Source organism: Rhodovulum sp. 12E13 (genome assembly GCF_003340565.1).
GTDB lineage: Bacteria > Pseudomonadota > Alphaproteobacteria > Rhodobacterales > Rhodobacteraceae > HLUCCA09.
The window spans coordinates 224,514-280,826 of sequence record NZ_QPLK01000001.1 but is presented as its reverse complement, the minus strand read 5'-3'; the positions used below and the strand labels follow the sequence as shown (position 1 = coordinate 280,826).

The following is a 56,313-nucleotide window of genomic DNA, read 5'->3' as shown; positions in this document are numbered from 1 at the left end:
CGCCGCGTCGATCGCCGTGCCGTCGTGGAACGTCAGCCCCTCGCGGATGCGGAAATCGTAGGTGCGCCCGTCGTCCGAGATCGTCCAGCCTTCGGCGATGGCGGGCTGCGGCAGGGGATCGGTGAAGTTCATGTGGGTCAGGCCACGGGCGGCGGTGTCCATCACGTGCACCGTATCGCCGAAGCCGACCCATGTATGCGGCTCGAAATTGCCGACGAGGCCCGGCAGCGCGAAGACGAGCGTCTCGACGCCGTCCTGCGCCTCGACGCGCCACGGCAGGGCGAGGGCGGCGCCGGACAGGCCCAGAAGCTGGCCGAAGCGGCGGCGGGTGATCGCGGTGGGGGGATTGAAGTCTCGCTTGGTCATGGTCGTCATCCCTGTTGCTGCAGTGGCGTTCTCCGGTCCCGCGGCCCTTTGCCGGGCCGTTCTCGTTGCGAGCCTGTTCCGGCCCTGTTGCTTGCCGCCTACACCGTCTCGCCCAGCAGGCTGACGTGCGCCGAGACGATGCGCCAGCCCTCAGGCGTGCGCAGCAGCGTCTTGGTCTCGCGCCCCGGGCGATCGTGCCCCTCGCGCCGATACTCGGTGTTGGCGGTCGCGAAATCGCGCCCGTAGGTGGTGATCGTGGTGTTCGTCAGGCTGCGCCGGAAGGGGCCGGTGGTGCGGGCGCGGCGGAAAGCCGAGATCGCCTCCCAGCCGTAGAGGTTCTCGCCCACGCCGTAGCGGGTGGTGTGCGGGCTGTTCCAGAACAGTTCCTCCAGCACCGGAACGTCGTTTTCGGTCAGGGCCGTCTCGTAGCGGTCGAACACGGCGCGCACCTCGGCGACCACGTCGGGCAGGTTGATCTCGTGGCGCTTAGGCATGGGCTGTCTCCTGCGCGGCGGGCGGCATCACGAAGCCTTCCCGCTCCAGCCGGGTCATGGCGGCGAGCACCGCCTCCTCCTCGAACGGCCGCCCGATCACCTGCACGCCCACGGGCAGGCCGGAGCGCGCGCCCCGCCGAACGGCGACGCCGATGGGCACGCCGGTCAGCGTGAGCGGCTGGGTGAACATCCCGATGCCGAGGCGGATGGGCAGCGTCTCGCCCGCGACCTCGTGCTCGGCCGCTCCGAGCGGGAAGGCGGGGCACGGCGTGGCCGGGGCGATGAGGATGTCCGCATCGCGGTGCAGGGCTGCCAGTTCGTCCGTCACGCGGCGGCGCAGCTTTTGTGCCCGACCCGTCCACGCGGCGGGGACGAGCGCGCCCGCGCGCAGCCGGTCGCGCACGAGCGGGCCGAAACGCTCGGGGTGCCGGGCGAGCCCCGCGAGATGGCGCTGCCCGCCCTCGGCGGTGGTGATGACGAAGGCGGCGGCGCGGGCCGCCTCGGCCAGCGTCAGTTCCGCGCTTCGGCTGGCGCCGAGCGCCGCGCCCGCGGCCTCGACCGCCTCGGCCACGTCGGGGTGGAGCGGCGCGGCGAACCAGCCGCCGAGACGCGCGGCGCGCAGGTCCTGCTTTGCCGGGCGGGGCGCGGGGCCACGCGCCTGCACCGGGTCGTCCGGGTCGGGTGCGTCGAGCGCGGCGAAGGCGGCGCCGATATCCTCCGCCGTCGCCGCGAACAGCCCGACATGATCGAGGCTGTGAACGAACGAATGGACGCCGGCGCGCGACAGCCGTCCATAGGTCGGCTTGAGCCCCACCACGCCGGACAGCGCCGCCGGCACGCGGACCGATCCGTTGGTGTCGGTGCCCAGCGCCAGCGGCACCGCGCCCGCCGCCACCAGCGCCGCCGATCCCGACGAGGAGCCCCCGGCCGAGAGCCGGGCGTCGTGCGGGTTGCGCGTGTCGCCGTCATGGGCGTTCTCGCCGGAAAAGCCGTAGGCGAGTTCGTCCATGTTGGTGCTGGCCACTAGCACCGCGCCCGCCGCCTCCAGCACGCGGATGGCGAAGGCGTCCTGCGCCGCCGGTGCGTCGGCCTCGGTCGCGCGGCTGCCGGCGCGGGTGACCTGGCCCGCCACGTCGAACAGGTTCTTCACGGCGAAGGGCACCCCGGCCAGCGGCCCCGGCTCGTCGCCTTTCGCGATGCGGGCGTCGAGCGTCGCGGCGCGGGCGCGGGCGCGCTCGGCATGAACGTGCGTCGCCGCGTTCAGGCCGCCCGCCGCCTCGAGGGCCGCGAGCGCGCGCGCGACCGTGTCGGCCGCGGTGTCGCGGCCGCTGCGGACGGCCGCTGCGGTGGCCACGACGCTCATCGCTCGCCCTCCCCGGCGCGGAAGACGGGGGCGGGCTCGGCCGTGTCGATCTCCGGCACATCTGCAAGGAGCGCGGCGAACCCGGCGGTGCGCGCGAGATTGGCGGCGACCTCGGCCACGGCCTCCTCCGGCAGGGGCAGGCCGATGGCGGGCGCGGCGGCGCGGGCGTAGCCTTCGGCATCGAATCCGGGCGGCGGGGTCAGGTTCCTGGGCATGCTCACCTCCCCGCCGCGTAGGCGATCCGGCGCGGGTCGGCCGCCGCGACGAGGACCGGAGCGCCGCCCGCGTGCATCACCCGCGTTCCCGCGATGGAAACGGCGCCGGCGTCGAACTCCCAGTCGGGCCAGTCGTGGATGACATGGCCCCGCTCGGCGAGCGCCTCCCGCACGTCCGGAGCGATCCGGCCCTCGACGGCCACCCGCTTGGGGAAGGCCGGGTGGGGGTGGAACGAGCCGGGATGCGAGAACGTCGCCACGCGGGGCGCCTCCACCGCCTGCTGCGGGGTCATGCCGAAGCACACCATGTCGACGAAGCTCTGCAGCATCGACTGCACGATCACGTCGCCGCCGGGGCAGCCCAGCGCCAGCGCCTCGCCGGTGGCGGCATTGGTGGCGATGGCGGGGGCCGGCGTCAGGCGCGGACGCTTGCCGGGGCCGAGGCAGGCCGGGTGGTCGGGGTCGAGCCGGCTCTGCACGCCGCGCGGGCTGACGAAGAAGCCGAGGCCGGGCACGATGGGCGCCCCGTCGATCGTGTCCGACGGCATCGAGGAAAAGACGTTGCCCGCCGCGTCGGCCGCCGCGACGTAGGTGGTGTCGAACCGCCCCTGCCCCGGTGCCGGCGCCTCGGCCGCACCCGGCAAGGCGGCCTCGGGGAGGATCGCGTCGCGCAGCGCCGCGAGGTGGCCGGGGGCGAGCAGGGCCTCGAGGGTCGTCGCGGCGAAGGCCGGGTCGGCATAGGCGCGCTCGCGCTCGGCAAAGCCCTGCTTGAGCGCCTCGGCCACGAGGTGGAGGTGGTCGGCCGAGCCGCGGGCGTGGCGCTCGAGCGGCAGCCCCTCGAGGATGCCCAGCGCCTGCAGCAGGACCGGCCCCTGCCCGACGGTGCCGGGGGTCGCCACCTCCCACCCGCGGAAGGCGACGCGGGGCGCCCGCTGCACCGGGCTTTCGTAGGCGGCGAGGTCGTCGCGCGTCAGCCAGCCGCCGGTGGCGCGGTGGAAGGCGATCAGCTCTTCCGCGATCTCGCCCTCGTAGAACAGCGTGCGGGCGCGGGCGATCCCCGCCTCGCGGTCGCCCGTGTCGCAGGCGGCGAGGCGCGCGAGGGTGCGGGCGAGGTCGCTCTGGCGCAGCACCTCGCCGGGGCGCGGCGGGCGGCCGGCCGGCCAGTAGACGGCGCGCGAACTCTCGTAGGCGGAAAAGCCGTTGCCGAGCAATTCCAGCGCCGTCGCCGTGCCCCGGTCGAGCGGGAAGCCGTTGCGCGCATAGTCGATGGCCGGCGCCAGCACGTCGGCCAGCCGCCAGGTGCCGAAACGGGCGAGCGCGGTGCACCAGGCGTCGAAGGCCGCCGGCACCACGCCCGCGGGCGAGCCGAGCGGCATGGTGCCCTCGTGCCGCGCGAGGAAGGCGTCGAGCGTCACCTCGCGCCCCCACGGACCGACACCGTCGATCACCCAGGTCTCGGTGTCGCCCGCGGGGCGGATCAGCGTGGGCGCGACCCCGCCCAGATTGCACATGTCGACCTGCACGACGTTCGACAGAAGGCCGCCCGCCACGCCGGCATCCACCGCCGTGCCGCCGCGCGCCATCACCTCGGCCATGACCTGCGCCACGATCGGGTGGCCCGCCGACACCACGAAGTCGCGCCCGACCAGCGTGGGGCGGAGCGACTCGGGCGGCGGGAACATGGCCGGCGTGGGCGAGCCGGCGTTGCGCATGCCCCCGGTCCGGTCGGCGCCGGGGCGGAGCGCGGTTTCGGCATCCATGCGTGTCGGCTCCCGGTTCATGACAGCAGATACCCCGCATCGACGGGCACCGTGGCCCCGGTGACGCCCGAGAAGGCGTCGCCGCAGAGCGCGACGCAGACGCGCGCGACCTCTCCGGGCGCGAGGATGCGGTCGGCGGCGCCGGTGCGGGCCAGCCCCGCCCATACCTCGGCCTCGGAGCGCCCCTCGGCGCGGGCGATCCCTCGGGCGACCTCGCGCAGCATCGGCGTGTCGACGTTGCCCGGCGCCACGGCGTTGACGCGGATCCGGTGGGGCACGAGCTCGGCCGCCACGCTCTCCACCAGCCCGATCAGCCCGGCCTTGGAGGCGCAGTAGGCCGAGGCGTTGGCCTCGCCCCGCACACCCGCGGCCGACGACAGGAACACCATCGCCCCGCCGCGTCCACCGGCGATCATCGTGCGGGCGAAGGCGGCGGCGGCATGGGCGGCGCCGTCGAGGTTGACGGCGAGCACCCGCCGCCAGACGGCGGGATCGGTCTCTGCGACGGGCATGGTGGCGACCGTTCCCGCGGCGTAGACCAGCGCATCGGCGTCCACCTGCCTGGCGAAGCCGTCCACGGCCTCGGGGTCGGTGACGTCGAGCGGGTGCAGCCCGTCGCCCGCGTGCAGGTCGGCGCCCGTCGCCTCCCACCCCGCGTCCGCGAAGGTGGCGAGGCAGGCGCGGCCGATGCCGCCCCCCGCGCCGATGACCGCCGCCCGGCCCGCCACGCTCACACCCCCTTCGCCATCTGGCGGAGCCTGTCCGCGATCAGCTCCGGCCCCGGCACCACGGCCTTCTCCAGCGACAGCGCCGCCGGGATCGGCACGTCGGGCAGCGCGAGCCGTTCCACCTGCCGCAGCCCCGACAGGCCAAGCCGGTCGATCACGCGCAGCGACAGCTCGGCCGAGAGGCCAAAGCTCAGGTAATCCTCGTCGACGACCAGCAGGCGCCCGGTGCGGCCTGCGCTCGCGGCCACCGTGTCGGCGTCGAGCGGCACGACAGAACGCAGGTCGATCACCTCGACCGACACGCCCTCGCCGGCGAGTTCCTCGGCCGCGGCGAGCGCGTGCTCCACCGACGCCGACAGCGTGGCGAGCGTCACGTCCGAGCCCTCGCGCACCACCGCCGCCTCGCCGAGGGGCAGGGTGTAGGCGCCGTCGGGCACGTCGGGGTGGTGGCGGAAGTCGCGGCCCTTCCGCAGCAGCAGCGCCTTGTGCTCGATGAACACCACCGGGTCGTCGCTGCGCAGGGCGGCCGCCATCAGGCCCTTGTGGTCGTGCGGGTTGCAGGGGGCGACCACCTTCATCCCAGGCAGGTGGGCGAAGAGCCCCCAGAGGCATTGCGAATGCTGCGCGGCCGAGCCGATGCAGCCGCCCGCCGTCTTGAAGACCATCGGCATCCGCTGCCGCCCGCCCGACATGTAGGGGATCTTGGCCGCGGCGTTGTAGACCTGTTCGAGGCACACGCCGATGAAGTCGACGAACATGATCTCGACCAGCGGGCGCATCCCCGCCTGGGCGAGGCCGACACCCATGCCGGCGAAGCCCATCTCGGCGATCGGCGTGTCGACCACGCGGGCGCTGCCGAACCGCTCCTGCAGGCCCGTCGTGGTGCCGAACACGCCGCCCGCGCGGCCGATATCCTCGCCCAGGCACAGGATCGTGTCGTCGCGCTCCATCTCCAGCGCGATGGCCTCTGCGATGGTCGCGGGCAGCGGCATCGCCAGCCGGTCGTTCGCGCGTTCCGCCACCGCGCTCATGCCCGCGCCTCCTCGACGAAGCGATAGAGCATGGCGCCGGCCGGGTCGGGCAGCGGCATCTCCAGCACCTCGGCCAGCAACGCCTTCATGGCGGACTTCTCCTCGGCGAGGATGGCGTCGGCCTCTGCCTCGCCCACGCCCGCCGCGGCGAGCCTGTGACGGTAGAGCCTGAGGGGGTCGAAATTGTCGCGCACGCGCTGCCGCTCCTCCTTGCTGCGATAGCCCTCGGGATCGCCCTCGAAATGGCCGCGGAAGCGGTGGCACGTGGCCTCGACGATGACCGGGCCGCCGCCGCTGCGGGCGTGATCCATCGCTCGGGCGAAGGTCTCGGCCACCGCGTCGACATCCGTTCCGTCGACATGCAGGCCGAGGGCGGAATAGGCGGCGGCGCGCTCCGAGACGGTCTCGGTGGGCGAGACGTCGTCGAACTGCACCGAGATGGCGAGGGCGTTGTTCTCCACCAGTACGACCATCGGCAGATTCGCCGCGCCCGCCATCACCAGCGCCTCGTGGAAGCCGCCCGTGTGCGAGCCGCCGTCGCCGGTGACGCCGACCGCCACCGCCGCCTCGCCGCGCAGGCGGAAGGCATGGGCGTAGCCGAGCGCCACCGGAATCGAGGCGCCGACGATGCCGGTCGCGGAAAAGTTCGTCGCCGGGTCGAAGGGGTGCATGTGGCCGCCCCGCCCGCGGCAGAGCCCGGCCTCGCGCTCGCAGATCTCGGCCAGCAGCGCGCGCCGGTCGACCCCCTTGGCCAGCCCGTGGAAGTGGTTGCGGTGGGTCGAGACGACCGCATCCTCCGGGCGCAGCGACTCGGCCATGCCGGCGCCGATCGCCTCCTGGCCGAGCCCGACATGAAGCTCGCCGTGGATCGCCTTGCGACGCAGGGCCTCGAGGCAGGCCTCGTCGAAGGCGCGCATCGCGGCCATTCGGCGGAAGCGGGCGCGGGCCGTGGCGGCATCCGTCATTCGTAGAGCTCCTCCAGTTCGAAGACCGAGCCGCCCGGTTCGCGGCAATAGGCCGAGCGGCCCTCGGAAAAGGCCACGACCTCGCCCAGCACCTCGGCCCCGGCCGCGCGGGCGGCGTCCAGCGCGGCGTCGAGATCGGGCACGCAGAAGGCGACATGCGCCAGCGGGATTGCCTCGGCGGCCGCCCCAAGCCGGCCGGGGCAGGCGACGAATTCCAGCGTCTCCGGCCGGTCGGCATGGGTGAGCTGCGCCAGCCTGGCCGAGACGCCGGACACCCCGACCATCCGCGCGAAGGCGTCGCCGAGATCGGTCGGCGGCAGGGACGGCGTGAAGCCGAAGGCGTCGCCGTAGAAGGCCACCGTCCGGTCAAGATCGTCGACCATCGCGGAGAAGTGCAGGATCGGCGCGGCTTTCAGCATTCGCCCTCTCGCGGTCCCGGTTTCCAGTCTTCGTCTGGCATGGCGGCGTCACGCGCCGGCTCTGCGGCCAGATTGGATACAATGATCCTTGAATGCAAGCAGCCAATTGTCAAGCGGGGTCGCGGATGCCATGGTCGCGGCGTGGCAAGACGCGGAATGCCGCCTCCGCGGGCCGGGCTGCCCTGAATCCGGGCGCACCGGCAACGCGAAGTCGGCCCGCGGCGGTGTCGCGCGGAACGGCTCCGGAGGAGAGGATGGACCTGACGAGCGAGCGTCAGCGGCCCGAGCAAGGGCAGAGCGCCCAGGCGCTCGCCTATCGCTATCTCGTGGACGAGATCCGCTCGGGGCGGCTGGCCGGCGGCACGCATGTCGTGGCCGACAAGGTAGCGCAGGCGCTGGGCGTCAGCCGCATGCCCGTGCGCGAAGCGATCCGGCAGCTCGCCACCGAAGGCTTCATGACGATCCGGTCGAATCGCGGCGCGGTGGTCACGTCGCTCGGGCGCGACGAGATCGCCGAGCTCTACGAGATGCGCGCTGTTCTCGAGGCCTTCGCCATGCGGCTCGTGGCGGAACGGATCGACCGGCAGGGGCTGGAAGAGGCCGAGATCGCCCTGCAGCGGCTCGACCGGGCGCGCTCGGATGTCGACTGGTTCATCACCGCCCACGACCAGTTCCACGATGTGCTGCTCGACTACTGCCCGCGCCCGCGGCTGGTGGAAGAGATCCGCCGCATCCGACACGCGACCGAGCCCTACCTCCGGATGACGCTGCGCGTCAGTTCCACAGCCATCCGCAACACCACGCGCGAGCATGCCGAGGTGATCGCGCAGATACGCACGCGCGATCCGGAGGTGGCCGAGGCCGGTATGCGCGAGCACATCCTGCGGATCGACGTCGACGAACTGAGCGTTCGAGAACAGACCCCACGGGGCACCTGACGCTCGATGCCGTCGCATGGCGGCCACATCGGAAAACCGATCGCGCCCCCCAATCTCCCGGCCTCCGGCCGGCAGCATGCCGACCGACATCCTTCATGCGGTCCGGAGATCCGGGGGCCCGCTCGACGACGGCCGGGGCGCTTCAAGCGGCAGGCCGTCCGCCACGACCGGGTGAGCGAGAGATGCGTCCGGGGCCGGGGCTCATGACGCGGAAGAGATCGGGCCTCGCGGTGCGGCCCGGACTGCGCACACCACGTCGATTCCCCGACGCCGAACGCCACGATGCGGCCTCGGGGCGAAGACCACGAAGCCTGCCCCGGCGGTCGGCCCCGCATCCCCGCCCCGGGGAGCGACGCCCTCGACCCCAGAGATCAGAGAACGGCGCGGGGCACTGCTCCCTCCGTTCGACGACGAAAGCGGGATCTCGCGGAGCCTTCCGGGTCGTCCCGCCTGGTGCCGCCGTGCCCCATGACGTTCGATATCGAGAGCTGAAGGGGGGCCGAGCAGTCCACGCTCTCCTTGCCCCAAGGAACAGGCCGGACTCGCTGGGGCGCTGCCCCCGTCGCCCGTTCCCGGCGCCTGCCCCGGAGTGCTGTGGCCAGGATGATGTGGCGGGCCGGCACGAGACGGCTCCGCTCAGAGCGGCAGCGCGCGCTCGACGAGGCGGGCCAGGAGCGAGGCGCCGACCGGCGCGACGGCGTCGTTGAAGTCGAAGCCGGGCTGATGCAGCCCCGGCCCGTCGCCCTGCCCGAGGAAGAGGAAGGCGCCGGGCCGGGCGGCGAGCATGTAGGCGAAATCCTCGGCCCCCATCTCGCGCGGGGCGTCGGCCGTGATGCCGGACGCGATTTCTGCCGCGACCTCGGCGGCGAAGGCGGCGCGGGCGGGATCGTTCACTGCCACCGGGTATTCGCGGATGTAGTCGAGCCGCGCCCCGACGCCATGCGCGGCCGCGGTGCCCGCCACGATCTCGCCCATCCGCCGCTCGACCATGTCGCGCAGGCGCTCGTCGAAGCTGCGCACGGTGCCGTTCAGCATGGCATGCGCGGGCACCACGTTGTCGGTCGTGCCGGCGTGGACCTGGGTGAGCGACAGCACCATCTCGTCGGCCGCGTGGCGGTTGCGCGAGACGATCGTGGGCAGCGCCTGGCCGATGGCGAGAGCGGCCGGGATCGGGTCGCGCGTCTCGTGCGGGGTGGCGGCGTGCCCGCCCGTGCCCTCGACATGCACGAAGAAGGTGTCGACGGCGGCAAGGAAGGGGCCGGGCCGGGTGGCCACATGCCCCTCGGGAAGGCCGGGTGCTGTGTGGAGCGCGTAGACCTCGGCGATGCCGAAGCGCTCCATGATCCCCTCCTCGACCATGACGCCGCCGCCGCCGCCCGCCTCTTCCGCCGGCTGGAAGATCAGCGCGACGCGACCCGAGAAGGCACGCGTCTCGGCAAGGTAGCGCGCGGCGCCAAGCAGCATGGCGGTATGCCCGTCGTGGCCGCAGGCATGCATCCGCCCCACCACGGTCGAGGCGTGGGGCGCGCCGGTCGCCTCGCTGATGGGCAGCGCGTCCATGTCGGCGCGCAGGCCCACGGTGGGGCCGCGGCGCGCGCCCTCGATCACCGCCACCACGCCCGAGGTGGCGATGCCCTCGTGGATCGCGTCGACCCCGAACTCGCGCAGCCGTTCGGCCACGAAGCCGGCCGTGCCGTGGCAGTCGAACCCGAGCTCGGGATGGGCGTGCAGGTGGCGGCGCCAGGCAGCCATGTCGTCGGCGAAGGCGGCGATGCGGTTGACGGCGGGCACGGGGCGCGGTCTCTCTCTGCGGACAGGTCCGCGCAGACAGACACGGAAAAGGCGACCAGCGCAATGTCTCCTCCCCCGCCGCCCTCCGAGGGCCGCTCCATCGACCGGCTCGTCGCGATCATGGCCCGCCTGCGCGACCGCGAGGCGGGCTGCCCCTGGGACATCGAACAGACGTGGGAGACGATCGCCCCCTACACGATCGAGGAGGCCTACGAGGTGGCCGACGCGATAGAGCGGCGGGCCTGGGCTGAGCTTGAGGGCGAGCTGGGCGATCTGCTGTTGCAGGTGGTCTATTTCACCCAGATGGGCGCCGAGGAGGGACGGTTCGACTTCGACTCCGTGGCCGGCGCCATCGCCGACAAGATGGTCGCGCGCCACCCCCACGTCTTCGGCGACGAGAGCCGCGACAAGTCGGCCGACCAGCAGGTGCAGGACTGGGAGAGGGTGAAGGCCGCCGAGCGCGCGGCGAAGGGCGAGACGCGGGTGCTCGACGGGGTGGCGCTGGGCCTGCCGGCGCTGACCCGCGCTCTCAAGCTGCAGAAGCGCGCCGCCCGCGTGGGCTTCGACTGGGACGACCCGCAGGCGGTGCTGGCCAAGATCGCCGAGGAGGCGGCGGAGCTTGCCGAGGCGCAGGCGGGCGCCGACGCGGACGCGCTGGAGGACGAGACGGGCGACCTGCTCTTCGCCGTGGTCAACCTCGCCCGCCATCTTGGCGTCGATCCCGAGGCGGCCCTGCGGCGCACCAACGCCAAGTTCACCCGCCGGTTCGCCGCGGTGGAGGATGGGCTCGCGGCCGAGGGGCGCAGCCCTGCGGAGGCTACCCTCGAGGAAATGGAGTCGCACTGGCAGGCGGCCAAGCGCGCCGAGCACGGCGGACGCTGAGCACGACATGCAGCCCTGGCCGCTCGAGAGCCGGGGCCAGCGCCCCGATCCGCTCCTTTCAGCCTTGCCATTCCGCACGGGCCAGGCACGGCGCGCGATGCGCGCCCGGGGCCCCGCGGGCAATGGAGCGGCGCCCTACCCGAGCAGGTCACCGAAGACCGCCGGCAGCGCCTCGGGCAGATCCTCGGCGATCAGGCCGGGGCCGGCGTGGCGCGCGGCCTCGGCGTGGAGCCACGCGGCGGCCTCGGTGGCGGGGTGGGGGCTGGCGGTGATCGAGGGCGGCGCGAGCAGGCCCGCGATCAGGCCCGCCAGCACGTCGCCCGCCCCGGCCGTGGCCAGCCACGGAACCGCCCGCCCGTAGGCGGCGGCATGGAGCGAGGCGGCGCCGCCGGGCGAGGCGATCACCGTGTCGGCGCCCTTCAAAAGGATCGTGCAGCCGGCGCGGTCGGCCGAGGCCCGCGCGGCGTCGATCTTGGACAGGCCCGCCTCCGCCCGTGCCGTCTGCGACAGGTCGGGGAAGAGGCGGGCGAACTCGCCCTCGTGGGGCGTGAGCACGCACATCGGATGCAGGAGCGCGAAAAGGGCGCGCGGATCGTCCGCGAAGCTCGTCAGGGCGTCGGCGTCGAGCACGACCTTGCGGCCTGCCGCCCGGCTCGTCGCCCCGCCCCGGCAGGCGGCGGCGACGAGCGCGCGCGCCCGCTCGCCGATGCCGAGGCCGGGCCCCAGGCAGACCGACGACAGCCGCCCGTCCTCCAGCAGCCGGTCGAGGTCTGCGGCGGCATCGACCTCGCGCAGCATGATCGCGTCGAGGCGCGCGGCGTTCTCGGCCCGCGCATCCGTGGGGCAGGCCACCGTGACCAGCCCCGCGCCCGCCCGCAGCGCCGCGCGCCCGGCCATCCGCGCCGCGCCGCCGCGCCCCGGCCCGCCGGCGAGAACGACGACATGCCCGCGGTCGTACTTGTGGCGGGCGGCGCCGAGGGCGGGGACAAGGGGCACGGGCCAGCCGGGCGCGGCCTGCCCGACGCGGCGCACCCGGTCAGGCGACGGAGGGCCGAAGGGGTCGCCCGGCGGCCTGTCCCACGCGCCGAGGCCGATGTCGTGGACGGCGAGCCGCCCGCAGGCGGCCGGCCCCTCGCCGAGATAGTGGCCGAGCTTGGCGGCGTGGAAGGTGACGGTCAGATCCGCCCGGACGCGCGGCCGGCCCGCCGCGTCGACCACAGGCTCGGGCAGCAGCAGCCGGCCCGTGTCGCAGTCGAGCCCCGAGGGCGCGTCGACGGCCACGGCGCGGCAGGCGGCGCCCCCTTCCCGGCCACGGACGGCCTCGTGGCAGGCCACCGCATCCTCCGGGATCGGCCGGGCGAGGCCGGTGCCGAACAGCGCGTCCACCAGCAGATCGGGTCGCGCGCCCTGCCCCGCCACCGCCGGCTCGAGCGGGCCGATCGGGCCGAGCGCCGCCCAGCGGTCGCGGTTGGCGCGGGCGTCGTCCGACATCCGCTCGGGGTCGCCCATCGCGAACACCTCCACCCGCCAGCCGCGGGCGTGCAGCAGACGTGCCACGACGTATCCATCGCCACCGTTGTTGCCGGGTCCGCAGAGGACGACCGCGTGCCCCGGGCGCCCCGCCTCGTCCGGCAGGTCGGCCAGGGCCGCCGTCACGACGCCGCGGCCAGCGCGCTCCATCGCTTCCAGGCTCGAGACGGCGCCGCTGTCGAAGGCGGCCCGCTCGATGGCGCGCATTTGGGCAGATGTCAGAAGTTCAGCCATCGTGTCTGCCTTCGATTTTCGCAAAAAGCCCGCGCAAAAGGCGTTTCGCATATTTTTTGATCACATGAGCCAAATCCGCCTTCCCCGTCCGCGGCTCGGCCGGCTCGCCCCTTTCGCCCCCCTGCGCCCCGTGGTCTCACCCGGTGCGGGACAGGAGACAGGGAGTCGGCCACACCATGAAAAAGATCGAGGCCATCATCAAACCCTTCAAGCTCGACGAGGTGAAGGAGGCGCTGCAGGAGATCGGCGTCCAGGGCCTCAGCGTGATCGAGGTGAAGGGCTTCGGCCGCCAGAAGGGCCACACCGAGCTCTACCGCGGCGCCGAATACGTGGTCGACTTTCTCCCCAAGGTGAAGATCGAGGTCGTCCTGCCAGACGACCAGGTCGAGTCGGCGATCGACGCGATCGTCTCGGCCGCCAAGACTGACAAGATCGGTGACGGCAAGATCTTCGTCTCCGACATCTCGCAGGCCATCCGCATCCGCACCGGTGAGGAAGGCGACGAGGCGCTCTGAGCCAGTCCCCAGCCCCGGCGGGCCGCCGCCACCCCGTCCATCAACGGTAACCGAACTACCAGAGGAACACCCTCCCATGAGCAAAGACGACGTTCTCAAGCAGATCAAGGACGAGGAGGTCGCCTATGTCGACCTGCGCTTCACCGATCCGCGGGGCAAGCTCCAGCACGTGACGGTCATGGCCGACCAGGTGGACGCCGACTTCTTCGACGAGGGCTTCATGTTCGACGGCTCCTCGATCGCCGGGTGGAAGTCGATCGACCAGTCGGACATGAAGCTCAATCCCGACCCGAGCTCGGCCTACATGGACCCGTTCTTCGCCGAGAAGACGATGTGCGTGCACTGCTCGGTCGTCGAGCCCGACACGGGCGAGCCCTACAACCGCGACCCGCGCGGCACCGCGCAGCTCGCCGAGGCCTACCTCAAGTCGTCGGGCATCGGCGACACCGCCTTCTTCGGGCCAGAGGCAGAGTTCTTCCTGTTCGACGACGTCCGATTCTCGGTCGAGATGAACAAGGTCTCCTACCAGATCGACGCGCAGGACGCGTCGTGGAACACCGACACCGAATACGAGATGGGCAACATGGGCCATCGTCCGGGCGTCAAGGGCGGCTACTTCCCCGTGCCGCCCGTCGACGACGGAATGGACATGCGCTCCGAGATGCTGTCGACCATGAAGCGCATGGGCATGAAGGTCGACAAGCACCACCACGAGGTGGCCTCGTGCCAGCACGAGCTCGGCCTGATCTTCTCGTCGCTGACCGACCAGGGCGACCAGCTGCAGAAATACAAGTACGTGATCCACAACGTGGCCCACGCCTACGGCAAGTCGGCCACCTTCATGCCCAAGCCCGTGGCGGGCGACAACGGCACCGGCATGCACGTCAACATGTCGATCTGGAAGGATGGCAAGCCGCTCTTCGCCGGCGACAAGTATGCCGACCTCTCCCAGGAGGCGCTGTGGTACATCGGCGGGCTTCTCAAGCACGCCAAGACTCTCAACGCCTTCACCAACCCCTCGACCAACTCCTACAAGCGTCTGATCCCGGGCTTCGAGGCGCCGGTTCTGCGCGCCTACTCGGCGCGTAACCGCTCGGGCTGCATCCGCATCCCCTGGGCCGAGAGCCCCAAGGCCAAGCGGGTGGAAGCGCGCTTCCCCGACCCGTCTGCCAACCCCTATCTGTGCTTCGCGGCGCTGCTGATGGCCGGTCTAGACGGGATCAGGAACAAGATCGACCCGGGCGAGGCGATGGACAAGGATCTCTACGACCTGCCCCCCGAGGAGCTCGAGGGTATCCCCACGGTCTGCGCCTCGCTGCGCGAGGCGATCGAGAGCCTCGAGCGCGACCACGAGTTCCTGCTGGCCGGCGACGTGTTCACCAAGGACCAGCTCGAGGGCTACATGGAGCTCAAGTGGGAAGAGATCTACGCCTACGAGCACACTCCGCACCCGGTCGAGTTCAAGCTCTACTACAGCTGCTGATCCGGTCCCGCGGCCGGACGGGAAAGGGGCGCCCCCGGGGCGCCCCATTTCGTGTCTGATCCGGGGCGGTGTCCATGTTGCGCGCCTCCGGCGCACGGCAGGTGCGCCGCGGGGGGCTCCGCCCCCGGCACGATCGGGCGGCACCCTCGACGTGGGGTCGCGCTGCGCACGCGCCACGCATGGTGCAGAAAACAGGGTCGGAAAAGGGCCGCCCTAGTCGCCCACGGCCTCGCGCGCGATTCCGTCGAGCATCGTCTGCACCTGCTGCATTGGCCCTGCCGGGTAGGTTCGGTATCCGACCGTCACCGCGCCCTGCCGCTCGGCCACGAAGATGCCGTAGGGACAGTGGGCGATGTTCATCGGATCGGCCTCCATCACCTCGCGCGAGACGACGGCCGAGCAGAAGGTGAAGACGTCTGCCGAATCGAAGATGGCCGTGTCGCTTCCCACGTCCGCGCCCGTGCGCGCGAGCATGTCGCCCACGTGGCTCACATGGTCGATGACGAGCCCCTGCCCGACGATGGCGCTTTCGACGGCGAAGGTGGCGTCGTCGAAGCTGCCGTCAAAGGGATAGCTGACGACCTCCTGCGCGGCGGCACTTCCTGCGACGAGGGCGGCAGCGACGGTGACGAATGTGCGGTGCATGACGGTTCCTCCCTGAGCGGCCCGACGCGGCGCGTCTCCGGTCGCCGCAGGGCCGGCCTCCCGAGCGCGTCCCGCCGTCAGAGTGCCGCCGACCGGCGGAACCGATCAAGGCGCCGGGACGCCGCGCCCCTCAGGCGCGCGGTGCCTGCCCGGTGAACACCACGTTCTCGGGCGGCTCGCCGCGGGCGACCCGGCCGATATTGGCCGCCACGAAATCCCACCGGCGTTCCAGCATCTCGGGCGTGCTCGCGCTCTCGTGGGCCGACAGGATCACGTTGTCGAGCGTCTCGAAGGGGCGGTTGGCCGGCCAGGGCTCCGGGCCGTCGCCCTGGCGATAGTTCCACCACACGTCGATCACGGCACCGCCGATGCGGTTCGCGCGCAGCGCCTGCCACAGGGCCTCCTCGTCGACGACCGCCCCGCGGGCGACGTTGATCACGACGCCGCCCGGCTTCATGGCGGCGAGCGCCTCGGCGTCGATCATCCCGCGCGTCGCATCGTTGAGGTCGCAGGCGACGACCACGAAGTCCGCTTCGCCCATCAGCCGATGCAGATCGCGCGGGGTGCCCAGCCAGTCGAGTTCCTCCGGGCAGGGGCGCTCGGAGCGGCGGATGCCGATCGCCCGCATCCCGAAGGCGCGGGCGCGCAGCGCCACCTCGCGCCCGATATGGCCGTGGCCAACGATGCCGACCGTGCGCCCCCGCACCTCGCCGTGCCGGGGCCCGTGGGCGAGCACGTGCCCGCCCCATCCTTCGGCGCGAAACCGGGCATCCATCCGGCGCAGCCCGACCTGCCATTCGAGGATGGCAGCGAGCACATATTCGGCCATCGTCGTCTCGTGCTCGTAGCAGTTCGCCACGGGCAGCCCCGCCGGCACCCGGTCCGGCGCGGTGAAGTCCACGCCCGTCCACGGGATCTGCCAGAGCCGCGCCCTCGGCACGGGCGGCCACTTGCCCCCCGGCGGCGCACCGCCCACCAGCACGTCGGCCTCGGCGGCGAGCGGGGCGAAGGCGGCGGTGTCGTCCTGCGCAGGATCCCACGCGTCGATGCGCCAGCCGTCGCCCGCGCGCTCACGCAGCAGACCGGCGCGGGGCGCGGCGATCGTCCCGTGCACGAGCACCCGCATCAGCCCTGCCCCCCGGCATCCTTCAGGAGCGCACTGATCTCGGCCACCTTCGCGGCCACCAGCCCGACGTCGCCGGCCGCCTCGACGTTGAGGCGCAAGACCGGCTCGGTGTTCGACGCACGCAGGTTCGCCCGCCACCCGTCGAAGGTCAGCGACAGGCCGTCGAGCCGGTCGACCTCGCGCGCCGAAGGGGCATAGGCCGACTCGAAGGCCGCCCGCGCCGCCTCGGCATCCGCAAGCCGAAAGTTGATCTCGCCCGACGAGGGGTAGGCCGCCCGCGCCCCGGCGACGAGATCGCCCAGCGAGCGCCCCGTGCGCGAGACGTGCTCGGCCACCAGCAGCCACGGGATCATCCCCGAATCGCAGTACATGAAGTCGCGGAAGTAGTGGTGCGCCGACATCTCGCCGCCATAGACCGCGTCGACCTCGCGCATCTTCGCCTTGAGGTGCGCGTGACCCGTGCGCGAGACCACCGCCTCGCCCCCCGCCCCCGCGATCACCGCGCGCGTGTTCAGCACCACGCGCGGGTCGTGGACGATCTTCGCGCCGGCCTCCTTGGCGAGGAACGCGCCCGCGAGCAGCCCGACCACGTATTCGCCCGGCACGAAGACGCCCGTCTCGTCGAAGAAGAAGCAGCGGTCGAAATCGCCGTCGAAGGCCACGCCGAAATCGGCACCCGCCGCGCGCACGGCCTCGGCCGTCGCCGGCTGGTTCTCTGGCAGGAGCGGGTTGGGGATGCCGTTGGGAAACGCCGGGTCGGCGTCGTGCCACATCCGCTCGAAGGTCAGCGGCGCACCGGCCGCCAGCAGCGCCGCCGCGACGGCGTCGAAGGTCGGCCCCGCCGCGCCGTTGCCCGAATTGACGAGGATGGTCAGCGGTCTGAGCGCGCCGACCTCCACGAAGGACAGGCAGCGCGCCACGAACGCCGCCCGGGGGTCTTCCGACCGCAACTCGCCCCGGTTCGCCGCCGGCTCTGCGTCGCCCGCCTCCGCCGCAGCCCGCACCGCGCCGAGGCCCGCCTCGGCCGACAGCGGCGTCGCCCCGGGCCCGACCAGCTTCATCCCGTTCCAGTCGACGGGGTTGTGCGACGCCGTCACCATGATCCCGCCGCCCGCGCCGAACCGATCGGTGGCGAAATACACCTCCTCGGTCCCGCACAGCCCGATGTCGATCACGTCCGCGCCGCCCGCGCGCAGCCCCTCGATGAGCGCCGCCTGCAGCGCGGGGCTGCTCTCGCGCACGTCCCGTCCCGTCACCACCAGCCCGGGGCGGAGCGCGTCGGCGAAGCCCCGCCCGATCCGCCGCGCAATGCCCGCGTCGAGATCGACCCCCAGCCGACCCCGCACGTCGTAGCTCTTGAAACAGTCGAGCCGCGCCATCCACCGCTCCATCACCCTGGTCCAAATACTCCGGGGGAGTCGGCCGCAAGGCCGACGGGGGCAGCGCCCCCTGCCCCGTCTGCCGCTCAGCGCCCCGCGTAGATCTCCGCGACCCGCGCCACCGCCGCCTCGGGCGACATCTCCTCGCTCTCGCCCGTCCGGCGCGAGGTCAGTTCCACCACGCCGTTCTTCAGGCCCCGCGGCCCCACGGTGATCCGCCAGGGCAGGCCGATCAGGTCCTGCGTGGCGAACTTGGCGCCGGCGCGCTCCTCGGTGTCGTCGTAGAGCGCCTCGAGACCGTGGCCGGCGAGCGCGTGGTAGATCCGCGCGCAGGCGCTGTCGGCCTCGGTATCGCCCTGCTTGAGGTTGACGATCCCGCAATGGAAGGGCGTCACGCCCTCGGGCCAGACGATGCCGCGCTCGTCGTGGCTCGCCTCGATGATCGCACCCACCAGCCGCGACACCCCGATGCCGTGCGAGCCCATGTGCACCGGCACACGCTCGCCGCCCGGGCCCGTCACCACCGCACCCATCGGCTCGGAATACTTGGTGCCGAAATAGAAGATCTGCCCCACCTCGATCCCGCGCGACCGGCGCCGGCGAGCCTCGGGCACCCGGTCGTGGAACACCGCCTCGTCATGGGTGTCGTCGGTGCGGGCGTAACGCGAGGTGAACTCCTCCAGCACCGCGGCGCATTGCGCGTGGTCGTCGTAGTCGATCTCGCGGTCGCCGAAGGTCAGGTCGGTGATCTCGGCATCGTAGAACACCTCCGACTCGCCGGTCTCTGCGAGCACCAGGAACTCGTGGGTGTAGTCGCCCCCGATCGGCCCGCCCTCGGCCTTCATCGGGATCGCCTGCAGCCCCATCCGCTCGTAGGTGCGCAGGTAGCTCACCAGGTGCCGGTTGTAGGCGTGCTTGGCGTCGTCCTCGGTCAGGTCGAAAGTGTAGCCGTCCTTCATGTAGAACTCGCGCCCCCGCATCACGCCGAAGCGCGGGCGGATCTCGTCGCGGAACTTCCACTGGATGTGGTAGAGCGTGAGCGGAAGGTCGCGGTAGCTGCCGACATGCGCGCGGAAGATGTCGGTGATCATCTCCTCGTTCGTCGGCCCGTAGAGCATGTCGCGCCCGTGCCGGTCGGCGATGCGCAGCATCTCCTCGCCGTAATCGTCGTAGCGCCCCGATTCACGCCAGAGGTCGGCGGGCTGCAGCGTGGGCATCAGCATCGGGATGTGGCCGGCGCGGCTCTGCTCCTCGTGGACGATCCGCTCGATCCGGCGCAGGACGCGGTAGCCCAGCGGCAGCCACGAATAGATGCCGGCCGCCTGCTGGCGGATCATGCCGGCCCGCAGCATCAGCCGGTGCGAGGCGATCTGCGCCTCGGCGGGCGTTTCCTTGAGCACGGGCAGGAAGTAACGGCTGAGGCGCATGTCGGTCCCTTCTGTCGCACCCGGCATCGGTTACGACAGAGCCGGTCTCCGGGCAAGCGGATCGCGCCGCCCCAGGGGGGCGCTGCCCCCCGTCGCCCTTGCGGGGCGACTCCGCCGGGATATTTCCGACACGATGAAGGCACCGGGAAGGAGAAGGCGCGGGGCGGGGCTCGAGAGTGCCCCGAGCCGCGCAGGGGGCCAGGCCATCCTCGTGGAGAGCGGGGCGTTCCTCGACCCGAGGTAGGCCGAGGCGGCCACGCGCGCCGCCGTGCTGGCACTTGAGGCCGAGCACGCCGAGGCGACCTCGACGCCGCCCGGCTCGGGGCGAGGCTGGCCTCCGCCTGCGCTGCGCGCGCCCGCCGGCCGGGCGCCCCGTCGCCGGAGCGCGACCGCGCCGCGCGCCCTGCGCGCGCGGCGCAGGGCCTTACGGAGCGAGGGGCCTTCAGGCCCCGAACGGAGGCGGGAGCGCCCCGGTCGGGGCGACGCAGGGGTGGGGCGTGACGGCGGCGTCAGACGGCGACGCGCTCGGCGGTCCAGGTGCCGGCGTTGGACAGGATCAGGTCGGGGTCGGCGAAGCGCTCGCGCAGCAGGCGCTCGTAGAGGGCGCCCTCCTCCGCCCGGTCGAGGGGCCGCTCGGCGCCCGCGAGCGTCGTCAGCGCGCCCTCGAGGGCGGCGACCGTGCCCGAGCCCTCGTCGAACTGCGCCTTCTTGCGCCAGACGAGGCTCTGGGGCAGCAGGTCGGCGCAGGCCTTGCGCAGGATCCACTTTTCCGTGGTCTCGCCGGTGCTCTCCACCGCCTCCGGATCCGTCCGGCACAGCTTCAGCGTGGCCGGGATCGACTGGGCATAGTCGATCAGGTCTCGGTCGAGGAAGGGCGTGCGCGCTTCCAGCGATTCCGCCATCGTCACCCGGTCGACGCGCTGGAGGTTGATGTTGTGCATCGCCCCGAGGCCCCGCGTCAGCTCGTCGGCCAGCGCGCGGGGGTCGTCGACATAGGCGTGGTGATAGGCGTAGCCCGCGAAAAGCTCGTCCGCCCCCTCGCCCGTGACCACCGCCTTGACGTGCTCGCGCGCCAGACGCGCGGCGAAGAGCGTGGGCACGGCCGAGCGCACGAGATCGACGTCGGCCGACTCGAGGTGGTAGATGACGTGGGAGAGGTTCTCGGCGAGGTCGTCGGCGGTGAAGACGCGCTCGTAATGGTCCGAGCCGATATGTGCGGCCACCTCGCGCGCCGCGATCAGGTCGGGCGCGCCCTCGGTGCCGACCGCGAAGGTCTTGAGCGGGGTCTTGCCGGCCTCGCGCCGCTGCTGGGCGGCGATCGCGGCGATGATCGAGCTGTCGAGCCCGCCCGAGAGGAACGAGCCCACCTCGACGTCGGCGACCATCCACTTGGCCACCGCCTCTTCCAGCACCAGCCGCAGCTCGCGCGCGGTGGCCTCGACGTCGAGCCCCGGCTCGGGCTCGGCCGCGCCGTGGGTGAGGCGATACCAGCGCCGCTCGCCGTCGCGGCTGTCGATCAGGCTGCCGGGCGGGATCGCCTCGATCTCGGTCAGGCCCAGCCCGTCGAAGGCCTTGAGCTCCGAGGCGAAGGCGAGGCCCTCGCCCACGCGCGCGACGTAGAGCGGCTTGATGCCGAGCGGGTCGCGCGCGGCCAGCACCCGCTCACGCGTCGCCAGCACGAAGGCGAACATCCCGTCGAGCCGGTCGATCCAGCGCAGGGCGCCCGAGCGGAACAGGTGCAGGATCGTCTCGCTGTCGGACGCCGTCTCGAAGCTCGCCTCCCCGAGGATCGCGCGCAGGTCGGCGTGGTTGTAGATCTCGCCGTTCGCCACGAGGATGTCGCGGCCCTGGTAGATCGGCTGCTTGCCGTCCTCGGGGCCGATGATCGACAGCCGGCAATGGGCCATCACGATGGGGGCGCCGGGCAGGCGCGTCACCTCGGTCGCATCCGGCCCCCGGTGGGAAATCTTGTCCACCATCCGCGCCGCGAGCGCCTCGTCACCGACGTTCCAGAGCACCACGAAGCCGCACATGAGCCACCTCCTCTCGGCGGAGCAGCCTAGGCCACCGGCGCCCCGGGCGCCACCCGCCGGCGGGAGGATGCCCGGGCGAGACCTGTCAGCGGGACACGCAGCAGGTCAGAGGGCGGCTCAGGTCGCCCGTCGGGGCCGGGCCGGCGCGCGCGGGGCGACGCGACCCGGCCAGCAGCAGCGGCAGCGGCGGCGCGGCGGGCAGCGGCACCACCTCGGCGGGCTCGAAGGTCTGGTCGACATTGAGCCCGCCGGGCATCTCGGCCGGCGTGTCCTGCCATGTGACGTCGGCGCAGGGCGTGCGCCTGCGCTGCGCATCCGGCCTGCGTTACCACTGCGTGTCTAGCCCGTGCCCGCCCTGCGAGACGCTCGCGCCGTCGCGCCACAAGGCCCGTCTCAGCCGGGGCGCTCTTGCAACGCCGCGCGCTCTGGGCGACACCGAGCGCGGAGGAGCGCTGCCCATGGCCCTGCCCGCGGCACAACAGGCGAAGTACTGGTCGATCGCCGCGGCGGTGTTCCTCGCGGCGCTCTGGGTGCTGGGCGACGTCATCCTGCCCTTCGTGCTGGGCATGGCGATCGCCTACCTGCTCGATCCCGTCGCCGACCGGCTCGAGGCCGTCGGGCTGCCGCGCGCGCTGGCCGTGACCATCATCACGCTGGTGGGGCTGCTGGTCTTCACGCTGGCCGTCCTGCTCGTGATCCCGACTATCGTGAACCAGGCCGCGCGCCTCTTCGCCGCCGCGCCCGACTTTGCCCGCAACTTCTACGGCGCTCTGGTCGAGCGTTTCCCCGAGATCCTAGACGAGACAAGCACCATGCGGCAGTCGCTGGAAGAGCTCGCCGCGCTGGTTCAGTCGCGCGGGGCCGAGCTGGTGAACGCCGCGCTCGGCTCGGTCTCGTCGCTCTTCGGCATCGTGACGCTGATCGTCATCACCCCGGTCGTCGCCTTCTACCTGCTGCTCGACTGGGACCGGCTGGTGGCGCGCATCGACGAGCTGCTGCCGCGCGACCACGCCCCCACCGTCCGCCGCATCGCGCGCGAGATCGACGACACGCTGGCGGGGTTCATCCGCGGGCAGGGCACCGTCTGCCTGATCCTCGGCACCTACTACTCGGTCGCGCTGATGCTGGTCGGTCTCGACTTCGGGATTGTCGTGGGCGCGATCGCGGGGCTGCTGACCTTCATCCCCTATATCGGGGCGCTCGTGGGCGGCGTGCTCGCCATCGGGCTCGCGCTGTTCCAGTTCTGGGGCGACTGGCTGTGGATCGCGGTGGTGGCGGCGATCTTCTTTTCTGGGCAGTTCGCGGAAGGCAACTTCCTCACGCCGAAGCTTGTGGGCGACAGCGTCGGGCTGCACCCGGTGTGGCTGCTCTTCGCGCTGACCGCCTTCGGCACGCTCTTCGGCTTCGTCGGCATGCTGGTGGCCGTGCCGGTGGCGGCGGTGCTGGGCGTGATCGCGCGCTTCTTGGTCGGCGAGTACAAGTCGGGCCGGCTCTACCAGGGGCTCGCCCATCCGGCCGCGATGCGCGACGTCGCCGAAACGACGCATGACGCCGCGCCCCTCTCGCCCGAGGCACCCCCCCGCCGCCGCGAAGACGACGCCGCGGAATGACCGCCGCGCGCTCGCCCGGCCCCGCGCGCTCGCCCGGCCCCGAGCAGCTCGCCCTCGACCTGCCGGTGCGCGCCGCGACCGGGCGGCAGGCGTTTCTCGTGGCCCCGGCCAACGAGGAGGCGCTGACCCGGATAGACGGCTGGCGCGACTGGCCCGAGGGCAAGCTGGCGCTCGCCGGCCCCCCCGGCGCGGGCAAGAGCCACCTCGCCGCCGTCTGGGCGTCGGAAACGGGCGCCACCGTGCTGACCGCCCCCGCCCTGCCCGACGCGGGCGCGGTCGAGCCCCGCGCCGTGGTGGTGGAGCGGGCCGGCCGCGTCGCGGGCGACGCCCGCGCCGAGGAGCGGCTCCTGCACCTGCACAACCGCGTCGTCTCCGAGGGCGGGCGCCTGCTGCTGGTGGCGCGCGAGGCCCCTGCCCGCTGGCCCGTGGCCCTGCCCGACCTCGCCAGCCGCCTCGCCGCCACCCAGGTCGCCCGGATCGGGCCACCCGACGACGCGCTGCTCGCCGCGGTGCTGGTCAAGCTCTTCGAGGATCGCCAGATCGCCGCGCCGCCCGCCCTCGTCAGCTGGCTCGTGCCGCGGATGGAGCGCTCCTTCGCCGCCGCCGAGCGGCTGGTCGCCGCACTCGACGCGCGCGCGCTGGCCACGGGCCGCCCGGTCGGTCAGAAACTGGCGCGCGAGGTGCTGGAGGACGCGGCGCCGGGCATCGACCCTGAAGGAGAGAGGTGACGGGGCCGCCCTGCCGGGCTACACCCCTGTCAGGAGCCGGGAGAGAGAGATGTCCGAGGCCGACTTCCTGACGGCGCCCGCCCCCGCGCCCGTAGAGGTGCCGGTGGCCCACGCCACGGGGCCCAAGCGCTTCTTCAACCGCGAGCTGTCGTGGCTGGCCTTCAACTGGCGGGTTCTGGAAGAGGCGATGAACCCGCGCGTGCCGCTGCTCGAGCGGGTGCGCTTCGTCTCGATCTCGGCCACCAATCTCGACGAGTTCTACACCGTGCGCGTCGCGGGCCTGCGCGAGCTCGAGCGCGAGGGCAACCAGACGCCCGCCGCCGACGGTCTGACACCCACCGAGCAACTGCAGCTGATCGACGACGACGCCCGCGCGCTGCTGCGCACCCAGCAGGCGACGTGGAACAAGCTCAAGCGCGAGCTCGAGGGCGAGGGCATCCGCATCCTGTCGCCCTCCAAGCTGACGAAGGCCGATCGCGACTACCTCGACAAGCATTTCCTCGCGCAGGTCTTTCCCGTGCTGTCGCCGCTGGCGATCGACCCGGCGCACCCCTTTCCGTTCATCCCCAACACGGGGCTGTCGCTCGCGCTGGATCTGAGGCGCGCCCGCGACGGGGCCGAGTTGCACGCGCTGCTGCCGATCCCGGCGCAGATCGACCGCTTCACCGTGCTGCCTTGCGCGAACGGCGAGCACCGGGTGCTGCGGCTTGAGGATCTGCTGATCCTCTATCTCGGGGCGCTCTTCCCGGGCTACGAACTGGTCGACCATTGCGCCTTCCGCGTGCTGCGCGACAGCGATCTCGAGGTCGAGGAAGAGGCAGAGGATCTCGTGCGCGAGTTCGAGACGGCGCTCAAGCGCCGTCGCCGGGGCGAGGTGATCCGTCTGACGATCACCGAAGGCGCGCCACCGGGGCTGAAGCGCAAGGTGATGGACGAGCTGCACATCACCGAGCGCGAGGTGGTCGAGCTGAAGGGCCTGATCGGCGTGGCCGACCTCAAGGAGCTGGTGATCGACACCCGGCCCGACCTGCTGTGGCCCGTCTTCACCCCGCGCGTGCCCGAGCGCGTGCAGGACCACGACGGCGATCTGTTCGGCGCGATCCGGCAGAAGGACATGCTGCTGCACCACCCCTACGAGACCTTCGACATGGTGGTGCGGTTCCTGCAGCAGGCCGCGCGCGACCCCGACGTTCTGGCGATCAAGCAGACGCTCTACCGCACGTCGAAGAACTCGCCCATCGTCGAGGCGCTGTGCGAGGCCGCCGAGGACGGCAAGTCGGTCACGGCTCTGGTGGAGCTCAAGGCGCGCTTCGACGAGGCCGCCAACATCCGCCAGTCGCGCCGGCTGGAGCGGTCGGGCGCGCATGTCGTCTACGGGTTCATCCACCTCAAGACGCACGCCAAGATCAGCACCGTCGTGCGCCGCGAGGGCGACCGGCTGGTGACCTATACCCATTACGGCACGGGCAACTACCACCCTATCACCGCAAAGATATACACCGACCTGAGCTTCTTCACCTGTGACGCGGCGCTCGGGCGCGACGCAACCAAGGTGATGAACTACCTGTCGGGCTATGCCGAGCCTGAGGGGCTGGAGAACCTTGCGATCTCGCCGGAGGGGCTGAAGCCCCGGTTGATCGAGATGATCGCGGCCGAGGCCGAGCACGCCCGAGCGGGCCGCCCGGCGCGGATCTGGGCCAAGATGAACGCCCTGATCGAGCCCGACGTGATCGACGCCCTGTACGAAGCCAGCCAGGCCGGGGTGCGGATCGACCTCGTGATCCGGGGCATCTGCGGCATCCGCCCGGGCATCCGGGGTCTCTCCGAGACGATCCGTGTCAAGTCGATCGTCGGCCGCTTCCTCGAACACTCGCGGATCGTGTGCTTCGGCAACGGCCACGGCCTGCCCTCCGAGGGGTGCCGGGTGTTCATGTCGTCGGCCGACTGGATGGGGCGCAATCTCAACCGCCGCGTCGAGACGCTGGTCGAGACGACGAACCCCACGGTCAAGGCGCAGATCGTCAGCCAGATCATGGCCGCCAATCTCGCCGATACCGAGCAGAGCTGGATCCTGCGGCCCGACGGCCGCTTCGAACGGGCGCCGGCGGAGGAGGGGCGCGGCTTCAACTGCCATCGCTTCTTCATGGAAAACCCCTCGCTGTCGGGCCGGGGCTCGGCAGGTCAGGCCGACGTGCCCGACCTGACCCGCGCCCGCGAGACGGAAACCGCGGCCGCCGGGCGCGGCGGCGCAAGCACGAAGGCGGAGGCGGGCTGAGGCCTGGGCCCGGCGAAGGTGACGACGAAAGGACGGCCGATGGACGGCGAGCACGACACGCAGCGGCACGTCTGGCCGAGCCTCGAGGCGGTGTTCGAGGACAAGGCGGCGCGCGGCCTGCACAGGGTCGGCGTGGTCGACGTCGGGTCGAACTCTGTCCGCCTCGTGGTGTTCGACGGCGCCGCCCGCAGCCCGGCCTACTTCTACAACGAGAAGGTCATGGCCGGCCTCGGCGCCGGGCTCGACGAGACGGGCCGGCTCAACCCCGAGGGCCGGCGCCGCGCGAAGGCGGCGATCCGCCGCTTCGTCGCGCTGGCCGAGGGCATGGACATGGCCCCTCTCGAGGCTGTGGCCACCGCCGCCGTCCGCCGCGCCGAGGACGGGCCGGAGTTCGTGGCCGAGATCGAGGGCGAGACGGGGCTGAAGCTGACCGTCATCGACGGCGAGGAAGAGGCGCGGCTGTCGGCGCAGGGCGTGCTGCTCGGCTGGCCGCAGGGCGAGGGCCTCGTCTGCGATATCGGCGGCTCGTCGATGGAGCTTGCCCGCATCGAGGCCGGCCGCGTGTGGGAGCGGGCCACCTCGGATCTGGGGCCGCTTACCCTCACCGGCCTCGCCGGGGGCGCCAAGGGGCGGGCAAAGACGATCGAGGCGGGCCTTGCGCCCCTCGTCGAGCGACTCGGGCCGCACCCGCATCTCTACCTCGTGGGGGGCTCATGGCGGGCGATCGCGCGGCTCGACATGCACAGGCGGGGCTATCCGCTCTCGGTCCTGCACGATTACCGCATGACGCCGAAATCGGTGCGCGAGACGCTCGACCACCTCAAGGGCCGCGATCTCGACACCTACCGCAAGGAGGTGGGGATCTCGTCGGGCCGCATCTCGCTGGTGCCGGTGGCCGGAGAGGTGCTGCGCCGGCTGATGGCGCGCTTCGGGGTCAGGGCGATCACCGTCTCGGGCTACGGCATCCGCGAGGGGCTGCTCTACGAGCGTATGCCCGCCCGCGTGCGCGCCCGGGACCCCCTGATCGAGGCCGCCCGCCACGCCGAGATGCTGAACGCGCGAATGCCGGGATTCGGCGAGCGGCTGCACGACTTCATCGCGCCGCTCTTCGCCGAAAGCGTGACCGACCCGCGTCTGCACCGGGCGGCGTGCCTGCTGCACGACGTCTCGTGGCGTGCCCATCCCGACTACCGCGCCGAGATCGTCTTCGACAACGCCACCCGCGGCAATCTCGGCGGGATCGACCACCCCGGCCGGGTGTTCGTCGGTCTCGCCCTGATGCACCGCTATCGCAACGGCCGGCCGGGCCCGCATTTCGAGCCGCTCCTGGGGCTGCTGACCGAGGCGCAGATCCGCGAGGCCGAGATCCTCGGGCGCGCGATGCGGTTCGGGGCGATGTTCTCGGTCGCCGCGCCCGACCGGCTGGGTCGGCTCGACTGGCGCCCGCGGGCGAAGCGTCTCGAGCTGATCCTGCCGCCCCGCGCCGTGCCGCTCTACGGCGAGGTCGCCGAGGCCCGCCTCGCCTCCCTGGCAAAGGCGCTGCAGGCCGATCTGACGGTAACGGAAGAGTAGGGGCGGCACTGGCGCGACCTCGCCGCGGGGCAGACCGTGATCCATGCGGCCTTCCACAGGGCACCCCTTCGCCCGATCCGGCATCGCCCGGCCGGGCCGCGCAGCCCTCTGCCATCGCGGGGAGGGGTCATGGCTCGCGTCGCGCACCGAGCCACACCATAGGCATGAACGACACCGGTGCCTCGCGTCGCCCGCTTGACGCGCTACCCAGCCCCCTTGCACGGCCCGGCGCTGTCCTTCGCGCGTCCCGGGATACCCGGCCCGACCGGCGACCGCCCCCGCCTCAGATGTCGATCTGGCCCTCGTCGGGCGGCGGCAGGTCCTCGATCTCCGAGGGGGTCTTGCGCCGCAGGATGATGTCGCCGTTCGGCAGCCGCTCGGGCGGGTGGTAGGCGTCGATCTGGTCGACCAGCTCCACCAGCCGCGCGATCATCGGCCCCATCCCCTCGGCGAGCCCTCGCAACTCGGGCTCGAGCCGGCGCAACTCCGGCCCGATCTCGTCCATCAGACCGCGCAGGAACGCCTCGGCCCCGCGCTCGAGAAGGTCGAGACCTTCCTCGACGCCGCGCTCTTCGCCGTCTGGCGCCCCCTCTTGCTGCGCGGAAAGGGGCGCGGCGCCGAGAGCGAGCGCCAGGAGGGGCGGAGCGAGGAGCGATTTCATCATGCCGTCTCTCTACGCCGGGCGGCCGATTCGCGCCAGATGCGCCGCGCGCTCACCCCGCCCGCTCGCGCGAGATTTCTTCCCACGCGCGATTGACGTCGACCATCCGCCGCTCTGCGAGCCTGGCCGCCTCCCTGGGCACGCCGCGGGCGATCAGCGCGTCGGGGTGGCTCTCGCGCACGGCTTGCCGCCAGGCCGCGCGCACCGCGTCGAGCGGCGCGTCGGGCGCCACCCCCAGCACCGCGTAGGGGTCGGGCGCCGCCCCCTGCACGAAGCGCGCCCGGAGCGAGCGGAACTCGCGCTCGTGCAGGCCGAAGATCGCCGCCACCCGGGCGAGGAAGTCGTCCTCGTCGGGGTGGTAGGCGCCGTCGGCCAGCGCGATGTGGAACAGCCCCTCCATCAGGTCGACCAACGTCTGGTGGCCGGCGCCGAACATCGCCGCGATCCGGCGGGCGTAGACGTCGTATCCGGCCACGTCCTGCCGGGCGAGGTCGAAGACGCGGGCCGCGTTGCGCTCCTCCCCCGGCGGGATGGTGAAGACCTCTCGGAAGGCCGTCACCTCGTCGCGCGTCACCCGCCCGTCGGCCTTGGCCATCTTGGCGCCCAGCGCGATCACCGCGATGGCGAAGGCCACGCTGCGCTCGGGGGGCGTGCGCAGCCGGTCGAAGACGGTCGCGAGCCCCTCGCCCCCGGCGAGGGCCGACACGGCGTCGGCGATGCGCGACCAGAGCGACATGGGATCAGCCTAAGCCTCCCGCCCGCCGGGAGACAGGGTTTTCTGCATGGGTCCGCGGTCGTGGAAGCGGCCAACGTCCACCCGCGACACGCAGCCGCGCCCCCGCGGCCTGCCCGAGGCCCGCGCGACAGGCGATGCGCGCCGGGGGCTCCCCCTGCCGTCGGCGAACAGGCTGCGCCCGCCGGGCGGCCGCAAGGCATGCGACGGGGCCATTGGACACCACCGGGTGTGCCTGACGAAACCGGGGTGCCGCCCACCCGGCGCGAGCGTCACACCCCGCGCCGCCGCGCCATGCACTCCCGTCGTGGCGCCGCTCGCAGGCAGCCGCGATACGGCCGAAGTCCGTGCCATCCATCCCCGGTGCCTCCCGAGGAACGCCACGAACCGCGCCCCGAGCGCCGGCTCGACACGGCCTTGCGTCGATGCCCCTGCCCCCCTCGGCCATGACCAGTGGGCCGGCTGCCCCGCGCGGTTCCGTATCCAGGTGTGGGCATGCGGCCCGACCTCGTCCTCCGTGCCCCACGGCAGGAAGACCGGCACCGCCGCCCGCGCCAGCGGGATCGGCCCTGAGCGGCACCAGCTCGCCCTCGTGCCTCGCCCGGATGCCGCGAACCGGGGCGACCCAACCGCCCCCGGCCCCTCCGCACCGTGCACCACGACGACGCCCCGCAGCCCCGGGCCCCCGCCGCGCCCGCGCAGACCGCCCGCACGGCGCCCACGCGCGGCCGCGCCAGGCCCACGCCCCGCTCCATCATCCTGGCCGAAATACTCCGGGGGGCGCGGGGGGCCGGCCCCCCGCTCCCGCGCCCGCCGCAGGCGCCTCAGGCCGCCTCGGTGCGCGCCGCACGGATCAGGCCGAGGATGTTCTCCGCCGCTGCGGGGATGTTCGTGCCGGGGCCGAAGATCGCCTTCACGCCGGCACTTTTCAGGAACTCGTAATCCTGGTGGGGGATGACACCGCCGCAGACCACGATGATGTCGCCCGCGCCCTGGGCCTCGAGCGCCTTCACCAGCCGTGGCGCGAGCGTGCGGTGCCCCGCCGCCTGGGACGAGATGCCGATCACGTGCACGTCGTTGTCCACCGCGTCCTGCGCCGCCTCCTCCGGCGTCTGGAAGAGCGGGCCGACGTCGACATCGAAGCCGATATCGGCGAAGGCGGTGGCGATCACCTTGGCGCCGCGGTCGTGCCCGTCCTGCCCCATCTTCACCACCAGCATCCGCGGCCGCCGCCCCTCGGCCTCGGCGAACGCCTCCACCGCCTTCTGGATCGCCGCGAAGCCGTCGTCGCCCTCGTAGGCCGCGCCGTAGACGCCGGCGAGCGTCTTCACCTCGGCCCGGTGGCGGCCGAACACGTCTTCCATCGCCATGCTGATCTCTCCCACGCTGGCCCGCGCCCGCGCCGCCTCGACCGCCGCCTCGAGCAGGTTGCCGCCCTCGCCCGCGCGGCGCGTCAGCTCCTGCAGCGCCGCGGTGCAGGCCGCCTCGTCGCGCCCGGCGCGGACGCGCTCGAGCGCGGCCACCTGGCCCGCGCGCACCTTGTCGTTGTCGATGTTCAGGATGTCGATCTCGTCCTCGGTGTCGCGGCGGTACTTGTTGACGCCGACGATCACCTCCTCGCCGCGGTCGATCATCGCCTGGCGCCGCGCGGCCGTCTCCTCGATCCTGAGCTTGGGCATTCCGGAGGCGACGGCGACGGTCATGCCGCCCATCTCCTCGACCTCCTCCATCAGCGCCCAGGCGCGCTCGGCCAGTTCCGCGGTCAGGCTCTCGACGTAGTAGGAGCCGGCGAGGGGGTCGACGACGTTCGTCACGCCGGTCTCCTCCTGCAGGATCAGCTGGGTGTTGCGCGCGATCCGGGCCGAGAAGTCGGTGGGCAGCGCCATCGCCTCGTCGAGCGCGTTGGTGTGCAGCGACTGCGTGCCGCCGAGCGCGGCCGACATCGCCTCGTAGGCGGTGCGGATGACGTTGTTGTAGGGGTCCTGCTCCTGCAGGCTCACGCCGGAGGTCTGGCAATGGGTGCGCAGCATCCGGCTCCTGGGGTCCTTCGGGGCGAACTCGTCCATGACGCGCGACCAGAGAAGGCGCGCGGCGCGCAGCTTGGCCGCCTCCATGAAGAAGTTCATGCCGATGGCGAAGAAGAACGACAGCCGCCCCGCGAACCGGTCGATATCCATGCCCCGCGCGATGGCGGCGCGCACGTATTCGCGCCCGTCGGCCAGGGTGAAGGCGAGCTCCTGCACGAGATCGGCGCCCGCCTCCTGCATGTGGTAGCCCGAGATCGAGATCGAGTTGAATCGCGGCATCTCGGTGGCCGTGTACTCGATGATGTCGGCCACGATCCGCATCGAGGGCTCGGGCGGATAGATGTAGGTGTTGCGGACCATGAACTCCTTGAGGATGTCGTTCTGGATCGTCCCCGAGAGCTGGGCGCGCGACACCCCCTGTTCCTCGCCCGCCACGATGAACGCGGCGAGCACCGGGATCACCGCGCCGTTCATCGTCATCGAGACGCTGACCTTCTCCAGCGGGATGCCGTCGAACAGGATCTTCATGTCCTCGACCGAGTCGATGGCCACGCCGGCCTTGCCCACGTCGCCCTCGACGCGCGGGTGGTCGCTGTCGTAGCCGCGATGGGTGGCGAGGTCGAAGGCGACCGAGACGCCCTGCTGCCCGGCCGCGAGCGCCCGGCGGTAGAAGGCGTTGCTCTCCTCGGCCGTCGAGAAGCCGGCATATTGCCGGATCGTCCAGGGCCGGCCGGCATACATCGTCGCCCGCACGCCGCGGGTGAAGGGCGCAAAGCCCGGAAGCTCGCCCATCTGGGGCAGGCCCGCCACGTCGTCCTCGGTGTAGAGCGGCTTGACGCGGATGCCCTCGAGCGTGTCCCAGTCGAGGCTCTCGAGCGGGCGGCCCTTGAGTTCCCTGGCGGCAAGCGCCTCCCAGTCGGCGCGGGTCTTCTTGGTGTCGTCTGTCATCGGGCGGATCTCCGGGTCGGATGGGGGGCATGCGGCGTGCGACGCCAGGGCGTGCGGGCTGGGCCGGGCTCGGCCGCATCATGCGCGCGATCCCGGGGGGCGAGCCACGCGCCAGCCTGTCGCGGGGCGGGCCGGCACGCGGTGAGGGTGGAACGGGAGGGCGTCAGGAGGCGGGCCGGCCCGCGGCCGGGCGGTGAGGCGCTTGTGGCGCGGGCACGTCGCTGCGGCGCCTGCGCCGTGCGGTCACGGCGACGGCATCGGCGCGATTTGGATTTAGCAATGCCGGCTTGAACGCCTATATCCCGCGTGACAGGAGAGATCATGAGCTTGCGCAACTTCGCCATTCCCCTCGCCATGCTGGCCGTCATGCTGCCGATGGCGGGCCTGGCCCAGTCCGCCGCTCTCGGCGACGGAGCGGCACCCGGTACGGAGGCCGAGCCGACCGCCGCAGAGCGCACGCTCGAGATATACGATGCCACCAGCGTCTCGCTCGACGACTTCAAGTGGACGAACCGGCCCATCGTCGTGTTCGCGGACTCGGCCGCCGACCCCCGCTTTGCCGAGCAGATGCAGCTGCTCACATCGCGCCCGTTCGACCTGATCGAACGCGACGTGGTGGTGATCACCGACACCGATCCCGATGCGCGCTCGGATGTCCGCCAGAAGCTGCGCCCCCGGGGCTTCCAGGTGACCCTGATCGGCAAGGACGGCGAGGTCGAGCTGCGCAAACCCTCGCCCTGGTCGGCGCGCGAGCTCTCGCGCTCGATCGACAAGATGCCCCTGCGCCAGCAGGAGATCCGCGAGCGGAAGGCCGGCGCGGGCTGAGCGTCGCGCGGCACGCCCCGCGCGCCTACCCTTGGGGCAGAAGGAGCGTTCCCGATGGCCGACACGACCAAGCCGACCCAGCCGCTCAACCCGTATACGCCGATCCCGGTCACGGGGCGGACCGGGCCGCGCCCGGGCTACTGAGGCGCCGCGCCTCGGCCTCGGCGGCGGTCTTGCCGTCGCTCGCATAGCTTTCGATCACCGCCAGGCGGACCTCGCCGTAATCGCGCGCGAGCCCCCTCATCCTTATGTAATCCTCGTAGAGCGCGATGCGCCGCTCCTGGCCCAGCGCGGCGACGCCCTCGGCGCGCATGTCGTCGGCCAGCGCCTCGATGGCGTGCAGGTGGGTGTAGTGGGTCACCACCGGGTCGATCGTCACGCGGGGCAGGATGTGGATCTCGGGGATCAGGGCGACGAACCCGCGGTCGGCCCGCTCGCGCGGCACCAGCGGCACGGGTCCGGGATCGGCCCGCATCCGGTCGACCATCTCGTCGCCGTAGCGCCCCAGGTCCTCGTGGCTGACGAGCTGCAAGGGATAGGCGCGGATTTGAGCGAAGAGCGCGCGGTGGGCGTCGCGCAGCCGCTCGGCCCGGAGTGCCCGGCGCTCGCGCCGGTTCTGCCAGCCGTTGACAAGCCAGCCCATCGCGAGGAAGGCGCCCGCCACGACCGCCTGCCAGAAGCGGGCGTCGATCCCCGGGAGCGTGTCGCCCGGCGCCCCCGCCACGGCGTCACTCGAACTCCATGATCACCTCGTCGACGGCGAGGCTGTCGCCGGGCGCAGCGTTGATCTTGGCCACCACGCCCTTGCGCTCGGCGCGCAGGATGTTCTCCATCTTCATGGCCTCGACGGTGCAGAGCGGCTGGCCCTCCTGCACCTCGTCGCCCGCGGCCACGTCCAGCTTCACCAGCAGGCCCGGCATCGGGCAGAGGAGCAGCTTCGACGTGTCGGCGGCCTCCTTCACCGGCATGTGCCGGGCGAGCTCGGCCTGCTTCGGAGTCCAGACGTTCACGCGCAGGTCGGCGCCTCGCGTGCGGATGCGGAAGCCGCTGACGATGGGCTGCACCTTGAGGGCCAGCGTCTCGTCGTCGATCTGCAGCACCGCGAGCGGCGTGCCCGGTGTCCAGTCCGAGGCGACGCGATGCGTCGCGCCGTCGATCTCGACCGTCGCGCCCTCGCGGTCGGCATGGATGCGCGTCTCGAACAGGGTGTCGCCGACGGCCACCACCCAGTCGGTGCCGACGGTCCGCTCGTGGTTGCCCAGCCGCCCCGAGATGCGAGCGCGCCGGATCTCGTCGACGCGGAACATGGCGGCGGCCGCGGCGGCCACGTGGCGCAGTTGCTCGGCGTCGATCTCTGCCCCGGCGAAGCCGTCGGGATATTCCTCGGCGATGAAGGCGGTGGTGATGTCGCCCTTCACGAAGCGCGGATGGTCCATCACAGCCGACAGGAACGGCAGGTTGTGGCCGATCCCCTCCACCTCGAACCGGTCGAGCGCCTGCCGCATCCCCTCGATCGCCTCGACCCGCGTCGGCGCCCACGTGCACAGCTTGGCGATCATCGGGTCGTAGAACATGCTGATCTCGCCGCCCTCGTAGACGCCGGTATCGTTGCGCACGATGGCGGTATCGGTGACGTGCTCCTCGGGCGGGCGGTAGCGCGTCAGCCGCCCCGTCGAGGGCAGGAAGTTGCGGTAGGGGTCTTCGGCGTAGAGGCGGCTCTCTATGGCCCAGCCGTCGAGCCGCACGTCGTCCTGCGTGATCGCCAGCGGCTCGCCCGCGGCGACGCGGATCATCTGCTCGACGAGATCGACGCCGGTGATCAGCTCGGTCACCGGGTGCTCGACCTGCAGGCGCGTGTTCATCTCGAGGAAATAGAAGTTCTTCTGCCCGTCGACGATGAACTCCACCGTCCCGGCCGAGGTATAGCCCACCGCCTGTGCCAGCGCGCAGGCCTGTTCGCCCATGCGCTTGCGCGTCTCGGCGTCGAGGAAGGGCGAGGGCGCCTCCTCGATGACCTTCTGGTTGCGCCGCTGGATCGAGCACTCGCGCTCGCCGAGATAGATGCACTGGCCGTGCTCGTCGGCCAGAACCTGGATCTCGATGTGGCGCGGCTGGGTGACGAACTTCTCGATGAAGATCCGGTCGTCGCCAAAGCTCGACGCCGCCTCGTTCTTCGAGCTCTGGAAGCCCTCGCGCGCCTCGGCCTCGTTCCAGGCGATGCGCATGCCCTTGCCGCCGCCGCCGGCGGAGGCCTTGATCATCACCGGATAGCCGATCTCTCCGGCGATGCGCGCCGCCTCGTCGGCATCCTCGATCAGGCCCATGTAGCCGGGCACGGTGCTGACGCCGGCCTCGGCCGCGATCTTCTTCGAGGTGATCTTGTCGCCCATCGCCTCGATCGCGCCCTTGGGCGGGCCGATGAAGGCGACGCCGGCGGCGTCGAGCGCCTCCGCGAAGCGCGGATTCTCCGACAGGAAGCCGTAACCCGGGTGCACCGCCTGCGCCCCCGTCTGGCGGATCGCCTCGAGGATGCGATCGATCACGAGGTACGACTGCGCGGCCGCCGGCGGGCCGATATGCACCGCCTCGTCGGCCATCTCGACATGCAGTGCATGGCGGTCCGCGTCGGAATGGACGGCGACCGTCCCGATGCCCATGCGGCGGGCCGTCCTGATCACGCGGCAGGCGATCTCGCCCCGGTTGGCGATGAGGATCTTGTCGAAAAGCGGGGCGTCGGTCACGTCACGTCGTCCTTCCTGGGGTGGGGGCACTCGGGCGCTGCGGCGTGCCGCGCCCGGCCCCGGTCAAAACGAAAAGAGCGCCATCCGGGCCGGCGGGCCCGGATGGCGCTCTGGAGTGGGTCAGACCCGCGCACAGGCGCGGGCGAGGAGCACCGGCCTCAGCAGGCGCCCACGTCGTCGCACACGACGCCGGCCGTGCCGCCGACAACGGCGCCCGCCACCGGGTCCGCCCCGGCAAGCTCGGCAACGCCGGCACCGCCCGCGGCGCCGAGCGCCCCGCGCTCGAGATCCGTGCCCTCGCAGCCGGCAAGCGCGACCATCGCCAGGACTCCGGCCAGGCCGGCGGCGATGCGGGTACGGGGGAGGGTCGGTCGTGCCATCTCGCGTCTCCTTCTGGTGTCACCACGAGAACGGGACGGACCGCACGCTGTTCCGCCGGCGCGGCGTGCGCCGGGCGCGCGATGTGGCAACCGGTGCCAGGCAAGGGGAAAAGGCGGGTGGCCGGGGGATCAGGGGGAACGGCCACCCGCCAGGGGAAGGGGTACGGTCTTTCGAGGCGAGGCCTACCCGAGCCCCGCAACCTGACCGTGCCACAACGGCGTCGGCGCACAAGCGGCAAATCACGCACAACCGCGAGGCGAGCGCAATCCCGCCCAGGCACGGGGGACATCGGCACGATCATGCCCATTCCCCCCCCTCGCCGGCGTCGTCGTCCTCCCCGGCGTCGTCCGCGTCCGCGAAGAGAGCGGGAAAGCCGCGGCGCGCGGCCGCCATGTCGACCCTGAGACGCGCATCGTAATCCTCGGGGTCGAAGGCATCGGGCTCGGCCGGCACCACCTCGCGGCCCAGCAGCCACGACAGCCGGCCCGCGTCGAGATTTCCGCGGGGGAATGCATCCTCTCCGAAATGCTCGATAAGCGCGGCAAGAAACCCTTCGTCCGCCGCCCGGTCGCCCGGCCGCCGGTCGGCGTGACGCTTGCGCGCCACGAGCCGGGTCGCGCCCGCCTTCGACGCGCGCCGGATGGTGAACTGGTGATCCGTTCCAGGCAGGCGCGAGGGGAAGCCGCGATGCTTCAGCACGGCCCCCTCCCCTCCGGCGCGGCTTGGGCGACAGCCCGGGTCACGGCCATGTGCACCCCTCCGGCCCGGGAATGTAGGCCTCGATAAAGAGCGTCGCCCCGGGGTCGGTCGCGCCCCGCGGCACGGGCCGGTCCATCAGCGTCACCACGATCTGGTCGGGCGCCGGCCCCGTTGCCTCTGCCTGCGCCGCGGCAACCAGGCCCGGACCCGCGCACAGCGCGTCGAGATCGGCAATGACATCGTCGAAGCCGAGATCGCCGGTCTCCCGCGCGATGCGCGGCGCGAGGTAGCGCAGCACCAGCCAGACCTGCCCGTCTCCCTGCCGCTCGAGCGCCATGTCGAGCGGCACGACCTGCTGCCCCGACGGCAGGGCCGGCGGAACGGCCGGCATCTCCTGCGCCCCGGCCGCCGCGGCGCCGGATGCCAGGGCCACGGCGAGGCTCGCGCCAAGACGGGCAGGCGCGCGCCGGAGCCTCCCCTCTCCTGCGCGCGCCATCCGGGCCCTCGGGCCCGGCGCGATCGGGGCGGGGCGACTCATCGCGCCCCTCTTCCCGCTCGCGGATCCATCGCGGCGCCGGCCAGCCAGCGGCGCCGACGCACGGGGTCGCCAAGCACCTCCGCGAGCACCGCCTCGAGGCGCACGCGGTCGTGCGCCGCGGCCACCCGCCCACCCGCACGCACGGTGAGGCCCCCGGGCTGCGCCACCGCGCGCACCGCCGGCGCGAAGCCCCGCTGCCGCCGCAGCGCGCGCCACACGTCCTGCCGCACCTGGTGGGCGACCCGAAGCGGCCGCAGACCGGCCGCAGGCACGGGCAGCCGCGTCTCGGCCGCCACGTCCCAGCGGACCGGCACCGCCCGGCTCAGGGTCACGCCGCCCGGCTCAGCCACGATATGCCAGCCCCTGTGCGCCACGCCCGGACCGTCTCCCTCCCCGCTCGCTTCTTCTTGCTCCAAGTATCCCGGGGGGAGTCGGCCGGCACGGCCGACGGGGGGCTGGCCCCCCTTCCCCGGCCCGCCGTTTCAGAGCGGGATGTTGTCGTGTTTCTTCCACGGCATCGACCGGCGCTTCGTCCGCAGCGCGGCGAAGGCGCGGGCCACCCGCCGCCGGGTCGAGCGCGGCTGGATCACCTCGTCGATGAAGCCGCGCTCGGCCGCGACGAAGGGGTTGGCGAAGCGGTCGTCGTATTCCTGCGTATGCGCCTCGATCTTCTCCGGATCGCCCAGATCGCCCCGGTGCAGGATCTCCACCGCTCCCTTCGCGCCCATCACCGCGATCTCCGAGGTGGGCCACGCATAGTTGACGTCGGCGCGCAGGTGCTTGGCCGCCATCACCACGTAGGCCCCGCCATAGGCCTTGCGCGTGATCACCGTCACCTTGGGCACCGTCGCCTCGCCATAGGCGAACAGCAGCTTCGCGCCGTGCTTGATGACGCCGCCGTATTCCTGCCCGGTCCCCGGCAGGAAGCCGGGCACGTCGACGAATGTCAGCAGCGGGATCTCGAAGCAGTCGCAGAAGCGCACGAAGCGCGCCGCCTTGCGCGAGCTGTCGATGTCGAGCACGCCCGCCAGCACCATCGGCTGGTTGGCCACCACCCCCACCGTCTGCCCCTCGAGCCGGATGAAGCCGGTGACGATGTTGCGCGCGAAATCCTCCTGGATCTCGAAGAAATCGCCCTCGTCGGCGACCTTCAGGATCAGCTCCTTCATGTCGTAGGGCAGGTTGGGGTTGTCGGGCACCAGCGTGTCGAGCGAGGGCTCCACCCGCTCGGGGTCGTCGAAGAACGGCCGGACGGGCGGCTTCTCGCGGTTGTTGAGCGGCAGGAAGTCGACCAGCCGGCGCACCTCGGCGATGGCCTCGAGATCGTTCTCGAAGGCGGCATCGGCGACCGACGACTTCCGCGTGTGGGTGCTCGCGCCGCCGAGTTCCTCGGCGGTGACGTGCTCGTTGGTCACCGTCTTCACCACGTCGGGGCCGGTGACGAACATGTACGACGAGTCCTTCACCATGAAGATGAAGTCGGTCATGGCCGGCGAATAGACGGCCCCGCCCGCGCAGGGCCCCATGATCATGCTGATCTGCGGGATCACGCCCGAGCCCTCGATGTTGCGCTGGAAGACCTCGCCGTAGGCGGCGAGGCTGTCGACGCCCTCCTGGATGCGGGCGCCGCCCGAGTCGTTCATGCCGATCACCGGGGCGCCGTTCTGCATCGCCATGTCCATGACCTTGCAGATCTTGGCGGCATGCGTCTCGCTGACCGAGCCGCCGAGCACCGTGAAATCCTGGGAAAAGACATAGACCATCCGGCCGTTGATCGTGCCCCAGCCCGTCACCACGCCGTCGCCCGGATAGGTGTGGGCCTGCATGCCGAATTCGTGGCAGCGGTGGCGGACGAACATGTCGTATTCCTCGAACGACCCCTCGTCGAGCAGCAGCTCGATGCGCTCGCGGGCGGTCAGCTTGCCCTTGCCGTGCTGACCGTCGACGCGGCGCGCGCCCCCGCCGGCGCGCGCCTGCGCCCGGCGCTCCTCGAGCTCGACGAGTATGTCCTTCATCGCGGCCGCCTCCCTCGCTTGGCTCCCCGGCGCGGTCTGCCTGCGCCCCGGGTATCGTCGCGTCCTAGCGCGGCCTCGCGCGGGCGGGAAGGCATTTTCGGTAAATTTGCAAAGTGATGCGCCGGCCGAGCGCGCAAACTGCAAATACTGCAAGCCCACGCAAGGGCCGGCGGCCTGCCACGTGGACTTGGGCCGACTGCCCGTCTAAGTCGCGGGCATGACCACCGCGCCCGCGGTCCGGTTCCTCGACCGGGCCTCTCCGCCCCACATCCTGACGCTCGTCCTGATGGCCGGCATCGCCGCGACCAGCATGAGCATCTTCCTGCCCTCGCTGCCCGCTATGGCGGCGTATTTCGGGGCCGACTACGCCGTGATCCAGCTCTCCGTCTCGCTCTACCTGGCGGTGACGGGCCTGCTGCAACTGGTGATCGGCCCGCTGTCCGACCGCTACGGGCGGCGGCCGGTCACGCTGACGGCGATGGCGATCTTTCTCGTGGCGACGGTGGGCTGCCTGCTCGCTCCCACGGTGGAGATCTTCCTCGCGTTCCGCATGCTGCAGGGCGCGGTCGTGGTGGGGATCGTGCTGAGCCGGGCGATCGTGCGCGACATGGTGCCCGAGGCGCAGGCAGCCTCGATGATCGGCTACGTGACGATGGGCATGGCGCTGGTGCCTATGGTGGTGCCCATGGTGGGCGGCGCGCTCGACGAGCTGTTCGGCTGGCATGCCGTCTTCGTGTTCCTGCTGCTCTTCGGGGCCGCCGTCACCGCGCTCCTCTGGGCCGACCAGGGCGAGACGGCGACCGCGACGGGCCGCCCGATGCGCCAGCAAGTGCGGGAATACCCCGAACTGCTGGCCTCGCCGCGCTTCTGGGGATACGCGATGGCGGCGGCCTTCGCCTCGGGTGCCTTCTTCGCCTTCCTCGGGGGAGCACCCTACGCGGCCTCGGAAATCTACGGCATGAGCCCGTTCTGGACGGGCGTCGCCTTCGGCGCCCCCGCGATCGGCTACTTCGTCGGCAACTTCCTTTCGGGGCGGTTCTCGGCACGAGTCGGGATCAACCGCATGATGCTGTGGGGCTCGGTGACGGTCACCTGCGGCATGACCCTGTCGGTGCTGCTCGCGCTGTCGGGGCTCTCGCACCCGGCGGTGTTCTTCACCGCGATGACGACCGTGGGCGCGGGCAACGGCATGATGATCCCGAACGCGACGTCGGGGATGCTGTCGGTCCGCCCCCATCTCGCCGGCACCGCGAGCGGCCTCGGAGGCGCGATCATGATCGGCGGCGGCGCCGCGATGTCGGTGCTGGCGGGCGTGGTGCTGGAAGGGGCGGCGACCAGCCTTCCGCTGCAGGCGCTGATGCTGGGAACATCGGCCGCCGCGCTGTCGAGCACCCTCTACGTCATCGCCCGCACGCGGCGGCTCGCGCAGGTCGGAGGCGGCTGAGGGGGGCCAGCCCCCCCGTCGGCCGTGCCGGCCGACTCCCCCCGGGATACTTGGAGCAAGAAGAAGACGGGGCGGCGGCGCCAGGCCGGGCCCGGTTCGAGGGCGGGGCAATCGGGCGGGCGGGCGGTCGAGCGGGCGGGCGGGGGGCAGGCGCGCGCAGGCGAGGGCCGACGGGGCGGGCGGGCCGATGTTCCGCGGGCCTGCCCCGCGGGACGAGGTCCGCTCCCGCCCCGCTCCTTGCGGCGGGGCTTTGCAAAGGCCATTGTCAGCCTTGCGAAACTGCGAAGGGGGGCGCCGGGCGCATGGGCATCCGCAAGATCTATGCAGGCGCCAAGCTGCGCGAGATCCGCACGCGGCTCGGGCTGACGCAGAAGGCCTTCGCCGCCAAGCTCGGCGTCTCGCTACCCTATCTCAACCAGATGGAGAACAACGCCCGCCCGGTCTCGACGACCGTGGTCCTCGCGCTGGCGTCGGAATTCGGGCAGGACGTGACCGAGCTCTCCTCGGGCGACAGCGAGCGCCTCGTCTCCGACATGCGCGAGGCGCTGGCCGACGACGTCTTCACCGATCGGCCCGCGCTCGCCGACCTGCGGCTCGCGGCCTCGAACGCGCCCGCCCTCGCCCGGGCCTTCCTGCAGCTCCACCGCGCCTACCGCCAGACGCACGAGCGCCTCGCCTCCCTCGACGAGGCGCTGGGGCGCGACACGGGCGGCCCGGTGCTCTCGGCGTGGGACGAGGTGCGCGACTTCTTCCACTACACCGACAACCACATCGACGCGATCGACCGTGCCGCCGAGCGTTTCGCCGGCGAGCGCCCGCTGGCTGCCGCGCGCGCGATGCTTGCCGAGCGGGGCGTCACGGTGGTCGTGGCCGAGGACGGCGAGATGCGCCGCTTCGACCCGACGCGCGGGCTGCTCACGCTCTCGGCCCGCAGCCCGCGTGCCACCCGCAACTTCCAGCTTCTCCACCAGGTCGCGCTCCTGACGCAGGACGAGCTGCTGGAAGCGACGCTCGACCTCGCCCGTTTCAAGACGAAGGAAGCGCGCGCCATCGCCAAGATCGGGCTGGCCAACTACTTCGCCGGCGCCGCGCTGATGCCCTACGGCACCTTCCTTGCCGCCGCCCGCGAGCTGCGGCACGACCTCGAGCGGCTGGCGCAACGCTTCGACGCCTCGATCGAGCAGGTGGCCCACCGGCTCGTTACCCTGCAGCGGCAGGGCGCGCGGGGGGTGCCGTTCTTCTTCGCCCGCGTCGACCAGGCCGGCACGATCACCAAGCGCCACTCGGCCGCCAAGCTGCAATTCGCCCGGTTCGGCGGCGCCTGCCCCCTGTGGAACATCCACCGCGCCTTCGAGACGCCGGGGCGCTTCCTGCGGCAGCTCGCCGAGACGCCCGACGGCGCGCGCTACATCCTGCTCGCCCGCGACGTGAGCAAGCCCGGCGGGGCGTGGGGCCGGCCCGACCGGCGCTTCGCCTTCGCGCTCGGCTGCGAGGTGGCCCATGCCGGGGCGCTGGTCTATGCTGACGATCTGCCGGTGGGAGAGCCTGCCGCCTTCGAGCCGATCGGCGTCTCGTGCCGCATCTGCGAGCGGCGTGACTGTCACCAGCGCGCGGTGCCGCCGCTGGAGCGCCGCCTGGAGGTCGACGCCCACGGCCGCGGCGCCCTGCCCTACCGCATCGACGCCTGAGCGGCCCGGCGCCGCCCGGCTCATGCCCTCTGTCCATCCCCGCGTTGCGCGCCTCCCGGCCCCGGCGGGACGCGCCACCGCGCGCTCAGCCGTCGAGCAGGGCGCGCGCGGCGGCGCGGGCCTCGTCGGTCACCGTGTCGCCCGCCAGCATGCGCGCCAGCTCGTCGACGCGGGCCGCCGTGTCGAGGGCCGCGACGGTCGAAAGGGTCTGCTGCCCTGTCACCCGCTTCTCGACACGCCAGTGGTGACCGCCCCGCGCCGCGACCTGGGGCGAATGCGTCACAACCAGCACCTGCCCGCCCTCGGCGAGCCGGGCCAGCCGCTTGCCCACGGCGGCCGCCGTCGCCCCGCCCACGCCCCGATCGATCTCGTCGAAGATCAGCGTGCGCGCCGCGTCGTCGCCCCGGAGGCAGACCTTGAGCGCGAGCAGGAAGCGCGACAACTCGCCCCCCGAGGCGATCCGCGAGAGCGGCCCCGACGGGGCGCCCGGGTTGGTCGCGACACGGAACTCGACCGCTTCGCGCCCCTCGGGCCCCGCCTCGCACCGGGCGACCGAGGTCGAGAAGACCGCCCGCTCCATCTTCAGGGGGGCGAGCTCATCGGCCATCGCGGCGTCGAGCGCCGCTGCCGCCTCGTGCCGCCGCTGCCCGAGCGCAGCGGCGGCCGTGTCGTAACGGGCCTCGGCCTCGGCCAGCGCCGCCTCGAGCGCACCGAGATCGGCCGAGCCCGCCTCCAGCGCGTCGAGATCACCCCGCAGCCGCACACCCAGCCCCGCCAGCCCGTCCTCGGCGACGTGGTGCTTGCGGGCGAGGTCGCGGTAGGCGTGGAAGCGGTCCTCCACCCGTTCGAGCTCCGCCGGGTCGAAGGCCAGCCGCTCGGCCGCGGCGTCCACCTCGCGCTCGGCCTCCGACAGCGCGTCGACCGCCGCCGCCAGCGCGTCGAGCGCGGGGTCGAGCGCGCCCTCCGCCCGGTCGGCCGCGCCCTCGAGCCCCCGGAGCGCATCGCGCAGAAGCCGCCCCGCCGCCTCCTCGCCGATGGCCGCCTGCGCGGCCGCGACCGTCTCGCCGAGGGAGCGCGCGGCCTTGAGCAAACGCCGCCGCTCCTCCAGACGGGCGATCTCGCCCTCCTCGGGGGCGAGCGCCTCGATCTCCCCGACGGCGTGGCGCAAAAACTCCTCCTCGGCGGCCAGCGCCGCGATCCTTGCCTGCGCGGCTTCGAGCGCGGCAGCCGCCTCGCGCCGGGCGCCCCATGCCGCGCGCACCTCCACCCGCTCCGCCGCCACGCCCGCATAGGCGTCGAGCAGCACCCGGTGGCCGCGCGCGTTCAGCAGGCCGCGGTCGTCGTGCTGGCCGTGCAACTCCACCAGCGCCTCCGACAACGCCCGCAGCACCTCTCCGGTCGCCCGCCGGTCGTTGACCCAAGCCGTCTTGCGCCCTTCGGCCGAGTTCACCCGCCGCAGGATCAGCTCGTCGCGCACGGGCAGGCCCGCCTCTTCCAGCACCCCCCGCGCCGGGTGCCCCGTCCCGAGCTCGAACACCGCCGTCACCTCGCCCTGGTCCGCGCCGGGACGCACCAGCTCGGCCCGGCCCCGCCAGCCCATGACGAAGCCGAGGCAGTCCAGCAGGATCGACTTTCCCGCCCCGGTCTCCCCGGTCAGCACGTTCAGCCCGGGCTGCAGCTCCAGCTCGAGCCGGTCGATCAGCAGAATGTCCCGGATGTCGAGCCCGCGCAGCATCCCCGCCCCTGTTCAGACAGCCCCTTCGGATCCGGCGCACACATAGCGCGCGCCCGCCCGACCCCGCCAGCCCTGCCCCTTCTTCTTGCTCCAAGTATCCCGGGGGAGTCGGCCGGAACGGCCGACGGGGGCTGGCCCCCTCCTCCAGCCGCCACCCGGCGTCGCCCACCCGCAGGCGCTCAGCTCAGAGCCATTCGCCCCGCACGGTCTGGCGATAGATACTGGCGAGCCAACTGTCGCCCTGCGCTTCGGCTTCGAGCCCGCGCTCCACCAGCAGGCGATAGCTGTCGCGGTACCACTCCGTCGCCTCGAAGTTGTAGGCGAGAATCGCGCCGGCGCTCTGCGCCTCGGCCTCGAGCCCGAGCGAGAGATAGGCCTCGACCAGCCGGTGCAGCGCCTCTGCCGTGTGCGTCGTGGTCTGGAAGTCCTCCACCACCACGCGGAAGCGATTGATCGCGGCCGGGAAGTGGTCGCGCCGCAGGTAGTAGCGGCCGATCTCCATCTCCTTGCCGGCGAGATGGTCGAAGGCGAGGTCGAATTTCAGGATCGCCGACTGCGCGTACTCGCTGTCCGGGTAGCGCTCGATCACCGCGCGCAGCGCCTGCAGCGCCTGAAAGGTCAGGCCCTGGTCGCGGCCCACGTCGTCGATCTGGTCGTAGTAGGACAGCGCGAGCAGGTACTGGGCGTAGGCCGCGTCCTCGTCGGCGGGGTAGAAGTCGAGGTAGCGCTGCGCGGCGGTGCGCGCCTCCTCGTAGGCGCGGTCGGCATGGTAGGCGAAGGCCTGCATGATCAGCGCGCGCTGAGCCCATGCGGAGTAGGGATAGAGCCGCTCGACCTCGGCGAAGAGCTCGGCGGCCCGGTCTGGCCGGCCGCGGTCGAGCTGCACCTCGGCCTGCGCGTAGATCTGCTCGGGCGTCTGCGACTCGAGCGGAACCTCCCGGCTCGCGAAGAACCCGCCGCCCCCGCCGCCGAACCCGAGGAACCCGCCCTCGCCCCCGCCCCCGCCGCACGCGGCCAGAAGGGCGGCGAGGCCGAAGGGTGCCAACACTCGAAGCCTCACGCGATCCGCTCCCGTTCCTGCTCCCGTCGCCCGGCGGTCTCGAGCCGCCCGCCCCGGTCGCCTAGCACAGAAAAATCCGGGGTGGAACAAGCCCCGCCGCCGCCGCCCGCCGATGCGGCGCACAGGGCGCAACCGTGCCGCTCCGAAGAAGCGCGACGGGGAAGCCCCGCTGACGGGGCCTGCATGGGGCGCACACGGAAAAGGCGTGCCCGTCCGGCACGGCGGGCGACCGGCCGCCTCAGCCCTTGCCGCGGCCGCGGCCCTTGTCCTTCCCGCCTCCGCCCCCGCCCATGCGGCGGGCGCGGGCCGCGGCGGCGCGCAGTTCCTCGGCGATCTCCTCGGCCTCGTCGGGATCGAAATCGAGCGGCAGATCGATGCCCTCGGCCTCGACGTAGATCCGCACCATGCCGAGGTTTGTCGGCCCGATCTGGAGATTGGCGGAGATGTTGCTCTCGGTGTCGATGCCCATGGACGGCCTCCCGGCTGAGGCGATTGCCCTAGCCCGCCCGGAGGCGCCGCGCAAGCGCGGCCGACGCGCCCGGACTCGCCGCTTGGCCTGCGGCCCTGCGCCGGCCTGCCGCGCGACATGACCGACGATGCCCCTGCCGAGGCACGGCGCGGCCCGCCGGATTGATGCCGCGCCCGCTGCGGCGCGACGAGCGGGCCGACGCGCGCTTCGCCGCCGATGTCGACGCCGCGATTTCCGAGGTCCTCGCCGGCCCGCCCGACGAGCGGGGCCGGATCGCCGAAGCCGGGGCAGCAGTGGGCGGGGCGGCAGCGGGCGGGGCGGCAGCGAGTGGGGCAAGGAACGGCACAGCGCCCGCGGGCTCCATCCCGTGCGTCGGCGCGGCCGCCCCCGAGCCCGGCTGGCGCGCGCTGGCGCCGGGGCGGCCGACGCGCGAAACCTGCCCCGCCCATGCCCGCGCCGCCGGCCGCACCGACCTGCGCGTCGGCACCTGCGACAGCCACAGCGCGGCGGGCGGCTCAACGCGCAGGCCGGCTCCCTGTCCGTCGGCACCCGCCCGTTGCGACGCGGCGGGCGCGACCTGGCCGAGCACGGTCGGCAGAAGCGACATGACCGACGGCCACTGCCCATCGCGGGCCTTGCATCGCTGGGCCGCCGGGGCTAGGAACCCGCCCGGGCCGCCTTAGCTCAGTTGGTTAGAGCGCTAGATTGTGGATCTAGAGGTCCCCCGTTCGAGCCGGGGAGGCGGTACCACAAAATCAAGGACTTGCGTGGCAAAGATGTCGCCGGCAGTCCATTACGGACCGCCGGGGCAGCAAATGGGGTGACGGTGGTCACCCTGTCACCGCGTCGAACATGTCCGGCGTGATCGGCGACGCCGAGTTGCGCAGGACCATCTGCACGCGCGAGGGCGCGCTCGCGCGCGGTGCCGCGACGCGCGCCATCCGGATCATGTCCATGCCGTTGGATGTCGATGGGCTCCGGCTTCCCGGGGGCACGCGCATTCGGCGGCACCGCGCAAACTGTGACCGGGTTCGCCCCGTGCGGCCCATGCCCCGCAGCCCCGACAGCTGCAGGAGCGCCGGGCAAAGCGCATGCGCCACCAAGGGAGGCGTGACTAGCCCCTCGATCGCCCCCTCGACCGGCCCCCTCGACCGGATCGTCGCCGGGCATCGCTCGGGCCGACGACGACTCCCTTTAGCAGCGGCGGCGCCGCTCGCCCGACACCCGGCCCGGGCGAACCCGCCCCTTGGGACAATATTCCAAATCATAATGTTGACAATCGTGCCAACCTTTCACTACTTGGATAGCGCAGATCACGCGCTCGGGGAGGCTCTGTCAGATCCATGTCGCTTCATGTCGAGACTGCAGGCGCTGACGGGCACGGGGCGCACGGGCCGCTGGCCGGATGCCGGGTCGTCGAACTGGGATCCACCGTGGCGGGGCCGTTCTGCGCCCGTCTGCTTGCCGATTTCGGCGCCGACGTCGTCAAGGTCGAGCAGATCGAGGGCGATGCCGTGCGCAGCATGGGCAAGCGCAAGGAGGATCGGTCGCTCTACGCCGCCTCGATCCTGCGCAACAAGCGCATCCTCGCGGCCGACATGCGTTCCGACGAGGGGCGCGCCCTCGCCCGCCGGCTGTGCGAGCGCGCCGACATCGTGGTGGAGAACTTCCGCCCCGGCACGCTGGAACGGTGGGGGCTTGGTTACGACGCGCTCTCAGAGGTCAATCCCGGTCTCGTGCTCGTGCGGATCAGCGGCTTCGGGCAGGACGGGCCGAAAAGCCAGAGCCCCGGCTACGGCGTGGTCTGCGAGGCGTTCAGCGGCCTGCGCGAGATCACCGGCGACCCGGACAGACCGCCCGCGCGCGTGGCCGTCTCGATGACCGACTACATCACCGGCCTTTACGCCGCCTATGCCGCGGCGCTGGCCCTGCACGACCGGGCGCGCACCGGCAAGGGCCAGGTGGTCGACGCCGCCCTCTACGAATCCGCGTTCAGCTTCATGGAGCCGCATGTGCCGGCCTACCAGCAGCTCGGCCACGTCGCCACGCGGGCGGGCTCGCGCCTGCCCGACCATACGCCCAACACCCTCTACCGGGCGCGCGACGGCTTCATCCACATCACTGCCGGGGCACAGAGCGTCTTCGCCCGGCTGGCCGGCGTGATGGGGCGGCCGGAGCTTGTCGACGACCCGCGCTTCGCCACCGCCGTGGCGCGGTCCGCCCACGAGGACGAGATCGACGCCGAGATCGAGGGCTGGACGCGCAAGCTGCCGCTGGCCCAGATCGAGCGGCTGCTCGAGGAGGCCGCGGTGCCGGCCTCGCGCATCTACACGATGGCCGACATCTTCACCGATCCGCACTATGCCGCGCGGGGCATGATCGCGCAGGCGGACGACCCGGTGCTCGGCCCCGTCGCCATGCCCGCGGTGGTGCCGCGCCTGTCGCGCACGCCCGGGGCGGTGCGCTGGGCCGGTCACGACATCGGGCAGGACAGCGCGGCGGTGCTGCGCGACGAACTCGGCCTCGACGCGGCCGAGATCGCGCGGCTGGCCGAGGCGGGCGTGGTGGCGCTGGGCACGGCGCCGGAGCCAGTTGGCGACACCGACGCGAAAGGTGCAGCGCATGGCAGCTGAGGACGACACGGCCGAACTGCGCGCCCGCGAGGCGCGCGCCCGCGCGATGGGCGGCGCGGCAAAGCTGGCGCGGCGGCGCGAGGCGGGCCTTCTGAACGCCGAGGAAAGGGTCGAGCGGCTGGTCGACCCCGGCAGCTTCGTCGAGAGCGGGCTTCTCGCCGTCTCCTCCGCGCCGGGCGCCGACCCCGAGACCACCCCGCGCGACGGCAAGCTGAGCGGGTTCGGCCGGGTGGCGGGGCGGCCGGTGGCGGTCGTTTCCAACGATTTCACGGTCAAGGGCGCGTCGAGCAGCCAGACCAACATGAAGAAGATCGGACACGTCAAGCGCGTGGCGACCGAGCGGGGCTTTCCCATCGTCTTCTTCGGCGAAAGCTCCGGCGCGCGGATGCCCGACAACATGGGCGCCCGCGGCATGGGCACCCAGCTGGGCAACGACCCGCAGCAATACGTGCGCGAGCGCGAAAGCCCTTGGGCCTCGGCCGTTCTGGGGCAATGCTACGGCTCGTCGGCATGGTATACCTGCCTGTCCGACTTCGCCGTGATGCGGAAGGGCGCGACGATGGCGGTGGCGAGCCCGCTGCTCGCCTCGGCGGCCATCGGGCAGACGGTGGAGCCCGAGGAGCTGGGCGGCTGGAAGCTGCACTCGGAGGTGACGGGCCTGATCGACCGGGTGGCAGAGACCGACGCGGAGGCGATCGACCTGATCCGGCGCTTCCTGTCCTACCTGCCCTCGCACCGCAACGAGGCCCCGCCGCGCGCCGAGCCGCCGGGCGAGATCGGGGAAGAGGCGGCCGCGGCGATCCGCAAGACGCTGCCCGAGAGCCGCCGGCAGGTCTACGACATGCGCAAGATGGTCCAGGCCATCGTCGACCCCGGCAGCTTCTTCGAGATGAAGCCCGCCTTCGGACGCCCCGCCGTCACCGGCCTCGCCCGGATGGACGGGCAGACCGTGGGGATCGTGGCCAACAACCCGCGCCACAAGGCGGGCGCGATGGACGTGCCGGCCTGCGAGAAGTGCACGCGGTTCATCGTGATGTGCGACTCGTTCAACATCCCGCTGCTGCTCTTCGTCGACACGCCCGGCTTCGTGATCGGCGTCGAGGGCGAGCGGATGAAGGCCCCGGGCAAGATCATGAACTTCATGACCGCGCTGCAGATGTGCACTGTTCCGAAGCTGTCGGTGATCATGCGCAAGAGCTACGGGCAGGCGTATCTCAACATGGGCGGCGGGCGGAACTCGGACGAGGTGATGGCCTGGCCCGGCGCCGAGATCAGCTTCATGGATCCGGCCTATGCGGTCGAGGTCGTCACGTGGGGCCGCGACGTCGACGAGGCCGAGCGCGATCGGCTGCGCGCCGACATGGCGCGCGACAACACCGTCTGGGGGCTTGCCGAGATCTTCGCCGCACAGGCGGTGATCGCGCCCGAAGACACGCGCGCCCACCTGATCCGCATGCTCGAGGTGCACCAGGCGGGTCTGACGGGCGGCATCGGCCGGCACCGGATGGCGGGCTGGCCGACGACGTATTGAGCCTGGCGCCGCCGGGGCGAAAGAGGAGAGCGAAAGTGGCGGATCACGAGGTCGCGGCGGACGTGACGGGCACGGTGTGGAAGATCGTCAAGCAGGCGGGCGAGGCGGTTGCCGAGGGCGAGGCGATCATGATCCTCGAGTCGATGAAGATGGAGATCCCGATCGAGGCGCCCGCGGCCGGCAGCCTGTCCGAGCTCCGCGTGGCGGAGGGCGACCCGGTCGCGGAGGGCGATGTCGTCTGCGTGGTGTCGGCATGAGCCGGGACGGAAACCGCACCGCACAGACCGGGGCCGAGACCGAGACCGGGGCCGAGACCGGGCACGACTGGGACGACCCGCTGGAGGAGCTCGCCTTCCGCCGCGAGCAGGCGCTGCGCCAGGGGGGCGAGGCCGCCATCGAGCGCCAGCACGCGGCAGGCCGGCTGACGATCCGCGAGCGCATCGCCGCGTTGACCGATGCGGGCAGCTTCCGCGAGGTGGGCAGCCTCGCGGGCGCGGGCAGCTACGACTCCGAGAACAGGCTGGTGTCGGTCACGCCGGCTCCCTACGTCGCCGGCCTCGCCCGGATCGACGGGCGGCCGGTGGCGCTCGGCGGCGAGGATTTCACCGTGCGCGGTGGCACGACTTTCGGCAGCCAGCGGCGCAAGGGCGGACAGGGCGGCTTCGTCGAGGATCTCGCGTGGCACTACCGCATCCCTCTGGTCAACCTGATCGACGGCGCAGGCGGCAGCGTCACGTCGATCAGGAAGCGCGGCCACAGCGTGTTTCCCGGCGTGCACGGCTTCGAGCGCTCCGTGTCGCTGCTCGGCGCGGTGCCGGTCGCCTCGGCGGTCCTGGGCACCGCGGCAGGCGGGCCCGCGGGCCGGGCGATCCTGTCGCATTTCTCGGTCATGGTGCGCGGCCGCAGCCAGATCTTCGCCGCCGGCCCCCCGGTGGTGAAGCGATCCCTCGGCACCGAGATCGACAAGGAGGCGCTAGGCGGCGCGGCGGTGGCCGTCGACGCCGCCGGCACGATCCACAACGCCGCCGACACCGAGGAGGAGGCGTTCGCGCAGATTCGCCGCTTCCTCTCCTACCTGCCCTCCAACGTGTGGGAGGCGCCACCCGTCCTGCCGGCCGACGACCCCGCCGACCGCCGCGAGGAGGGGCTGGCGAGCGTCGTGCCGCAGAAGCGCACCCAGCCCTACGACATGCGCAAGCTGCTCAAGCTGGTGATCGACCGCGAGTCCGGCTTCGAGATCTGCCCGACCAACGGAAAGCCGCTGATCACCATGCTCGCCCGGCTCGGCGGCCGGCCCGTCGGGATCGTGGCGAACAACCCGATGGTCTATGGCGGCGCGATGGATGCCGCGGCCGCGCGCAAGCAGGTCCATTTTATGGAGCTGTGCGACACCTTCCACCTGCCCATCGTCTTCTTCGTCGACGTGCCCGGCTTCATGGTGGGCGAGAAGGCCGAGCGCGAGGGCACCCTGCGCGAGGGGATGCGCGCGGTCTTCGCCGCCGGACGGCTCAAGGTGCCGACGCTGACGCTGGTGATCCGCAAGTGCTACGGCATGGCCGGCATGGCCACCTGCAACAAGAACGACATCGACCTCAAGCTCGCCTGGCCCTCGGCCGAGTGGGGCTCGCTGCCGGTGCAGGGGGGCGTCGCCGCGGCCTTCGCCCGCGACATCCGCGCCGCGCCCGACCCCGCGGCGCGCGAGCGCGAGATCGAGGCCGAGTTCGCCGCCTATGCCTCGCCCTTCCGCAGCGCCGAGGCCTTCGCCGTGGAAGAGATCATCGACCCGCGCGAGACACGCCCCGTGCTGTGCGAGTTCGTCGAGCTTGCCGAGCGGCGCCAGCGGATCGAGCTCGGCCCGCGGCTGCGCGGCGGCGTGCAGCCCTGACCGCCGATGAGGCGGGCCGGCGCGCGCAGGGCGGCACCGGGCCGGATCCGGCCCCCGTGGAGGCACGGCGATGCCGCGTGACGCACGCCCGGTTCTGCCCGGCGCCGCGGCGGCGCCCCCGTCTCCGGGCGGGCAGATCTTCCGCGTCATGGGGCTCGTGCTCGCGATACTCTGGCCGATCGAGGTGGCGCGGCTGCTGTTCGATGTGCCGGGCCCGGTCACATGGGGCGCAAGCGGGCTGTTCCTGACCTTCCTCGCGCTCGCGTTGGCGACCGGCGACCTCGGCACGCGCGTGCTCACGCTGCTGCTGCTGGCGGGTATCGCCGCCCTCGTGCATGTCGATGCGGCGGGGCCCGAGGCGATCGGGGGCTTTCAGGACGCCATGATCTTCGCGGCCTTCCTGCCCTCGGTCTTCCTGCTGCGCAACGCCGTGGCGGGCGACCGGCGCCTCGTCGACTACCGCGACCGGGTCGCCGCGGCCGATCCGGAGCGGAAGAAGGGCCTCGTGCTGATCGGCGGGCACCTGATCGGGAGCACCCTGACGGTCGGCGCCTTCGCCGTCCTGTCGCCCGTCGTCCCGGCCGATGCGGGCGAGCGCGAGCGGCGCGACCTCGCGCTCGCGGCGATCTTCGGGGTGTGCCTGTCGGTCATCTGGTCGCCCGTCTTCGTGGCGATGGCCGTGGTTTCGGAGTTCATGCCGCAGATCGCCTTGTGGAAATTCGTGCTGGTAGGCCTCGCCCTCGCCGCTCTCGGCCTCGGCGTGGCCTTCGCCCGCATCAGGGTGCCGAACCGTCTGGCGCTCGCTGCCGATGGCGTGCGCGGGCTCAGCGGCATCCTCCCCTGGGTCGTGGCGACCGCCGTCTTCATCGTCGGCCTGCGGTCGGCCACGGGGCTGTCGACGCTCGAAGCCGCGGCGCTGACGCTGCCGCCGCTTGCCGCCGCCCTGCTGACGATGCAGCCGGGCGGCGGCGTGCGCCAGGCCCTCACGGCGACAGGGCGCTCGCTCGGACGCCTTGGGGCCGAGATCTCCATCGTCGCCTGGGCCTTCACCCTCGGTGCGGTGATGCGGGCGAGCCCGACGGTCGAGGGGACGGTGCGCGGCGTGCTGACACCCGACATCCCCGCGCCCCTGCTGGTGGCCGGGATCGTCGGGGGGATGATGGCCGTCGTGGTGATGGGCGGGCATCCCATCGTGATCGCCTCGATCCTGCTCGCCGTCTTCGCCAGCGTCGACACGCAGGTGCACGACCTCGTCGTCGGCGCCGCAGTGCTGCTCGGCTGGGGGTGCAGCGCGATGATCGCGCCGGCGGGCCTGATCATGATCGTCTCGACGGGCATGTTCGGCGTGCGCCGGGCATCGGTCATCTTCAGCGACAGCGCCGTGCTGCTGGTCGGATTCGCCAGCGCCGGAATCGGCCTGCTCGTGGCCCTCAACGCCCTGATGGGCTGAGGCACTGGGCAGCCAACAGAAAGGTCGGCAAGATACGCGACTAAATTGTTGACATTTATGCCCCGTTCTTGCCAACCTGCCCACGCAGGAGAATGCAGCCGCCAGGGTCGCCCTGTTCCGCGACGAGACACCGAGAGGGAGGAAAAGATGAGAACGATTGGCAAAGCGGCGGCCTCGGCCGCCTTCGCGGTGGCGATCGGCTCCGCGGCCCATGCACAGGACAACGTCACCATCGGCGCGGCCTCGGTCGGCGGCACCTACTATGTCTGGGCCGGCGGCCTCGCGAACGTGCTGAGCCAGGCGGGCATGGACGCCAATGTCGAGGTGACGGGCGGCCCGCTGCACAACATCCAGCTGGTCGATGCGGGCGAGATGCAGCTCGGCCTGTCGACCGCGGCCCCCGCCTACGAGGGCTTCAACGGCATCGAATGGGCCGACGGCGAGGAATACGACAATATCCGCGCCGTGCTGCCGATGTATCCCAGCTTCTTCACGTGGTGGTCGCTCGAGACCTCGGGCATCGAGAGCTTCCAGGATCTCGACGGCAATGTCGTCGCCATGGGCCCGACCGGCGGCACGCCCGACACCTACGGCCGCGTCGTATACGAGCAGACGGGCGTCACGCCCTCGCGCATGGTCAATGCGGGCTTCTCCGACATCGTCAACCTGCTGCGCGACGGGCAGATCGACGCCGCCTTCACCACGGCGGGCCTGCCGCACCCAGCGGTCGCCGAGAACGAATCCACCGACCCGATCAACCTGATCACCCTGCCGCCCGAGATCAGCCGCGCCTTCATCGAGGAATACCCCTATTTCGGCACCGGCATCGTGCCGGCCGGCACCTACGAGGCGGTGACCGAGGACCAGGAGACGCTGACGGTCTGGAACTTCCTCATCACGAACGCCGACATGCCCGACGATACGGTCTACGAGATCGTCAAGGCAGTGTTCGAGAACCAGGACGCGATGATCGAGGCGCACCCGGCCTCGCGCTACGTGCAGCTCGAGAACGTCGGCGAGATCACGATCCCGCTGCATCCCGGCGCGCTGCGCTACTACGAGGAGCAGGGCGTCGAGATTCCCGACCGGCTGCGCGGCGACGGCAGCGGCTCCTGAAGCTGATCGGCGCCGGGGTCGACAACGGCCCCGGCGCGCCCATCCCCACCGCAGCCCGACCGCCCGAGGGGCCTGATGCTGAATAACCTGTCCGGCGGCGCGCGCCCGGTCCAGGCGGCGATCGTCGCCCTGGCCGTGGCGATCGCGCTCTTCCATTTCTATGCCCTCGCAATCCGGCCGCTCGACCCGATGATCTTCCGGGCGTGGCACCTGGCGGGGCTCGTAGCCTTCGCGGGCGTCTGCGGGCTGACCTCCGACAACCGGATCACGCGCATCACGGGCCTCGCCTTCGCCGTCGCGGCCGTCTGGAGCGCGATCTACGTCACCGTGGACCTGCGCGGCATCACGATGCGCGCGGGCGTCCGCCCCTCGGAATGGGACATCATCCTGGGCACCGCGCTGCTTGTCACGGTGCTCGAGGTCACGCGCCGGACGGCGGGCACGGCGATCTTCGTCCTGGCGCTCGTGGCGATCCTCTACGCCCTCTTCGGCGACGTTCTGCCTGATGTGGTCAGCCACCGTGGCTACAGCTTCGAGCGGCTGGTGACGTATCTCTTCACCACCAACGGCATCTTCAACATCCCGCTCGGCTCGGCCGCGACCTATATCTACCTGTTCGTCCTGTTCGGCAGCCTGATGATGGCGTCGGGCGCGGGCGACTACCTGATCAAGGTCGCCATGGCGCTGTCGGGCAAGGCGCGCGGCGGGCCGGCCAAGGTGTCGATCGTCGCGAGCGGCTTCTTCGGCATGATCAACGGCACCTCGGCGGGCAACGTGGTGGCCACCGGCTCGATGACCATCCCGCTGATGAAACGCGCGGGATACAGCCCGCGCGTCTCGTCGAGCGTCGAGGCGGCCTCGTCGAGCGGCGGGCAGATCCTGCCGCCGGTGATGGGGGCGGCCGCCTTCCTGATGGTCGACATGACGGGAATCGCCTATTCCTCGATCATCGTCGCCGCGACCATCCCGGCGCTGCTCTACTTCCTCGCCGTCTTCGCCATGGCGCATTTCGAGGCGGTCAACCGCGGCATCGGAGGGGTCGACGCCGAGGACTACAACGTCGACCGGAAGACCCTTCTGACCGGGCTCTACTTCCTTGCGCCGCCCGCCGTGCTGATCGTCTCGCTGCTCTGGGTCGGCACGTCGATCATCCTGGCCGGGATCTTCGCCATCGCGACCACCTTTCTGGTCAGCTGGGTGAGCAAGTCCACGCGCATCGGCCCGGCGCGGGCGGCCGAGGCCAGTGTCGACGCGGGGCGCAGCATCCTTGCCATCTCGGCCACCTGCGCCACGGCGGGCATCATCATGGGTGTGCTGAACCTGACCGGCATGGGCCTGAAGATCGCCTCGGTCATCGTGACGCTGACCGAGGGCAACCTGTTGCTGACGCTCGTCATGGCGATGCTCGTGACCATCGTGCTCGGCATGGGGCTGCCCACGGTGGCGGCCTACGCGATCACCGGCACCGTCGTGGCCCCGGCGATCACCCGGCTGGGGGTGGAACCGATCGCGGCGCACCTCTTCGTTCTCTACTTCGCGGCAATGTCGGCGATCACGCCGCCCGTGGCACTGGCCAGCTACGCAGCCGCCGCGCTGGGGCGCGCCTCGGTCTGGGGCGTGTCGCTGACGGCCTTCAAGCTGGGCATGGCGGGCTTTCTCGTGCCCTACCTCTTCATCTACCGCCACCAGATCCTGATGGACGGCACGCCCGCCGGGATCCTGTTCGAGGCCGGCATCGCGATCGTTGCGATCGTCTCGCTCGCGGCGGCGCTTCAGCTCGAGGCGCGGTCGTGGGCCGCGCGGGGCGTGTGGCTCGTGGGCGGGCTCGCGCTGCTGATGCCCGATGTCACGATCACCCTTGCCGCGCTCGGCGCCGTGGCCCTGGCGACGCTCTGGGAGGTGCGGTGCCGGCGCCGGGCAGACGGCGGCCAGACCGCCTGAGCTGCCATGGACGCGCCGGCGCCCCTACATCACGAAGCTGCGGTAGCGCTCCAGCCAGTCGCGCGCCGAGCGGATGATGCGCTTCTTGGCCGCTTCGGCCGCCGCGGCGTCGCCGGCGCGCATGTGGCGCAACATCTCGACATGCATCTCGCGCCCCGCGGCCGCGCGCCCGGGCAGGAGCATGACGCGGAGCTTGATCAGGTGGGTCTTCTCGAGCAGCAGGTCGAGGAAATGCGTGGCGTGGCTGTTGCCGGCCCAGCGCACCGTCTCGCGGCGCAGATCCT

The 56,313-nt window shown here is 72.1% G+C and carries 50 protein-coding genes and 1 tRNA gene (2 of these 51 running past the window's edge); 19 read left to right on the top strand and 32 right to left on the bottom strand.

The annotated features are described in order from the left end of the window. From DLJ49_RS01215 to DLJ49_RS01175, 9 genes are all read right to left on the bottom strand, one after another. On the bottom strand, positions 1–366 hold the 5' portion of the coding sequence (locus DLJ49_RS01215; protein WP_158547372.1) for an ABC transporter substrate-binding protein. It extends 1,242 nt beyond the left edge of the window; 366 of the gene's 1,608 nt are visible here — the first part of the coding sequence; its start codon is at positions 364–366; its stop codon lies off the left edge, out of view. Positions 367–464: 98 nt separating this feature from the next. Continuing rightward, on the bottom strand, positions 465–860 hold the full coding sequence (hpxZ, locus tag DLJ49_RS01210; protein ID WP_115391680.1) for an oxalurate catabolism protein HpxZ: 396 nt from the start codon (positions 858–860) through the stop codon (positions 465–467). After that, positions 853–2,223, bottom strand: a complete 1,371-nt coding sequence (locus tag DLJ49_RS01205; protein ID WP_115391679.1) for an AtzE family amidohydrolase — start codon at positions 2,221–2,223, stop codon at positions 853–855. The genes hpxZ and DLJ49_RS01205 overlap by 8 nt, the downstream gene beginning before the upstream one ends. After that, on the bottom strand, positions 2,220–2,438 hold the full coding sequence (locus tag DLJ49_RS01200; RefSeq protein ID WP_115391678.1) for a DUF4089 domain-containing protein: 219 nt from the start codon (positions 2,436–2,438) through the stop codon (positions 2,220–2,222). Before DLJ49_RS01200 ends, DLJ49_RS01205 begins: the two co-directional genes overlap by 4 nt. A 2-nt stretch (positions 2,439–2,440) precedes the next feature. Continuing rightward, positions 2,441–4,198, bottom strand: coding sequence for a gamma-glutamyltransferase family protein (locus tag DLJ49_RS01195; RefSeq protein WP_158547371.1), 1,758 nt, complete (start codon positions 4,196–4,198; stop codon positions 2,441–2,443). Between the two features lie 17 nt (positions 4,199–4,215). Further along, positions 4,216–4,926: an SDR family NAD(P)-dependent oxidoreductase gene (locus tag DLJ49_RS01190; RefSeq protein ID WP_158547370.1), complete on the bottom strand. Its 711-nt coding sequence runs from the start codon at positions 4,924–4,926 to the stop codon at positions 4,216–4,218. 2 nt (positions 4,927–4,928) lie between these two features. Continuing rightward, the gene (locus DLJ49_RS01185) at positions 4,929–5,957 is read right to left on the bottom strand and encodes an alpha-ketoacid dehydrogenase subunit beta (RefSeq protein ID WP_199533263.1); all 1,029 of its coding nucleotides are present in this window, start codon (positions 5,955–5,957) and stop codon (positions 4,929–4,931) included. Continuing rightward, complete coding sequence (locus tag DLJ49_RS01180; protein WP_115391675.1) at positions 5,954–6,922, bottom strand: thiamine pyrophosphate-dependent dehydrogenase E1 component subunit alpha; 969 nt, start codon at positions 6,920–6,922, stop codon at positions 5,954–5,956. Before DLJ49_RS01180 ends, DLJ49_RS01185 begins: the two co-directional genes overlap by 4 nt. Further along, on the bottom strand, positions 6,919–7,341 hold the full coding sequence (locus DLJ49_RS01175) for a VOC family protein (RefSeq protein ID WP_115391674.1): 423 nt from the start codon (positions 7,339–7,341) through the stop codon (positions 6,919–6,921). Before DLJ49_RS01175 ends, DLJ49_RS01180 begins: the two co-directional genes overlap by 4 nt. A gap of 254 nt (positions 7,342–7,595) precedes the next feature. Here DLJ49_RS01175 and DLJ49_RS01170 point away from each other — a divergent pair, with 254 nt between their 5' ends. Next, a complete protein-coding gene (locus DLJ49_RS01170) occupies positions 7,596–8,279 on the top strand; it encodes a GntR family transcriptional regulator (RefSeq protein ID WP_158547369.1) in 684 nt (227 codons plus the stop codon). Between the two features lie 636 nt (positions 8,280–8,915). On the opposite strand, the gene DLJ49_RS01165 is transcribed toward DLJ49_RS01170, so the two are convergent. Beyond that, the gene (locus DLJ49_RS01165) at positions 8,916–10,070 is read right to left on the bottom strand and encodes an amidohydrolase (RefSeq protein ID WP_115391672.1); all 1,155 of its coding nucleotides are present in this window, start codon (positions 10,068–10,070) and stop codon (positions 8,916–8,918) included. A gap of 63 nt (positions 10,071–10,133) precedes the next feature. On the opposite strand from DLJ49_RS01165, the gene mazG reads away from it, so the two are divergent. Next, positions 10,134–10,952, top strand: a complete 819-nt coding sequence (gene mazG / locus DLJ49_RS01160) for a nucleoside triphosphate pyrophosphohydrolase (RefSeq protein WP_115391671.1) — start codon at positions 10,134–10,136, stop codon at positions 10,950–10,952. A gap of 135 nt (positions 10,953–11,087) precedes the next feature. Here the strand turns inward: mazG and DLJ49_RS01155 are convergent, their stop codons facing one another. Beyond that, positions 11,088–12,716 carry an NAD(P)H-hydrate dehydratase gene (locus tag DLJ49_RS01155; protein WP_115391670.1) on the bottom strand — a complete coding sequence of 543 codons (1,629 nt, stop codon included), beginning with the start codon at positions 12,714–12,716 and terminating at the stop codon, positions 11,088–11,090. 176 nt (positions 12,717–12,892) lie between these two features. Here DLJ49_RS01155 and DLJ49_RS01150 point away from each other — a divergent pair, with 176 nt between their 5' ends. Together DLJ49_RS01150 and glnA are read left to right on the top strand one after the other, a co-directional pair. Then, complete coding sequence (locus DLJ49_RS01150) at positions 12,893–13,231, top strand: P-II family nitrogen regulator (protein WP_115391669.1); 339 nt, start codon at positions 12,893–12,895, stop codon at positions 13,229–13,231. A 76-nt stretch (positions 13,232–13,307) separates the two neighbouring features. Then, a complete protein-coding gene (gene glnA / locus DLJ49_RS01145) occupies positions 13,308–14,714 on the top strand; it encodes a type I glutamate--ammonia ligase (protein WP_115391668.1) in 1,407 nt (468 codons plus the stop codon). A gap of 213 nt (positions 14,715–14,927) precedes the next feature. Here glnA and DLJ49_RS01140 read toward each other — a convergent pair whose 3' ends face one another. From DLJ49_RS01140 to DLJ49_RS01115, 6 genes are all read right to left on the bottom strand, one after another. Then, a complete protein-coding gene (locus DLJ49_RS01140; protein ID WP_115391667.1) occupies positions 14,928–15,359 on the bottom strand; it encodes a DUF302 domain-containing protein in 432 nt (143 codons plus the stop codon). A gap of 130 nt (positions 15,360–15,489) precedes the next feature. Then, positions 15,490–16,485, bottom strand: a complete 996-nt coding sequence (locus tag DLJ49_RS01135; protein ID WP_115391666.1) for a 2-hydroxyacid dehydrogenase — start codon at positions 16,483–16,485, stop codon at positions 15,490–15,492. Next, on the bottom strand, positions 16,485–17,864 hold the full coding sequence (locus DLJ49_RS01130; RefSeq protein ID WP_115391665.1) for a phosphohexomutase domain-containing protein: 1,380 nt from the start codon (positions 17,862–17,864) through the stop codon (positions 16,485–16,487). Before DLJ49_RS01130 ends, DLJ49_RS01135 begins: the two co-directional genes overlap by 1 nt. Before the next feature lie 86 nt (positions 17,865–17,950). Beyond that, a complete protein-coding gene (proS, locus tag DLJ49_RS01125) occupies positions 17,951–19,291 on the bottom strand; it encodes a proline--tRNA ligase (RefSeq protein ID WP_115391664.1) in 1,341 nt (446 codons plus the stop codon). 509 nt (positions 19,292–19,800) lie between these two features. Then, positions 19,801–21,324, bottom strand: a complete 1,524-nt coding sequence (gene asnB / locus DLJ49_RS01120) for an asparagine synthase (glutamine-hydrolyzing) (RefSeq protein WP_115391663.1) — start codon at positions 21,322–21,324, stop codon at positions 19,801–19,803. A gap of 85 nt (positions 21,325–21,409) precedes the next feature. Then, the gene (locus DLJ49_RS01115) at positions 21,410–21,580 is read right to left on the bottom strand and encodes a hypothetical protein (RefSeq protein WP_158547368.1); all 171 of its coding nucleotides are present in this window, start codon (positions 21,578–21,580) and stop codon (positions 21,410–21,412) included. 202 nt (positions 21,581–21,782) lie between these two features. Here DLJ49_RS01115 and DLJ49_RS01110 point away from each other — a divergent pair, with 202 nt between their 5' ends. Genes DLJ49_RS01110 through DLJ49_RS01095 form a run of 4 tightly spaced genes read left to right on the top strand, consistent with a single transcriptional unit; the run spans position 21,783 to position 27,509 of the window. After that, positions 21,783–22,934, top strand: coding sequence for an AI-2E family transporter (locus DLJ49_RS01110; RefSeq protein WP_115391661.1), 1,152 nt, complete (start codon positions 21,783–21,785; stop codon positions 22,932–22,934). After that, positions 22,931–23,662 carry a P-loop NTPase family protein gene (locus tag DLJ49_RS01105; RefSeq protein WP_115391660.1) on the top strand — a complete coding sequence of 244 codons (732 nt, stop codon included), beginning with the start codon at positions 22,931–22,933 and terminating at the stop codon, positions 23,660–23,662. The genes DLJ49_RS01110 and DLJ49_RS01105 overlap by 4 nt, the downstream gene beginning before the upstream one ends. A gap of 49 nt (positions 23,663–23,711) precedes the next feature. Then, entirely contained in the window at positions 23,712–25,937 is a 2,226-nt protein-coding gene (locus DLJ49_RS01100) for an RNA degradosome polyphosphate kinase (RefSeq protein WP_115391659.1), read from the top strand. 39 nt (positions 25,938–25,976) lie between these two features. Further along, positions 25,977–27,509, top strand: coding sequence for a Ppx/GppA family phosphatase (locus DLJ49_RS01095; protein ID WP_115391658.1), 1,533 nt, complete (start codon positions 25,977–25,979; stop codon positions 27,507–27,509). Between the two features lie 283 nt (positions 27,510–27,792). On the opposite strand, the gene DLJ49_RS01090 is transcribed toward DLJ49_RS01095, so the two are convergent. The 3 genes from DLJ49_RS01090 to scpA all read right to left on the bottom strand — a co-directional run bounded on the left by DLJ49_RS01090 (position 27,793) and on the right by scpA (position 31,878). Beyond that, complete coding sequence (locus tag DLJ49_RS01090) at positions 27,793–28,173, bottom strand: hypothetical protein (RefSeq protein ID WP_233488584.1); 381 nt, start codon at positions 28,171–28,173, stop codon at positions 27,793–27,795. Positions 28,174–28,222: 49 nt separating this feature from the next. Then, a complete protein-coding gene (locus DLJ49_RS01085; protein WP_115391657.1) occupies positions 28,223–28,906 on the bottom strand; it encodes a molecular chaperone DjiA in 684 nt (227 codons plus the stop codon). An 821-nt stretch (positions 28,907–29,727) separates the two neighbouring features. Further along, positions 29,728–31,878, bottom strand: a complete 2,151-nt coding sequence (gene scpA / locus DLJ49_RS01080; protein WP_115391656.1) for a methylmalonyl-CoA mutase — start codon at positions 31,876–31,878, stop codon at positions 29,728–29,730. Positions 31,879–32,199: 321 nt separating this feature from the next. Between scpA and DLJ49_RS01075 the strand changes: the two genes are divergently transcribed. Beyond that, complete coding sequence (locus DLJ49_RS01075; protein ID WP_233488583.1) at positions 32,200–32,703, top strand: DUF4174 domain-containing protein; 504 nt, start codon at positions 32,200–32,202, stop codon at positions 32,701–32,703. A 109-nt stretch (positions 32,704–32,812) separates the two neighbouring features. Here the strand turns inward: DLJ49_RS01075 and DLJ49_RS01070 are convergent, their stop codons facing one another. The 7 genes from DLJ49_RS01070 to DLJ49_RS01040 all read right to left on the bottom strand — a co-directional run bounded on the left by DLJ49_RS01070 (position 32,813) and on the right by DLJ49_RS01040 (position 39,077). Further along, on the bottom strand, positions 32,813–33,427 hold the full coding sequence (locus tag DLJ49_RS01070; protein ID WP_115391655.1) for a hypothetical protein: 615 nt from the start codon (positions 33,425–33,427) through the stop codon (positions 32,813–32,815). A gap of 4 nt (positions 33,428–33,431) precedes the next feature. After that, complete coding sequence (locus DLJ49_RS01065) at positions 33,432–35,444, bottom strand: acetyl-CoA carboxylase biotin carboxylase subunit (RefSeq protein WP_233488581.1); 2,013 nt, start codon at positions 35,442–35,444, stop codon at positions 33,432–33,434. A 158-nt stretch (positions 35,445–35,602) separates the two neighbouring features. Beyond that, entirely contained in the window at positions 35,603–35,824 is a 222-nt protein-coding gene (locus DLJ49_RS01060; protein ID WP_115391654.1) for a hypothetical protein, read from the bottom strand. 298 nt (positions 35,825–36,122) lie between these two features. Further along, positions 36,123–36,524 carry a hypothetical protein gene (locus tag DLJ49_RS01055; protein ID WP_115391653.1) on the bottom strand — a complete coding sequence of 134 codons (402 nt, stop codon included), beginning with the start codon at positions 36,522–36,524 and terminating at the stop codon, positions 36,123–36,125. Positions 36,525–36,564: 40 nt separating this feature from the next. Then, entirely contained in the window at positions 36,565–36,957 is a 393-nt protein-coding gene (locus DLJ49_RS01050; RefSeq protein ID WP_147277251.1) for a DUF6497 family protein, read from the bottom strand. Positions 36,958–37,058: 101 nt separating this feature from the next. Continuing rightward, entirely contained in the window at positions 37,059–37,436 is a 378-nt protein-coding gene (locus tag DLJ49_RS01045; protein WP_115391651.1) for a hypothetical protein, read from the bottom strand. A 108-nt stretch (positions 37,437–37,544) separates the two neighbouring features. Beyond that, a complete protein-coding gene (locus DLJ49_RS01040; protein WP_115391650.1) occupies positions 37,545–39,077 on the bottom strand; it encodes an acyl-CoA carboxylase subunit beta in 1,533 nt (510 codons plus the stop codon). 217 nt (positions 39,078–39,294) lie between these two features. Between DLJ49_RS01040 and DLJ49_RS01035 the strand changes: the two genes are divergently transcribed. Then, complete coding sequence (locus tag DLJ49_RS01035) at positions 39,295–40,521, top strand: multidrug effflux MFS transporter (RefSeq protein WP_115391649.1); 1,227 nt, start codon at positions 39,295–39,297, stop codon at positions 40,519–40,521. Between the two features lie 302 nt (positions 40,522–40,823). Beyond that, entirely contained in the window at positions 40,824–42,209 is a 1,386-nt protein-coding gene (locus DLJ49_RS01030; protein ID WP_115391648.1) for a helix-turn-helix domain-containing protein, read from the top strand. An 85-nt stretch (positions 42,210–42,294) separates the two neighbouring features. Here the strand turns inward: DLJ49_RS01030 and recN are convergent, their stop codons facing one another. From recN to DLJ49_RS01015, 3 genes are all read right to left on the bottom strand, one after another. Beyond that, positions 42,295–43,944 carry a DNA repair protein RecN gene (gene recN / locus DLJ49_RS01025; RefSeq protein WP_115391647.1) on the bottom strand — a complete coding sequence of 550 codons (1,650 nt, stop codon included), beginning with the start codon at positions 43,942–43,944 and terminating at the stop codon, positions 42,295–42,297. 184 nt (positions 43,945–44,128) lie between these two features. Next, positions 44,129–45,004, bottom strand: a complete 876-nt coding sequence (locus tag DLJ49_RS01020) for an outer membrane protein assembly factor BamD (protein ID WP_255566483.1) — start codon at positions 45,002–45,004, stop codon at positions 44,129–44,131. A gap of 238 nt (positions 45,005–45,242) precedes the next feature. Further along, entirely contained in the window at positions 45,243–45,473 is a 231-nt protein-coding gene (locus DLJ49_RS01015; RefSeq protein ID WP_115391645.1) for a DUF6324 family protein, read from the bottom strand. A 673-nt stretch (positions 45,474–46,146) separates the two neighbouring features. Between DLJ49_RS01015 and DLJ49_RS01010 the strand changes: the two genes are divergently transcribed. Then, positions 46,147–46,223, top strand: a tRNA-His gene (locus DLJ49_RS01010). Between the two features lie 80 nt (positions 46,224–46,303). Here the strand turns inward: DLJ49_RS01010 and DLJ49_RS22705 are convergent. Beyond that, complete coding sequence (locus DLJ49_RS22705) at positions 46,304–46,429, bottom strand: hypothetical protein (protein WP_255566482.1); 126 nt, start codon at positions 46,427–46,429, stop codon at positions 46,304–46,306. Positions 46,430–46,816: 387 nt separating this feature from the next. Here DLJ49_RS22705 and DLJ49_RS01005 point away from each other — a divergent pair, with 387 nt between their 5' ends. The 7 genes from DLJ49_RS01005 (at position 46,817) to DLJ49_RS00975 (ending at position 56,029) form a co-directional block, all read left to right on the top strand. Continuing rightward, entirely contained in the window at positions 46,817–48,106 is a 1,290-nt protein-coding gene (locus DLJ49_RS01005; protein ID WP_115391644.1) for a CaiB/BaiF CoA transferase family protein, read from the top strand. Continuing rightward, the gene (locus DLJ49_RS01000) at positions 48,096–49,637 is read left to right on the top strand and encodes an acyl-CoA carboxylase subunit beta (protein WP_115391643.1); all 1,542 of its coding nucleotides are present in this window, start codon (positions 48,096–48,098) and stop codon (positions 49,635–49,637) included. Before DLJ49_RS01005 ends, DLJ49_RS01000 begins: the two co-directional genes overlap by 11 nt. Before the next feature lie 35 nt (positions 49,638–49,672). After that, complete coding sequence (locus DLJ49_RS00995; RefSeq protein WP_115391642.1) at positions 49,673–49,894, top strand: biotin/lipoyl-binding carrier protein; 222 nt, start codon at positions 49,673–49,675, stop codon at positions 49,892–49,894. Further along, a complete protein-coding gene (locus DLJ49_RS00990) occupies positions 49,891–51,522 on the top strand; it encodes an acyl-CoA carboxylase subunit beta (protein ID WP_115391641.1) in 1,632 nt (543 codons plus the stop codon). The genes DLJ49_RS00995 and DLJ49_RS00990 overlap by 4 nt, the downstream gene beginning before the upstream one ends. Positions 51,523–51,592: 70 nt before the next feature. After that, positions 51,593–52,972 (top strand): hypothetical protein, encoded by a 1,380-nt coding sequence (locus DLJ49_RS00985; RefSeq protein ID WP_115391640.1) that lies wholly within the window; start codon positions 51,593–51,595, stop codon positions 52,970–52,972. Between the two features lie 147 nt (positions 52,973–53,119). Beyond that, the gene (locus tag DLJ49_RS00980; RefSeq protein WP_158547367.1) at positions 53,120–54,088 is read left to right on the top strand and encodes a TAXI family TRAP transporter solute-binding subunit; all 969 of its coding nucleotides are present in this window, start codon (positions 53,120–53,122) and stop codon (positions 54,086–54,088) included. 75 nt (positions 54,089–54,163) lie between these two features. Beyond that, positions 54,164–56,029 (top strand): TRAP transporter permease, encoded by a 1,866-nt coding sequence (locus DLJ49_RS00975; RefSeq protein ID WP_115391638.1) that lies wholly within the window; start codon positions 54,164–54,166, stop codon positions 56,027–56,029. Positions 56,030–56,053: 24 nt separating this feature from the next. On the opposite strand, the gene DLJ49_RS00970 is transcribed toward DLJ49_RS00975, so the two are convergent. Beyond that, a protein-coding gene (locus DLJ49_RS00970; protein WP_158547366.1) for a GntR family transcriptional regulator crosses the window boundary here: on the bottom strand, positions 56,054–56,313 show its 3' end. It continues 496 nt past the right edge of the window; the window shows 260 of its 756 coding nt (coding positions 497–756); its start codon lies off the right edge, out of view — the gene reads right to left on this strand; it ends in the stop codon at positions 56,054–56,056.

What these genes read in the sequence shown, in the direction of transcription:
- DLJ49_RS01105 (WP_115391660.1), top strand. Translation starts at nt 22,931, where the DNA reads ATGACCGCCGCGCGCTCGCCCGGCCCCGCGCGCTCGCCCGGCCCCGAG.
- DLJ49_RS00980 (WP_158547367.1), top strand. Translation starts at nt 53,120, where the DNA reads ATGAGAACGATTGGCAAAGCGGCGGCCTCGGCCGCCTTCGCGGTGGCG.
- DLJ49_RS01150 (WP_115391669.1), top strand. Translation starts at nt 12,893, where the DNA reads ATGAAAAAGATCGAGGCCATCATCAAACCCTTCAAGCTCGACGAGGTG.
- DLJ49_RS01035 (WP_115391649.1), top strand. Translation starts at nt 39,295, where the DNA reads ATGACCACCGCGCCCGCGGTCCGGTTCCTCGACCGGGCCTCTCCGCCC.
- DLJ49_RS01005 (WP_115391644.1), top strand. Translation starts at nt 46,817, where the DNA reads ATGTCGCTTCATGTCGAGACTGCAGGCGCTGACGGGCACGGGGCGCAC.
- DLJ49_RS01140 (WP_115391667.1), bottom strand. Translation starts at nt 15,359, where the DNA reads ATGCACCGCACATTCGTCACCGTCGCTGCCGCCCTCGTCGCAGGAAGT.
- DLJ49_RS01180 (WP_115391675.1), bottom strand. Translation starts at nt 6,922, where the DNA reads ATGACGGATGCCGCCACGGCCCGCGCCCGCTTCCGCCGAATGGCCGCG.
- DLJ49_RS01115 (WP_158547368.1), bottom strand. Translation starts at nt 21,580, where the DNA reads ATGCCCGGCGGGCTCAATGTCGACCAGACCTTCGAGCCCGCCGAGGTG.
- DLJ49_RS01060 (WP_115391654.1), bottom strand. Translation starts at nt 35,824, where the DNA reads ATGGCACGACCGACCCTCCCCCGTACCCGCATCGCCGCCGGCCTGGCC.
- DLJ49_RS01030 (WP_115391648.1), top strand. Translation starts at nt 40,824, where the DNA reads ATGGGCATCCGCAAGATCTATGCAGGCGCCAAGCTGCGCGAGATCCGC.
- DLJ49_RS01075 (WP_233488583.1), top strand. Translation starts at nt 32,200, where the DNA reads ATGAGCTTGCGCAACTTCGCCATTCCCCTCGCCATGCTGGCCGTCATG.
- asnB (WP_115391663.1), bottom strand. Translation starts at nt 21,324, where the DNA reads ATGTGCGGCTTCGTGGTGCTCTGGAACGTCGGTGACGAGGCGCTCGCG.
- glnA (WP_115391668.1), top strand. Translation starts at nt 13,308, where the DNA reads ATGAGCAAAGACGACGTTCTCAAGCAGATCAAGGACGAGGAGGTCGCC.
- DLJ49_RS01040 (WP_115391650.1), bottom strand. Translation starts at nt 39,077, where the DNA reads ATGAAGGACATACTCGTCGAGCTCGAGGAGCGCCGGGCGCAGGCGCGC.
- DLJ49_RS01175 (WP_115391674.1), bottom strand. Translation starts at nt 7,341, where the DNA reads ATGCTGAAAGCCGCGCCGATCCTGCACTTCTCCGCGATGGTCGACGAT.
- scpA (WP_115391656.1), bottom strand. Translation starts at nt 31,878, where the DNA reads ATGACAGACGACACCAAGAAGACCCGCGCCGACTGGGAGGCGCTTGCC.
- DLJ49_RS01085 (WP_115391657.1), bottom strand. Translation starts at nt 28,906, where the DNA reads ATGTCGCTCTGGTCGCGCATCGCCGACGCCGTGTCGGCCCTCGCCGGG.
- DLJ49_RS00975 (WP_115391638.1), top strand. Translation starts at nt 54,164, where the DNA reads ATGCTGAATAACCTGTCCGGCGGCGCGCGCCCGGTCCAGGCGGCGATC.
- DLJ49_RS01095 (WP_115391658.1), top strand. Translation starts at nt 25,977, where the DNA reads ATGGACGGCGAGCACGACACGCAGCGGCACGTCTGGCCGAGCCTCGAG.
- DLJ49_RS01015 (WP_115391645.1), bottom strand. Translation starts at nt 45,473, where the DNA reads ATGGGCATCGACACCGAGAGCAACATCTCCGCCAATCTCCAGATCGGG.
- DLJ49_RS01135 (WP_115391666.1), bottom strand. Translation starts at nt 16,485, where the DNA reads ATGCGGGTGCTCGTGCACGGGACGATCGCCGCGCCCCGCGCCGGTCTG.
- DLJ49_RS01090 (WP_233488584.1), bottom strand. Translation starts at nt 28,173, where the DNA reads ATGATGAAATCGCTCCTCGCTCCGCCCCTCCTGGCGCTCGCTCTCGGC.
- DLJ49_RS00990 (WP_115391641.1), top strand. Translation starts at nt 49,891, where the DNA reads ATGAGCCGGGACGGAAACCGCACCGCACAGACCGGGGCCGAGACCGAG.
- hpxZ (WP_115391680.1), bottom strand. Translation starts at nt 860, where the DNA reads ATGCCTAAGCGCCACGAGATCAACCTGCCCGACGTGGTCGCCGAGGTG.
- recN (WP_115391647.1), bottom strand. Translation starts at nt 43,944, where the DNA reads ATGCTGCGCGGGCTCGACATCCGGGACATTCTGCTGATCGACCGGCTC.
- mazG (WP_115391671.1), top strand. Translation starts at nt 10,134, where the DNA reads ATGTCTCCTCCCCCGCCGCCCTCCGAGGGCCGCTCCATCGACCGGCTC.
- DLJ49_RS01185 (WP_199533263.1), bottom strand. Translation starts at nt 5,957, where the DNA reads ATGAGCGCGGTGGCGGAACGCGCGAACGACCGGCTGGCGATGCCGCTG.
- DLJ49_RS00985 (WP_115391640.1), top strand. Translation starts at nt 51,593, where the DNA reads ATGCCGCGTGACGCACGCCCGGTTCTGCCCGGCGCCGCGGCGGCGCCC.
- DLJ49_RS01130 (WP_115391665.1), bottom strand. Translation starts at nt 17,864, where the DNA reads ATGGCGCGGCTCGACTGTTTCAAGAGCTACGACGTGCGGGGTCGGCTG.
- DLJ49_RS01170 (WP_158547369.1), top strand. Translation starts at nt 7,596, where the DNA reads ATGGACCTGACGAGCGAGCGTCAGCGGCCCGAGCAAGGGCAGAGCGCC.
- proS (WP_115391664.1), bottom strand. Translation starts at nt 19,291, where the DNA reads ATGCGCCTCAGCCGTTACTTCCTGCCCGTGCTCAAGGAAACGCCCGCC.
- DLJ49_RS01000 (WP_115391643.1), top strand. Translation starts at nt 48,096, where the DNA reads ATGGCAGCTGAGGACGACACGGCCGAACTGCGCGCCCGCGAGGCGCGC.
- DLJ49_RS01195 (WP_158547371.1), bottom strand. Translation starts at nt 4,198, where the DNA reads ATGGATGCCGAAACCGCGCTCCGCCCCGGCGCCGACCGGACCGGGGGC.
- DLJ49_RS01205 (WP_115391679.1), bottom strand. Translation starts at nt 2,223, where the DNA reads ATGAGCGTCGTGGCCACCGCAGCGGCCGTCCGCAGCGGCCGCGACACC.
- DLJ49_RS01110 (WP_115391661.1), top strand. Translation starts at nt 21,783, where the DNA reads ATGGCCCTGCCCGCGGCACAACAGGCGAAGTACTGGTCGATCGCCGCG.
- DLJ49_RS01200 (WP_115391678.1), bottom strand. Translation starts at nt 2,438, where the DNA reads ATGCCCAGGAACCTGACCCCGCCGCCCGGATTCGATGCCGAAGGCTAC.
- DLJ49_RS01100 (WP_115391659.1), top strand. Translation starts at nt 23,712, where the DNA reads ATGTCCGAGGCCGACTTCCTGACGGCGCCCGCCCCCGCGCCCGTAGAG.
- DLJ49_RS01155 (WP_115391670.1), bottom strand. Translation starts at nt 12,716, where the DNA reads ATGGCTGAACTTCTGACATCTGCCCAAATGCGCGCCATCGAGCGGGCC.
- DLJ49_RS22705 (WP_255566482.1), bottom strand. Translation starts at nt 46,429, where the DNA reads ATGGACATGATCCGGATGGCGCGCGTCGCGGCACCGCGCGCGAGCGCG.